Origin of the sequence: uncultured Campylobacter sp. (assembly GCF_937959485.1) — a bacterium.
Lineage (GTDB): Bacteria > Campylobacterota > Campylobacteria > Campylobacterales > Campylobacteraceae > Campylobacter_B.
Genome location: NZ_CALGPY010000012.1, coordinates 115344 through 173014, shown reverse-complemented (window position 1 = coordinate 173014; position 57671 = coordinate 115344). Strand labels below are relative to the sequence as shown.

Here is a 57671-nt window from a genome sequence, read left to right as displayed (position 1 = left end):
GTCGCGGATAAGCTAAAGCGTATCGTGCCCGAGTTTTCGCACCGATTGAACGATATGAAGGGCACGGCTTGATCGGTATCGTGGATTACGGCGCGGGCAATATCCAAAGCGTGATGAACGCGCTTAGCTTTTGCGGCGCTAAATTTTGCCTCGCGCGCAGCCCTGAGAAGCTTTTGAGCTGCGATAAGGCCTTGCTTCCGGGCGTGGGCGCATTCGGCGAGGCGATGGATAGGCTTCGCGCAAGCGGTATGGACGACGCGATTAAAGAGTTCGTCGCAAGCGGCAGATATTTTTTAGGCATCTGTCTAGGGATGCAGCTTCTGTTTGAGCAAAGCGAGGAATTCGGCGCGCGCAGCGGGCTTGGAATTTTACCCGGTCGCGTCGTAAAATTTGATAAAACGAAATTTAATATTCGGGGGGCGGAATCCGGATCCGAAAATATGGAATTTAGAAAAAATATGAAATTTGGATCGGGCGGGGCGGAATTTAATTCAGACGGGGCAGGGCTGAGCGAGCGCAGCGGGCAAAATTCCGCTCGCGCCGAAAGCCTAAAGATTCCGCACGTCGGCTGGAACAGCGCGCATTTTATCAAGCGCTCGCCGATAAACGGGGGCCTAGGCGAGTTTGAGTATCTGTATTTCGTGCACTCCTACCACGTCCTTTGCGCGCGCGAGATCACGCTTGCGACCACGTTTTACGGCTATGAGTTTGCAAGCGCGATCTGGCGCGAAAACGTATTCGCCTTTCAGCCGCATCCTGAAAAAAGCCACGATGCTGGCATAAAAATCATTAAAAATTTTACGGAGCTGTGATGGAAATTTTCCCTGCGATCGATCTGAAACAAGGATGCGCCGTGCGTCTTAGCAAGGGCGAGATGCAAAGCGCAAAAATTTATTCCAAAGACCCCTGTGAGCTAGCCAAAAAATTTGAAGATCTCGGCGCTAAGTGGCTGCATCTGGTTGATCTCGACGGCGCGTTTGCGGGTGAGGCGGTAAATTTCAAAGCGATCGAGCGGATCGTAAAAAGCACGCGCCTGCGCGTAGAAGTGGGCGGCGGCATCCGCGACGAAGCGCGCATAAAGGAGTATTTGAGCTTGGGCGTCGATAGATTTATCCTAGGTTCGGCGGCGCTTAAAAATAGGGATTTCGTGAAGCAGATGGCGAAGCTTTACCGCATCGTCGTGGGCATAGATGCAAAAGAGGGTCTAGTAGCGACCGAGGGCTGGGCGGAGCTAAGCCGCGTAAAAGCGACTGATCTGGCGCGAGACTACGCGGACGCGGGCGTTTGCGCGATCATCTGCACCGACATATCGCGCGACGGGATGCTAAGCGGCGTGAACGTAGAATTTAGCCGCTCTATCGCGAAAGCTTGCGGCATCGATACTATCGCAAGCGGCGGCGTGAAAGATATAAATGACATAATTGCGCTTAAAAACGCAGAGCTCATCGCGGGCGTCATCGTCGGCAAGGCGTATTACGAAGGCACGCTTGATCTTAAAAAGGCGTTTGAGGCTCTATAAAAACGCCCGAGCGTAAGCAAAGTTTGAACTAAATTTTAGTAATATGCAAATTTTAAAATTTAAAGGCGATGTGAGGCGATGAAAGATTTTTTTTATGAGATGATCGTAAAAAGCGAGAATGCAAGTGAGCTTTTCAAGAGCTTTGCGTTTGAGCTCGGCGTTACCTGCGTCGAGGAGGATGGCGAGCGCTTCATAATCCGCGACGAAGAGGATCTGCAAAATTTAAAATTTGCGTTTGAAGAGTTTAAAAAGGGGCTCGCGCGATCTCTTAATTTAGACGCCGATCTGCAGATCGAAATTTCAAAAAAGCAAAACAAAGACTGGCTCGACGAATATAAAAAAGGGGTTGCGCCCGTAGCGGTCGGTAAATTTTACGTCCGTCCGAGCTGGTGCGAAAGATCGCAAGATAGCGCGCTAATCGATCTGCTGATCGATCCTGCGCTGGCGTTCGGCTCGGGGCATCACGAAAGCACCAATATGTGTCTGGCGCTGCTTAGCGAGCTTGCTCGCGCGGGCATGAGCGCGCTTGACGTAGGTTGCGGCAGCGGAATTTTAAGTATCGCGATGAAAAAACTGGGCGCAAAGGTAAGTACCTGCGATACCGACGAGCAGGCGGTGGCGGCTACGCAGCAAAACGCCGAGAAAAACGGCGTGCAGATCGATCAAATTTGGCTCGGCAGCGTTTCAAGCTTAAACGAGCAAAGTTCAAGCGCAGCCGCGCAGCCGCAGTTTGATCTAATCGTCGCAAATATAATCGCCGACGTGATTTTGATCCTAAGCGCGGATCTGAAAAAAGCGCTAAAATCGGGCGGCAAGCTCGTGCTGTCGGGAATTTTAGAAAAATATAAAGATAGGATAGAGCAAGCCTTTTCGGATTTAAATTTCGTGCAGATGAAAAAGCAAAACGAATGGCTCAGCTTCGTTTATGAAAGGAAAATATGAATAACAACCAAAACAATCAACCCCCTCAAAACGGCGGCGGAAACAATTTTTTCAATAAAAATCCGATCGGCGTTTTTATTATTTTCGCGCTTATTTTGATAGTCGTGTTTAAAGCGATATCGCCAAGCGGCGGCTTTGATAGCGACGGTATGCTGGGCTCCGTCTCGGGCGAGAGCAGAAACGTAAGCTACTCGGAGCTAAAATCGCAGATCAAAAACTCCCAAGTAAGCATGGTCTCCATCGGAAGCTCCACGATTAAAGCGCAAGTCGGCAACGTAATCTACACCGCCAAGCGCGTGGATGATCCCGAGCTGGTTCAAATTTTAGAATCGCGAAAAATTCCATACGGCGCGTATAACGAGAGTAATTTTTTGACCGATCTGCTCTTTAGCTGGGTCTTGCCGCTTGTGATTTTCTTTGGAATTTGGATGTTTTTAGCCAATCGCATGCAGCGTAATATGGGCGGCGGCGTGCTCGGTATAGGAAGCTCTAAAAACCTGGTAAGCGCCGAAAAGCCGAAGGTTAAATTTAGCGATGTAGCGGGCGTCGAAGAGGCGAAAGAGGAGGTTAAGGAGATCGTAGATTTCTTAAAAAACCCCGAGCGATATATCAGCCTCGGGGCTAAAATTCCAAAAGGCGTGCTTTTGGTTGGACCTCCGGGCACGGGCAAGACGCTGCTAGCCAAAGCGGTCGCGGGCGAAGCGGACGTGCCGTTTTTTTCGGTATCAGGCTCCAGCTTCATCGAGATGTTCGTAGGCGTAGGCGCCAGCAGGGTGCGCGATCTATTTGATAACGCTAAAAAGCAGGCTCCGGCAATCGTTTTTATCGACGAGATCGACGCGATCGGCAAAAGCAGAACCGCAGGCGGTATCGGCGGAGGCAACGACGAGCGCGAGCAGACGCTAAATCAGCTGCTTGCCGAGATGGATGGTTTCGGCTCGGAATCAAGCCCTGTGATCGTCCTTGCGGCTACCAACCGCCCCGAGACGCTGGATGCGGCGCTTCTGCGTCCGGGCAGATTCGATAGACAGGTTTTGGTCGATAGACCCGATTTTGACGGCAGAATGGCGATTTTAAAGGTGCATATGCGCGACGTTAAATTTGCCCGCGACATCGATATCGAAGAGATCGCGCGCCTTACCGTGGGCTTTGCGGGAGCCGATCTTGCAAACATCATCAACGAAGCCGCGCTTTTAGCGGGTCGCGAGGCAAAGGCGGAGGTCGAGCAAAAAGACCTACTCGAAGCGATCGAGCGCGTCGGTATCGGACTGGCTAAAAAATCGCGCCGCGTAAGCCCGATCGAAAAGCGGATCGTCGCCTACCACGAAAGCGGCCATGCGCTCATCGCCGAGCTTACCAAAGGCGCGATGCCGGTATCTAAAGTAACTATCGTGCCGCGCGGATTGAGCGCTGCGGGATACACGCTAAATTCGCCATTTGAAAATAGATACCTACACCAGCGCCATGAAATTTTTGCCGAGATCGATACGTTTTTGGCGGGGCGCGCGGCGGAGGACGTGTTTTTAGGCGAGATTACCGACGGCGCGGGCAACGACCTACAGCGCGCTACCGATATGCTTAAATTTATGGCTACTCAGGTCGGAATGACCGAAGCTCTCGGGCTTGCGGTGTTAGAAAAGCAGCAGTATTCCTTCCTAAACGGCGGACAGAGCATCAAGGATTACAGCGAGGTAACGGCGGTTAAGATCGACGAATATGTCCGCAAGACTCTAGATGAGCGCTACGCGGCGGTAAAAGAGACGCTAAGGACCTACGCTCCGGCGATTGAGGAGATGGTAAAGGCGCTGTATGAGAAGGAGACGGTCTCGGGCGAACAAATCGTGGGGATTATCTCTAAATTTGAAAAAGACAACGGCATGCCTACCCGTCTGGTGCGAAATTTAGGTGCTAACGACGATATCGAAAGCGCAAAGAATGAGGCTTAAATTTAAAGCCTCGCGCAGAGCAGGAACTTAGGGCTAAATTTTAAGGCGATCGCGCGCCAAAGTGTTTTGTGCGCGATCTGCGGCGCCGAACGAAAAGCGGCGCGAAAATAAAATTTAAAGGGTGAGAGATGGAAGAGGAAAAGGGAAAACTAATCTACATATTGCCGAATTTTTTCACGGCGGCAAGCGTATTTTTGGCGGTTATCAGCATAATTTCTACGATCAAAGGCAACTTCAGCGCCGCGATCTTTTATATCATTTTATCCTTGATCTGCGACGGGCTAGATGGCCGCGTGGCGAGGCTAACGCATGCTACGTCGAAATTCGGCGTGGAATTTGACAGCCTTGCGGATATCGTGGCTTTCGGCGTTGCGCCGGCGCTACTGTTTTACTGCGCGGTCGGGCACGATTACGGTAAGGTCGGTTCGCTCGTAGCTGCGCTTTACGTGGTTTTCGGCGCGATCAGGCTGGCGCGATTTAACGTCACCACGGGCACCTACGAGCCTAGCGTTTTTATCGGGCTGCCGATTCCGACGGCTGCGATTACGATGGCGTTTTGGATCGGAATTTATCTAAAATATGAGCTTTCCAAAGGGTTTGGGGTATTTTTGATCATCGCAATGGCGGCGCTATCGTTTTTGATGGTAAGCAACATCCGCTTTCCGAGCTTTAAAAAGATCAGCCTAAAACGTCCCAATGCGATTAAAATTTTAGTGCTTCTAATCGTCGTGTTTTTCTCGCTTTTATATCTTTTCAAGCTGGAATTCCCGGCGGTACTTACTTTGGTTTATATCGTTTACGGTTTGGTTCGCGGAGCTTTAAATTTAAGCGCGGCTAAATTTCAAAAAAAAGACAAACCCGAGGAAACGGCGAAATAATCTCAAATATGTTTATCGCCGCGATTGTTTTAAGTTTGCGCGGCTATAATTTTGCCAAATTTTAACCCTTTGAAAGGATCTGCAATGGATAAAAATAAAATCATAATCTTCGATACGACGCTTCGTGACGGCGAGCAAAGCCCCGGAGCGTCGATGAATACGGACGAAAAGATCCATCTTGCGTTGCAGCTTGAAAAGCTGGGCGTAGATGTTATCGAGGCGGGTTTTGCGGCGGCGAGCCCCGGGGACTTTGACGCGATAGAAAAGATCGCGGGCGCCGTTAGCAAGGCTCGCGTATGCTCTCTTGCGCGCGCTTTAGAAAAAGATATCAAAGCCGCTGGAGAAGCGGTAAAGGGCGCGAAGCTTGGGCGTATCCATACTTTCATCGCTACAAGCCCGATTCATATGGAATTTAAACTCAAAATGCAGCCGCAAGAGGTCATAAAGCGCGCCGTAGAGGCCGTGCAATACGCAAAAAGTCTATGCGATGACGTGGAGTTTAGCTGCGAAGATGCGTGCAGAAGCGATATTAGCTTTTTAAAAGAGATCTGCGACGCCGCGATAAACGCTGGAGCCTCCACCATAAATATCCCCGATACGGTGGGCTATCTCTATCCGGACGAGATCACCGCCCGAATAGGCGAACTCGTTAAGCTTATCGGCGAACGCGCCATAGTTTCGGTGCACAACCACAATGATTTGGGAATGGCTACCGTAAATTCCTTAGCCGCTATCTTAGCAGGAGCCAGACAGGTCGAGTGCACGATAAACGGCATCGGCGAGCGCGCGGGCAACGCGGCGCTAGAGGAGATCGTAATGGCTATAAAGACGCGCACAGATAAATTTGCGCCGCTTTATACCGATATAAATTTGAAAGAAATTTATCCATCCAGCCGCCTAGTCGCGAGCATTACCGGCATCGAGCCGCAGCCCAATAAAGCGATCGTCGGAAAAAACGCCTTCGCGCATGAAAGCGGCATCCACCAAGACGGCGTGCTAAAGCACAAAGAAACCTACGAGATCATGCATGCCGAGGATATCGGGCTTGATAAAAACTCCCTCGTGCTGGGTAAGCACAGCGGCCGCCACGCCTTCAAAGACAAGCTGGTATCTTTGGGCTATGAGCTTAGTAACGAGCAGATTGAGATCGCGTTTAATAAATTTAAAGTGCTTGCAGATAGTAAAAAGGACGTTTTCGACGAGGATATTAGAGAGCTCGTAAACGACGAGTTCGTGGGAGCCGAAAAGACCTATGAAGTGTTGGTTTTAAGCTCCAATAGCTGCAACAAAGGACACGCTAGCACCGCTCTTACGCTAAGGTATAAGGATGAAATTTTAAGCGATAGCGCGCTTGGAAACGGCGGCGTGGATGCGATATTTAAAGCGATAGACCGCATCAGCGGCATCAGCGGTAGCTTAAAAGAATACCAAGTAAAAGCGGTTTCACAGGGCAAAGACGCTCTAGCGAAAGTAACCGTCAAGGTGGAATTTAAAGACGAGGGTGCTATCATCGGCAGAGGACTTGACGTAGATACGATGCTAGCGTCTGCAAAGGCCTACGTTGCGGCGCTAAATACATATTTGGACGCTAAGCGCTAGATTGCTCGGCGGGATTTGTTAAATTTAACGCAAATTCCGCTAGATTAAACAAATCAAAAGCAAAATTTTAATAATATTTCACACTTAAAACGTTGGAGTAGGGGGTATTGAGCCGAAACTCGTTTTAAAATTTATTTATGGAGACTTTTATGAAAAAAGTTCTTGTATTGTTATTTGCGCTTTGCGGCGCGGCTTTCGCTAGCGAGCAGCTAAGTGCTTACACTCAGATCGTTTCTTTTTCTGCAATTACCGTTGCAGTCGTTTTAGGTCTAGCCGCTTTGGGTGGCGCGTTAGGTATGGGAAATGCCGCTAGCGCGACACTTAACGGCATCGCTAGAAATCCAAGCGTAGCTAGCAAGCTATCGAATACGATGTATATTTCGCTAGCGATGATCGAAGCGCAGGTTATCTATGCATTAGTTATTTCATTTATCTTGCTTTTCGTAAATCCTTTTTTGACAGCGGGTTTAAAGGCTGCTGCAAATTAATCAAAAGTCCGAGAAATCGGGCTTCAAACTTATATAATTCAAGGCTTGAGATTAAGCTTTAAAATTTATGCGACCGTGGTGGAATTGGTAGACACGCTATCTTGAGGGGGTAGTGCCGCAAGGTGTACGAGTTCAAATCTCGTCGGTCGCACCATCTATCAAAATTTTCCCCTATTTTTTTGTTTTTTGAATTTTTAAATAATTTTTTAAGCCCTATTTTTGGGAATTTTAAAATTAGTCTTAAAAAATTCCTAATACTTGAAACTACCGATTGATACATATATTTTAAGAAAAACTACTATATATTAAAAAATTGTATAGTAGTTTTTTCTGCGCTCCTGCCTTGTTAATCCTTTGAGGAAATTCTATAATCTGCCTAAAATTACTATACAAAGGAAGAAAGATGGCAGAAGTTTTTACCAAAATTAAGGATAATCCAATTTTTAAATCAGATCCTGACAAAGTAGTCAGGAATTTTATCTTGCCGCAACATAAGCGCACTATGGTCGAAGTCTTAGATGATTTTATAGCCGTTAAATTTTATAGCTCACCGGCCAGAGGCGGAACGGTTAAAATGCATAGACACTATCACTATACGCAAGGCGGCAAGCTAATTAAGGCTCTAGGCAATGCCGACGAAATAACATTCGAAGGGGCTAGAATATTGTTAATATTCATAATTTGTGCTACCAGTAAATACATGCTCTATGCTGCTCCTAGCGTATAGTTTGGGTTGCTATGGTGCATAAACATATAAGTTTTTGCTTCATTGCCGTTTATGGCAGGTATGGTTACTTTTACGAATTCACCTTCTTTTAACTCTCTACTAAGCGAGATTGTAAAATTCATCTTTCCTGCTTTTTCTACCGCATTTGCATTTGATACATTTACAGCTATCTCATCTGCTTTGTGTAGGGTTATGTCAAGACACTCTTGGTATGGATTAAAGTCTTCTATAATAAGGCTATCATTCACTATAAGCTTATTATCAATTAGTTCATATTTTATATTGTCTTTTGTTTTATATATGTTTGAACCTTTTTCTACTTGAGTGCCGTCTGTTAGTTTGCGACCATAAAAATATACTTGTCCTTTGCCGTCAGAGTCTTTTATGGTGTCTTTGCCGTCGGTAAAGTATGTATCATAGCCGGCTCCCCCAAGAAGCAAATCATCGCTATTTCTACCTTGAAGCAAGTTATCTCCACTACTGCCGAACAATACATCGCCTTTCCTGTCGCCAAATATAGAACCACTTGGCTCACCATTAATGTTTAAAATTTTTCTAGCTTGTGTCGATAATGGTCTTGTATAAATAGAACCATCATTATTCCTAACTTCTATAAAGCCATTTGAAGTAATATTTATATTATCGTTATCTTCTCCATATATTTTCTTAAATATACTTCCCAAATCCCAATCAACAAGAGATAATGCCAAATTTACACCAGTAATTATCCAACCTTGCGGTGTCAATAATGCCGCACCAGCAATAATTGCATCTCCTAACGCCCCAACCATTTGTTTCATTTTACTTTCACCCATAGTGCTATCAATTAACACATTTCCTGCTGCGGTTTCTACAAACAAAACAATAGCCCTAGCTTTGCTTTTTAAAATTTTCTCGGGTATATCAGTGAAATTTTCAGCAATACTATAACCACTGCTTGCACTATTCCACATTTTACGAATATTTTTTAAATTATCTTTACTATTTTCAGAAAGATTGAATTTAGTAAATTTTTCAATAATATTTTTTTCAGCTTTATCCAAAGCAACTCTTGCTTTCGCTTCTCTGCTACCTGTTGAATTCATCGTTCGCTCCTTGTGTTATAAAAATTTTTATCAAAAATTCCAAAGCTAGTTTTAGCATTTGAAATATTTAATTTCACATTTTCTAAAAAGTATTTTTTAAATTCTTTAAATTCTTTGTCGTTGCAAATCATAATATTCATCACTTTTCCATTTTTGCTGTAAATGGTAAGACAATCATAAACGCTATCATTGATTTTGCCACCATTTATTGTATGAGTTATGATTTTTGGAATTGCATAAAATACAACGATAAGTGCAAAAATAAAAAACAAAATAATAGGCTCATTAAATGCAAAAATTGCGTATATGTATGTAGAAATAATAATCAAAAGTAAAATTTTGGCAACTAGTGAAATTTGTTCGCTTCCATCTCTAAAATCAACGCTGAATTTAACATTTTTAATATTTTTTACTTGCATAAAATCAAAAGATTTATCATTTTTAATTTGGCTTATCATTTCATTTTTCAGAATAAAATAATTTTTGCCCAAAAATTTCATAATGTAAGGAATTGCTACCATAAGAGATAAAATCGTAAAACCATTGACTTTTTCTGGTTTTGCGATACACAAAATAACAAAAGCTAAAATCATTAAAAATATACCAATCAAATTTACTTGTGGTTTGTAATCTTTTATAATAATCGGCTCTTTATCATAATCCCTTAAATTTTTGTTTTTATTAAAAACATCGTTTACCAAATTTGATCCTTTTTATAAAATTTCCTAGTAAATTCAATCTCGGTCAGTATCGTTTGATACTGAATTTTATGAATTTACAAATTTAAACTCGCTATTGCTTTTAAATTCAAGCAACAAGTAAATTTAAATTTGCAAATTCTTTTAGGGCCTCAAAGCCGTTATTAGCCAAACTTCCATCTCTTAGTAAAGTATGATTTCCAAATAGTTCGCTTCCGTTTGTTATGCTATTTGTGATTAAGGTTTTATTGATTAAAATTCCGTCATTTTTGTCTATCCAAGAGGTATTTTCTGCGAATTTGTTATTATCCAGGTCAAAGTATGTTTTACTGTTTTTTCTTGATATTGTTTTTACTCCACCACCGTTTAAATCAATTTTTGGCATTGCCGTCTCCTTGTAAATTTAGATTTTTATTGAAATTGTTGTTTTTTTAAAGTTTGGTATTGCTCTAAAATCGCATTATAATAGTAATCGCCATTATATGAAAAATCATTAAAAACGATATTTTGGAGTGTAGGTCTATTGGCAGGAATATATTTAAAATAATATTCTCTCCCATGTGTTTTTTCAAAAAATCTTTTTTTGTTCGTTGTCAGTAGATTATGGGTAACGCAAAATTCTGATATTTCTTTATTGACAATAGCATTTGCTAAAAGCCAAGAAAACATAATATTTGATACAATGACTATGTCGTTTTTTGTATCGTGATATTTTAAGACTTTTTTATTTATAAATACAAAATCTGAAAAAAGTATATGCTTATTTTCGCCAATATAAACGAAATTTTCCAAAAATTTACCATTTTCATCAATAATGTATTTTTCATTGAACGGATAAAAAGGTTCTATTTTTAAAATTTCATCATTATCAATTATCTCTTGTGCGCTTTGTATAGGCGTGTCGGCATTACAAATTTTAGAACCTAAATTTAGTAAATATTCTAAATTTAATCTTTTATCAAGCTTGAAAAATTCGCATTTGTCATCAGGGTATTTGTCTCCATTGCAAATATAAAATCTTGTTTCAGCAAAGTCATTTATATCTCTATGGATATTTTTCATCTTTTTTATATCTTTTGCTGGATAATTGTCTAAATAGTGAATTTTTTGTAGAAAATCTTTTATGTAAAAATTAATTTTTTCATGCTCGGTTGCTGTTTTAAAATCTATCATGTTTTCCAAATATTTTACTTTATCGTATTTGTCAAACATAGCTTCTAATTCGGCAGTATGCCTTTTGTCGTCTTTATAAAGTTGATAAGCAAATGAAATAATAAGACACAAAATAAATAAAATAAAGATTATAAATAAAATTTTAAATAATTTTTTCATATTTTTCCTTTCAAATTTAAAGTTTAACTTGCGAATTTAAACTCGGTCAGTATCGCTGATACTGAATTTATTAAATTTACAAATTTAAACTTACTTTACAAATTCACACAATTAGTAAATTTAAATTTGCAAATTTGATATTTGGATCTGTTTGATCTGAATTAGCCCTCAGTTAAACCCAAAGAATACAGCAGTCTTTTTTCTGCTTTATCCAACTCGTTTGTTGCTTTGTTAATTCTACTTGAATTACTCATTTTTTGTCTCCTTATTAGAAAAATTTTAATATCTTTTATATATCTTTATCTAAATTTATGTGAAAAAGTGTAAGAAAATATTCTTTCAATAAATCGTGGTCTTTTTGATTAAAAAAAGCTATTGTTGCCCCTTGTTGTATTATTACACGAACACCTCTTATCCAACCTATATCAATTACAAATTTTTGCGAATATTCCCAAAAATTTGTCAAATTTTTATTTGATTTTTTATAAAGTAACATACGAAATAAAATATCATATATAATCGCTAAAAACAAAGCAAAAGCGTAAAGAAGCAAACTTATTATAAATTCGCTATCAAAAGTAAATATAAATCCACCTATTGATGCAATTAAAATAGGATATAATGTTATAAATTTGCTACTAAGTATGAAATATAAAAACGATAAAAATTCTTTATTCCCCAATAAGCTCTGAATTTTTCGTATTTGCAAATCGCTATCGTAATATACTGCTCTCATATTAGACGAAAGTGAGACAAAGCGTTCTTTTGAAATAATAGTTATTACATAAGAAATAAATAAAAACACTATAAATATCAAAAATAAGATATAAATTTTTCTTATTATTTCGTCAAATTTATCAAATTCGATGTGGTACTGTATCGTAAAAACAAAAAGCAAAGAAATAAAGAAAAATATTAAATTTAAAATACCGTGAAGCAATATTTCTCTACTGTAATCACGTAAAATCAACGGCTCTTTGTCATAATCCCTTAAATTCTTGTTTTTATTAAAAACATCATTATCCACCTTTCATCCTTTTTATACAATTTCATTTTAAATTCAATCTCGATCAGTATCACCGATATTGGATTTTATAAATTTACAAATTTAAACTTGCTATTGCTTTTAAATTCAAGCAACAAGTAAATTTAAATTTATAAATTTGATATTTGGATCTGTTTGATCTGAATTAGCCCTCATTTAAACCCAAAATCCATGGCAGTCTTTTTTATACCACAGCTTGTTAATTGTTCAATCCCATATACCCCGCCCAAGCTAGCCCTGCATATGTTTTTAGCGCCTCAAACTTTCTCATTTTTTATTCTTTATCAAAAAAAATGTTATTTACTTAAATTTTTATTTATATCTATATTAAAGACCGTAAAAATATAATCTCTTACCTTATTGTAATTTTTTTCATTGAAAGAAAATATATGTATAGAATAAAGTCCTTGATTCTCCCAGCTATAATCATACCAGTGTATTTCTTTTATATATTCAAGATTTATTTGAAATTTTGGAAATATTTTCCAAAAATTTTTAAAACTTTTATTTTCATATCTATAAATTACCAAAAAAACTATAATTTCTAAAAATTCCACAAACAATAATATAAATATTAAAAGTAATACACCTATTAAAGATATGCCAAAAGTTCCTTTAATAAAGCTAATTATGAAAAAACTAACTAAAAATACCTTACCAAAAATAGTTGAAAATATCATATCTAAAAACCAGATTGCCTTAAAAGTTGTGTCTTTGTTAAATATTATATCTTCACTGCTAGTTTCTTTAAAATTTTGATCATAATATGCAACTTTTGAATTATAAAAATAGGTATATTTTTTCTTTAAATTTATAATATTAAAACAATCAAATATCAAAAATACAACTATTGCAAAGCCAAATTTTATTATCGTTCGTTTTGTGTCATCAAAATCTAAAATACCGCTTTCAAAATCATCTAAGCAATTAATACAAAATCCAGAAGCAGTAATCCAAAATATCAAAATAAACAGATAATGTAAAATCAAAGGAAAGCCAGAATAATCCCGCAAAACTAGTGGCTCTTTGTCGTAGTCCCTAGTCCTTTCTTTTCTTGGCACAGTGCTGACTTCAAATTTATCCAAATCAAGCTCTTTATAAACGGAATTTCGATGCATTCTATACGAAAGGGGATTAAAATTTTATAAAACAGCGGATGAAATTTTAGGTTTGCCGTCACGATAAACGGGCGGATTAATCTGCGATTTTCAAACGCAAAAAAGCACTTCAAAAGCCCGCGAGCCGAAGCGGAATTTGGACGCAACGGTGGCGTTTTGCTTTGCAATTTGAGTTAAAATTTGATATGATTGTGCGAAATTTATATTGAACGGCTTTTCAAAATGAATAAATTTATAACCCAAAAAATAGGCGCACTCGCGGGTTTTAGCGATGAAATTTTAAAAATTTTAGCATCGTTTGACGCGGATGTTTCGGACGCCAGGCTCGCTTTGCAAATTTCAAAAAATGCTCCCCTCACAGATAAAATTTTAGATTTAGCCTTTTGCGGTTTGTCTAAATTTAGCGCCGAAGGACTTGCAAGGCAAAATTTTACTGCCGCAAACGGGCGGTGCGATCTACAAGGCGCGGAGCCTGTGAAGTCCATAGGATGCGGCTTACAAGATGCCGCAGACGAGTGGCGGCAAAACGAGTGTACCTCGAGCGAGCAAAAGGGCGCAGACTTAGCAGAGCAGGGCGATAGTCTTAAATTTAATCATTCAAATGACGCAAACGACGCGAACTGCAGCGACGAGAATTTTAAATTTAACCCCTCGCAGGCCGCGAGCGATACGCAGCGGCAAAATCAGCATGCCGCTGCGAAAGCCGATTGCGCGCTAGGTTCGAGTATCTCTACGCGAGCTGCACAAACGCAACAGCAAGAACGAGAGCAGGAGCAGGGGCAAGCGCAGCAGCAAAAACAGGAGCAAGAATGGGGAAGAGCGCAGGAGCAAGGACAAGAGCAGGGCGCCGCGGCATTAAAAGCGCTAAATTTGCAGCGAGCGTTCGAGCTTTACGGGCGCGAGCAGATGCGGGCGTTTTTTCTATTCGCCGTATTTGACGCGATGCTAAAGCCGAGTCTGCAGGCGTATCGCATCGACCGCGAAAAGCTCACGCAGGTCTCGCTACTGCGAAATCTGCTTATGTTTTCGTGGATCAAATCCTACCCGCAGATCGAGCAAAACATCCTTTCAAGCGTGATTTTAGTGGAGTTCGGGCGAGTTTTTATCGACGAGCAGGTGTGCGCGGCGGGCAAGGCGGAGGAATTTTACCACGCCATCAAGGGCTCGATCTTTCCGCAGGATTTTACCGACGTGGAGATGGAATTTAGCGGCACGAACCGCGAAAGCGTCTCGCACGCGCTATTTGCGCATTTCGGGCTAGAGCAGGTCGCGCAGGACGCGCTGTATTCAAACGTCCCCGACGATGCGCCTTTTGAGAACAAATCCCGCTATGCAATGCTAAAGATCGCCAAAACCGCGGTCAATATCTACCATCACTTCGACGAGCTTAGCATCGATAACGCTTTAAATTTACTAGTCGAGTTCGGCTTCGAGCAGGAAGCGTTTTTAGAGGCGAAAGGCGAAATTTTGATATGAAAGAGTTCCTGCGCGCCTTTAACTCGGGCGTATTTGAAAAGGATCTTAGCGGCGAGCAAAAGGAGCTCGCGCGCAATCTCCTAAATATCGGCGCCATCAGCGCGCACAAAGGCAAGCTCTATCTAAACGACGGCTATGTTTTCGGCAGGCTCGACATCGCGCGCGACGGCACGGGCTATCTGCAAAGCTTCGACGATCGCTTCAAGGCAGATCTCATCATCGAAAACAGATATTTAAGCGGCGTACACCTGGGCGATCTGATCCTAGCAAAAATTTTAAGCTCAAGAAAGTCCCGCCTGCACGCAAAAGTGCTGATGTGCGTTAAGCCTGCGTTTTTAACGAGCGTGGTTTATACCAAAAGCTTCGGGCGCGAAATTTTAGGCGTAAACGTCAAAACCGGTCTCGCAAATCCGCTCAAAGCCACGCAAAAATCGCTCAAGCAGCTGCCGTCAGACACCCTTTTAAAGATCGATAATCTAACGAACGAGATCACCGAGGTGATTGGAAGCTTATCCGATCCCTTCGTCGATGAGAAAATTTCTTTAGCGATCTACGATAAAAACGACGAATTTAACGAAGCGTGCAAGCAGCAAGCCGCGAGCTTCGGCAGCGAAGTGGACGAGGCGCTGTATCCGCAGCGCGTAGATTTGCAGCATCTTGCATTTTGCACTATCGATCCTATCGACGCCAAAGACTTCGACGACGCGATCTATTTTGACGTAAAAGAGCGCACGCTTTACGTCGCGATCGCCGACGTGAGCGAATACGTAAGCGAATACTCGCCTATCGATAAGGAGGCGAAATTTCGCGGCTTTTCGATCTATTTCCCGCACAGATCCGTGCCGATGCTACCGCGCGAGCTTAGCGAAAACATCTGCTCGCTGATGCCAGATCTTCCGAGGCTGGCCTTTGTTTTTAAAATCTCTTTGGATGAAAATTTAAACCCGCAAAAGCAGGAGCTTTTCGAAGCAATTATAAGATCAAAACGCCGCTACGATTACGACGAGGTCGATGAAATTTTACGCACTCGCAAGGCGTGCGAGCCTGAAATTTTAAGCTGGCTCTTGCCGCTTAATGAAATTTGCGAGCGCCTGCGCCGCGCGAGGCTGAAGCGCGGATTTGATTTTCGCACCAAGGAACTTCGCATCACGCTTGATGAGCACGGACTAATAAGCTCCACCCGCTTTGAGACCGACACTCCGTCGCACAAACTCATCGAGGATTGTATGCTGCTAGCCAACAAAGCCGCTGCGGCGCGCATCGAGCGGGGCGTTTTTAGAAATCACGGCTCGGCGGAGCTTAAAAAAATTTACGCTCTGCTTGACGATCTGGCGCTGTTCGGCATCGACGCGCCGTATCAGAGCAACCTTGCTAAAATGATCGGTGAAATCCAAGCGCAAGCCGATACCATGGGGATCCGCGAGGAGGTCGATAAGCTCATCATCAAGGCTCAAAAGCGCGCCGAGTATGCGTCCGAATCGCGCGGGCATTTCGGGCTCGGATTTGATAACTACACGCACTTCACAAGCCCGATCAGGCGCTATTCCGATCTCATTTTGCACCGCCTGCTAAAGGCGCAGATGAGGGGAGATGAAAAATTTTATAATTACCTGCTTTTAAACATCGACGCGACGTGCGCGCGGTTAAACGAGCTCGAGCGCGAGGCGGATAAGGTCGCGTTTGATTTTATGGACCGAAAATTTGCGCGCTGGGCCGCGGAAAATTTGGGCAAAAAATTTCGCTGCTACATCGACGAAAACGGAAATTCCGTCACCGCAAAGCTAGACGACAAGCTAAAGGGGGCTAAAATTTTAGTTTCAAATTTCGCCGGCGACATTTTAACTCCCGTGCTGGTGGAGCTTACGGACGCAAACATCGCTAGCGGAGTGATTTTAGGCAGGGTGGTAAAGAAAATCTGATGTATAGGAAAGAATTTGACGGGCTTATCGCAAGTGGCAGGGTGCCGAATTTCGTGCTTTTGCGCGGCGGAGACGATTTTTCAAACGAGCTTTACGCGCAGCGATTGAAGCAAATTTACGCCTCGGAAAATTTTTTGAGTTTGTATTTTTTGGAGTATGATTTTGAGCAGGCGCGAAGCTTCTTGGAGCCCTCGCTTTTCGGCGGCAGCAACACGCTTCACATCAAAACCGCCTCTCTCATCAAAAAAGAGGAGCTGCGAAGGCTCATCGCGCTGTGTAAGTCGGACGCGAATAACCATCTGATCTACGAGTTAAACGATAGCGAAATTTCGGTGAGTGCGGATTTTATCAAAGAATTTGAACGAAACGAGGTTAGATTTTTCAAACCATCGGGCGTAAACGAAGCCATAGCGCTGCTTGCGCAAAAATGCGAGATGTGCGGGCTTTTTGCAAACACCGCCGCGCTTAGCAGGATCTACGCCATCCACAACGAAAGCCTGAGCCTAAGCGCGAGCGAGATAGAGAAATTCGCAAGTTTAGGGCTTGAGCTTAGCCTGCAAAACGTAAATTTAATGGTTTATGGTCTTAGCGAGGTGAGCTACGACGAGCTTTTTGATAAAATTTTTGGACTAAGCGATTTTCGCATAGATTTTTACAAAATGGCTCTGGGCGGCGGATACAACGAGATGGAGCTGATAAATTATTTCTACCGGTTGATTTATAGAATTTTTCGGCTGCACGCTTACGTGAAAATAAACGGTAGATTTGATTTTAAGGCGGTTTTAGGCTATCAACCGCCACCTTCCGTGGCCGCACAGATGCAGCGCTATGCCACCGGTTTTTCAACGCGGACGTTTTATAAAATTTTTGCCCACTTAAACGATTTGGAATTTGAACTAAAAAGCGAAAAAAACGCGGCGAAGGACGAGCTTTTGCTTGCGTCGTTTTTGAGGTTGCAGCGCATGCTGCTAAGTTCGCTAGGACAAAAAGCAAATATTAAGTGAAATTTTAGTAATATCCCTTCGCATTTTTTGCAAAATCCTTGCCCGCAGACGCTGTTTGCGAGCTAAAATCCATAAGGAGAATTTATGAGAAACTATGAGGTTTTATTCATCGTTAAGCCCACGCTTACCGACGATGAAGTTAAAACAAAAGTCGATTTCGTCAAAGAAATCATAACCAAAAACGGCGGAGAGATCGCTTCCGTGATCGAAATGGGCACTAGAAAGCTAGCCTATAAGATCGACAAATATGAGCGCGGAATTTATTTCGTAATCTATTTTAAGGCCGAGCCGAGCTTGATCTCCGAACTTGTTAGAAATCTGCGCATCACCGAAGATATCATTAGATTTTTGACCGTCAAATATGAGACTAAGCGTGAAATTTCGGCTTGGGACAAGCTAAGCAAAGGCATCAAACTAAGCCCTGCGAAAAAAGAGCGCGAGCCAAAAGCGCCGGTAGAGCCAAAAGAGCCTGAAGAAGCAGCCAAAGAGGGCGAATAAAGGATAAAATATGTTCAATAAAGTAGTTTTGGTAGGTAATTTGACCCGAGATATCGAGCTTAGATATCTGCAAACGGGCACCGCCGTAGGCAAAACCGGCATCGCCGTCACACGCAGATATAATAGCTCAAACGGCGAGAAACGCGAAGAAACGTGCTTTATAGACATAGATTTTTTCGGTCGCACGGCCGAGATCGCAAACCAATACTTGCGAAAAGGCAGTAAAATTTTGATCGAGGGTCGCTTAAAGCTAGATCAGTGGCAGGATCAAAACGGACAGAACCGAAGCAAACACTCTATCAGCGTAGATACGATGGAGATGCTAGGAAGCAATCAAGGTGGAAGCGGCGGCTATAATCAAGGCGGTAATTACGAGGGCGGCAATTATGGTGGAAGCTCCGGCGGCTACGGCGGAGGAAATTCTAGCTATGGCGGCGGCGGCGGTAATTATGGCGGCGGAAATAGCTATGCTAATAGACAAAACTCAAATTCTAGAGGCGCAAAAAACGATTACAACGCATCTAAACAAAAAGAGCAGAGTTACGAAAGCACGATTCCGGAAGTCGACGTCGATGCCGATAAATACGATGACGGCAATGACACGATCCCATTTTAATTAAGGAAAAATCATGGCAGATAAGAGAAAATATACTAGGAAGTATTGCAAATTTACAGAGGCAAAGATCGAATTTATCGATTATAAGGACACGGCGCTGCTAAAGCACTGCCTAAGCGAGCGCTTTAAGATTATGCCGCGTCGCTTAACCGGCACTAGCAAAAAATACCAAGAGATGGTAGAAAAGGCTATCAAACGCGCGCGCCAGGCAGCCCTTATACCTTACATTGTCGATCGCAAAGACGTGGTCGTAAATCCATTCGAAAATCTTTAAAATTTAGCGGCGTAGAGCCGCTAAAATTCCCCCTATTTTAAACTCTAAATTTTAAAATTTAAGCTCACTCTTATATATATAATTTCACCCATATTTTTTCAAAGGAGAAATTATGGCAGAGAATGAACAAGCGGAATATTTGGAATGTCCTTTTTGCGGCAAAGACGACATCAAATACGGTGCGGTCGTATGCGGTGGGTGCCAGGCGGAGATCTCTTATAGTAGACTCTGGTTAAAGACGCTTCTTATTTCTATACTTTGGCTGTTCTTTGGAGGGGCTTTTACCAAGGATAGCGGTACTTTATTTTATATCGTCTTGGGTATCGGCGTGTTAGGTATCATTGGGTCTATTTTTATGGCGCGAGATCATAGTCCGCAATTTCATAGGATCATGAAGCACGTTAAGTAGCCTATGTTCCGCCGTCTATTGGCGGGGATAAATTTTGTAATTCTCCGATTAAATTTAAATTTTGAAGAATTACATTACTTAAATTTTAAAAGATAAATTATGAATTTTTTCCTGGGCTTCCTTGCTGGTAGTGGTGCTTTTGATGGACTTGCAGCTGCAGTTATCGTTTTTGGCGTCATAGCCATTTTGGGTGGTTTTAATGCCGTTATAGCTTCCATTCCTGCTTTTATAGTGTTTTGCGTTGCAAAGGCATTTTTGGAAGGCTTGACTTCTAACGTAAATAATAGATTTGTTACCCTTGTCGTTCCGATCGCTGGAGCTTTAGTTCTAGGGTATTTAGCGGGTGCTTCCGTATATGAAAGTGAGCAGGCAAAAGACGCCGAGCGCGAAGTGCAGAAGCAACAAAATATGACGCAGCAAGATAAAGTCTATTATATCCAGCGAAGTCTGATGTTCGGTAGCTACGGTGTGGCAATCGACGGCAAGTGGGGCAAAAAGACTATGCAAGCGGCGCAGAAATATTCGGGCTCGTCCGTAACCTCGATCGATGAGCTTTATGAAGCGGTCAGGGCTAAAAAAGAGAGCGAAAGATAAAATTTAAATCGCAAGCCAAGCCATCCGCACTAAATTCTTAAATTTACTCGCTTTATATACGTCTTATCGGGCGTGCTTCAAAACATATTGCGCCGCTTTCTGAAATTTCTTAAGTCCGCTTGAGGCGTAAATTTTAAAAATGGAGCTTGAGCGTTTTTGAGGTAAGCGGACGAAATAAACTTACTTGTGCGCGGATTATGTTAAATTTAATAAATTAGCTGCAAGGCGCGACGGAATTTACGCTGTTTGCGGCTTGCAAGCGGGATAAATTTAAGGGCGCGATCTTTACGGGCAAAATTTTATGCGCGACGACTGAGGCGCGCGGTTTTCTATGAAAGTTTAAATTTCTTATGCTCAAAGTGGTATTTTTTCTGCGAAATCGCGTTAAATTTAAGGCTATCTATCCTGGAAAAATTAACGGCGTATTCCTTCAGGCAGGTAAGGATGAAAGAGAAGCGGTAATTGCCATTTTCGTAAAATATCTCGCTCGTTATTATTTCGCCGGGCGCCGCGTCGCATCTTTGATCCGAGCTCATAACGCATTTTAGTTCATAATATCCATTTTGCAAATCTCCGATGTAAAATTTCAAATGCAACTTTTCATTAATTTGCTTTTTGGGTAGCAATAGCGCATCGTTGAAGCTTATGCCCGCAAAAATTCTTTCTAGCGTATGCATATTTTTATGCAGCCCTGCCAAATACGCCTCGTACCGCCGCTGCCTTAAGGCATATTCGCTGTCGTTTATATTGCCCTTGATCCAATCTAGGTCGAAATATAGCACTTCAATCTCTTAGGTTTTAAATTTATCGCTGCCTGTTCGCTACAGCCCCAAGAAATTCTCATCGTTTTTGATCTTTTCGATGAGATCAAGCGTGGCGTAAAACTCGTCGTAGAAATATGGCATCTCGAGCTTGAAAAATTTAAAATTCAGCCCCTCTAGCACCTTGAGCGAGTGTTTGTTTTTGAGCAAAAATATAAAAAATACCCCGTCTTTTTCCAGCGCGTTGAGGTAGTTTATTTCGCTTATATTGGCGCGTAGGATCTCGGCGTCAAGGATGACGACGTCGGCTACGTAGATGAAGTCGTTTAGATGTCTCTTCGCGCTCTCCCAGTTAGAGTTTGGCATCACGTCGCAGCCAAGCCCGCTCAAAAAATCTCGCAGCTCTTCGAAGATCGCGCGGTTTTTATGCGTGATTATGACATTGTAGTCGTATTTTTTGGCGCTAAAACTTTGCTGCGCGAAGCAGCTAAGTACCGCATCCATTTTGATAAAGGTTCCGCGCCCGTCGGCTCCAATACTCGGATGCGAACCGAGTGCACGCAAATGGGTCTGCGCCGAAGTAAGATACTCATCATCCGTGCTAGCAGCGCTTTCTAGCGCACTTTTAAGCGCATAGGTGCGCGGATCCTTTAGCTCACGATCGATGCCTACGCGAACATCGAGCTTGATAGAGCTCATATTCGCTCTAAGTTCCTTACTGCTAAATTCCACGCTTACGCGGATTGGTTCAGCGATATTTTGCAGGAAAAACTCGCACGCGTCAAAAACCGCGCTAGTGAGATTTAGCACCTCGCCGCCGTAGATACGCGGCAGCTGCGGTGGGAAACTAAGATAGAGCGTGCTATCGTATTTCGTGCACTCCTCAAATAAAATTTCGCTTTGAAATTTTAAAATTTTTAAAATATCGATCTGCGCGATATCCTCGCGTCTAGGCACGACGGAATCGCTTTCTTTGGCTTTAGGCGCAGCGGAGAAAATTTTGCCGCTTACGGCGGGCTTTTTAGAAAAGAGCTTTCTTGCTGCAAAGCCTGCAATCGCAGCCAATATTGCTAGCGCGCCTAAAACCACGGCTTTCATAGCACAAGCATCCCATCGCCATAGGAGTAGAAGCGGTATCTTTGCTCCACTGCGATGCGGTAGAGCTCAAGCGTGCGCTCAAGGCCGATGAAGCTCGCCACGAGCATTATCAGCGTGGATTTGGGCAGGTGAAAGTTCGTAAGCAGAAAATTCTGTCTTATCGGCGGATTGCCCGGGTGCAAAAACAGCTCGCAGATCCCGCTGCTTTGCCCGTTACGTGCAAAATTTTCGATCGTTCTCGTCACCGTCGTACCCACGCCTAAAATTTTTCGCTCGCTTTTTAGAATTTGCGCGGTCTGCGGCGGGATAGAGTAGAGCTCGCCGTGCATCTTGTGATCGCGCAGATCCGCTACTTCCACGGGCTTAAAGGTGCCCGCGCCTACGTGTAGCGTGATAAAATAAATTTCGTGGTTTTTGCGCAGATCGTTTAGCATCGCATCGTTAAAATGAAGGCTCGCGGTGGGTGCGGCGACGGCGCCTTGCTCGCGCGCGAAGATGCTTTGATACCAGCTCTCGTCCTGCTTGGTATCGGCGCGCTTGATATACGGCGGCAGCGGCACATGGCCGATACGTTCGCAAATTTCAAAAACATCGTGGGTGTTTAAAGCCTTACCGCCGCGCTCAAACTGCACGATGCGAAGCCCACCTTCCATCAGCTCGCAAACGCGCGCTTCAAGACCCGCCTCAAAGCTAAGCTCGCTGCCTACTTTGACGCTGCCGCGAATATAGGCGCTAAATTTATTGCCCTCAAGTGGCGAGTTTAGCAGAAGCTCGATCTTGCCGCCGCTGTTTTTATGACCGAAAAGGCGCGCCTTAATCACTCGCGTGTCGTTAAAAATAATATCGCAGGGCGGTAGGACGTCCGCTAGATCGCCGAAGTGCGCGTGAGTGATCTGCTGCTTGGCGCGGTCATAGATCAGCAGGCGCGCGCTTTGTTTGGGCATCACGGGAGCGCTTGCGATGAGCTCGCTAGGAAGCTCGTAATCGTAGCTACCGACTAAATTTAGATCCGCCATCTCACGCCTGCGCTACGTCCGTGGAATTTTCGCCTTCGTCATCCTCGTGCTTATACGGATTTATCATTTTGGCGATAAAGATCGAAAGCAGATAAAGCGCAATTAGCGGAGTTGCGAGCATAAACTGACTAAGCACGTCCGGCGGCGTCATCACCGCTGCAAAGATGAAAATAATGACGATTGCGTAGCGAAAAAAATCGCTCAGGCTTTTATTTGTTACAAGCCCGATCTTAGCGAGGAAAAAGGTTACTACAGGAAGCTCGAAGCTGATGCCAAATGCGACGACGAGCTTAGCGAAAAAGCCTACATATTCGCCGATCGTAGGCATCGCAGTAAATTGCTTGGCGCCAAAATTTACCAAGAAATTAAATGCGACGGGGATTACGAAAAAATAGCAAAACGCTGCGCCTAAAAAGAACATAATGCTAGCGCCACTAACGAAAGGGATGACATATTTTTTCTCGTTATCGTAAAGCCCAGGCGCTACGAAAAGCCACGCCTGCCAGAAAATTATCGGCATCGCTAGAAGCAGCGAGGTGAAAAACGATACCTTCATCGCGGTAAAAAACGTTTCGCCAAGCTGGGTAAAGATGATCTCACTGCCTTTAGGAAGCACGCGCACCAGCGGACGGGTCATAAAGCCTAAAATATCTTCCCAAAAGCCGAAGCACGCGATGAAAAGGACGATGACGGAAAGCACGGAGATAACTAGGCGCTTGCGAAGCTCGGCTAGATGGGGTTTTAGCTCTTCAAACATTAAATTTCTCTCTCATTATGATTTTTGCGTATCGTTATTTTGCGCGGAATTTTGCGTAGAATTTCGCGCATCGCCGTTTAAATTTGCATTCAAATTTTGCGCACCGCCGCTCGTGCTCGGCATGGAATTTTCGCCTTTGTTTTCGGCACTCGAATTCGCGCTTTTGCTTTCAACGCCGGAATTCATTGCGCTGTCGGCGGAGCCTTGCGTAGAGTTTGCGGTGCCAGTGGAGCTTTGCACGGAATTTTCTCCGCCCGAATTTGACTTTAAATTTGCCGTCTCATTCTGTTTTTGCGCCGAGACCTCCGCGGAATTTAGCGTGTCTTTTACGGAGCCTTCTATATTTTTTAGCCCCGCATTTAGCGTCTCTTTGACCGAGTCTATGCCGCCTTTTATCTCGTCGAGCTCCTCAAACGTGAGCTTTTTGCGCACGCCCTCACTTGCTTGTGTGATACTCTCTTTGTATTTTTTGGCATCCTCTTTGAGCTCGGCGATGCGAAGCTCCTGATCGAAGCTCGATTTTGCGTCGTTGATGGTCTTTTTGATGACTTTGAAGTATTTAGCTAGCTCGACCAGCACTTTTGGAAGCTTTTCGGGCCCCAGCACGATTATCGCGATGATTAAAATGACCGTAATTTCAGGCATACTGATACCAAACATAAAATTTCCTAACGTAAAAAGTGGCGTATTGTAACTAAAATTTCATTAATCTTAAATTTAGCGCCCATTGCGGCTTTCTTGCGTGATAAAAAGCGCGATCTCGTCGGCAAGCAAAAAGTTGGGATTATAAAATTTGCCCTCGACAAATTTCAGCTTTTTTTCGCTCACGAGCAGCTGCGCGTTGCTTAGCTCCGAGGCGTCTAAAATTTGCGCTTCAAGCCCCAAAACGCAGCGCAGCCCGAGAAATATGCGCTCAAACTTTTTATCCTGCGCGCTTAGAACTTCGCGCTGTTTTTGCAGCGGATCTGCAATGTAATCTCGCAAATTTTTAGGCGAGCTAAGGCGTACCTGCCCGCTTGTGCCCACGGCAAACGCTCCAAGCCCGGCGTAATCCTCACCGCGCCAGTAGGCGAGATTGTGCTTACAGCGCAGTCCGCGCGCGGCAAAATTTGAAATTTCATACTGGCTAAAGCCGCTATCCGCCGCAAGAGCAAAGAGAAATTTAGCTAAAGCCGCGCTTTTCTTTTTAAAGCTTTCGCGTCCGAAAAAGGGCGTGTTTTCCTCAAGGCTTAGCGCATAGGCACTTAGATGCGGCACTTCACAGCGCGCAAGCTCAGCCATTTCAAATTTTAAATTCCTTTTATCGTCAAATTTGCTTGCATAGATTAGATCTAAATTTATATTGTCAAAGCCCGCCGCTTTGGCATTTTGCACCGCCAGAAAAATCTGCGCCGCACTGTGCGCGCGACCGAGGAATTTTAACTTAGCGTCGTTAAAGCTTTGAGCGCCGAAGCTGATGCGATTTACACCGAGACCGCGCATCGCCCTAAGCCAGGCGGGGCTGGCGGAGTTTGGGTTGGCTTCCGAGCTAATTTCGGCTTTGGCGGCAAAATGCGGCGCAAGCAGCGCAAAAATTTCGTCGTAAAGCCCTGCATCCACGGCGCTTGGCGTGCCTCCTCCGATAAAAAGCGTAGAGATTTGCGCATGTGGATTTTTCGCCAAAAAGTCGCGCACTTCAAGCTCTAGCGCGCGAAAGTAGCTTTTTGCGAGGCTAAATTTGTCGCTGAAGGAGCCAAAGGCGCAATACGGGCATTTTGAGGTGCAAAACGGCACGTGGATGTAGATGTGCAAGGGCAGTCCTATAGGCTAAATTTACGTCGCAAAATTTAGCGAATTAATTTGAAAATTTATATAAATTTTAAGCCTCTTAACGCAAATTTTAATATTTTTAGGTAGAATTTTGAGAAATTTTTTGTGAGAAAACGAGATGGAAAAAGAGAAAAATTACAGACCGAATGTCGCTGCAATCGTACTTTCGCCCTCGTATCCGTTTAATTGCGAAATTTTAATCGCGCAACGAAGCGACATCAAAGGCGCTTGGCAGTTTCCTCAAGGTGGTATCGACGATGGTGAGACGCCTAGGATGGCGATCCGCAGAGAGCTAGGTGAGGAGATCGGAACAAGCAAAGTCGATATCATCGCTGAGTGCCCGAAGTGGCTTAGCTACGACTTTCCCGATGGGGTAGCTCAAAAGATGCGCCCATACGACGGGCAAATTCAAAGGTATTTTTTGGTGAGATTGCGAAGCTTAGCCGATATAAACATCAATACCAAACTTCCGGAGTTCGACGCATTTAAATTCGTAGGCGCGAATGAGGTTTTAAGGCACGTAAATCACTTCAAAAAGCCGATTTACGCGACGGTTTTAAAATATTTTAAGGAGGAGGGTTACATTTAATGCTGATCGTTCAAAAATACGGCGGTACGAGCGTCGGCACGCTAGAGCGGATCGAGGCGGTTGCGCAGCGCGTGATCAAAACCAAAAACGAAGGGCATAACGTCGTAGTAATCGTCTCTGCGATGAGCGGCGTTACCAATCAGCTCATTGAGCAGGCGGAATTTTTTACTAAAACTCCCGTAGGCAGAGAGATGGACGTGCTGCTAAGCTCGGGCGAGCGCGTCACGAGCGCACTTTTAGCTATCGCGCTAAATGCTAAGGGCTATGCTGCGATCGCGTTTAGCGGGCGAGGCGCAGGCATCGTGACGGATAATTTTCACACCAAAGCTCGCATCGTCTCTATCGATCCAAAAAGTATGCAAGAGGCGCTAAAGCAGGGCAAAATCGTCGTCGTCGCGGGCTTTCAAGGTATCAGCACCACAGGCGAAGTAACTACGCTCGGGCGAGGCGGAAGCGATCTTAGCGCAGTCGCCGTCGCAGGAGCGCTGAATGCCGATCTGTGTGAAATTTACACCGACGTAGACGGCGTATATACGACCGATCCGCGCATTGAGCCAAAGGCTAAGAAGCTTGATCGCATCAGTTACGACGAGATGCTTGAGCTTGCGAGCTTGGGAGCAAAGGTTTTGCAAAATCGAAGCGTTGAGCTTGCGAAGAAATTAAACGTAAATTTGGTGACGCGAAGCAGTTTTAACGATCATGAAGGAACACTCATAACAGGAGAAGAAAAGATGGAAGATGCGGTAATTAGCGGCATTGCACTGGATAAAAATCAAGCAAGAATCACGATTAGAAACGTAGAGGATCGCCCTGGCGTCGCGGCTGAAATTTTCTCCGCGCTTGCAAGCAAGGAGATCAACGTCGATATGATCGTGCAAAATATCGGACGAAATGGCGAGACGAATTTGGGCTTTACTGTGCCGCAAAACGAGCTGGAAACGGCCTATAGGGTAATGAAAGAGGTAAATCCAAATCCGAATTCCATCATCGAATCAGACGCCGATATCGTAAAGGTTTCTTTAGTCGGCGTTGGTATGAAAAGCCACAGCGGCATAGCCAGCAAGGCGTTTAAGACGCTCGCGGACGAAGGGATAAATATCCAGATGATCTCCACGAGCGAGATCAAGATTTCGATGATCGTAGAGGCTAAATACGGCGAGCTTGCCGTGCGCGCGCTGCATAAAGCCTACGATTTGGATAAATAATGCAGGATCTGCATACTTGGAGCGTTACGGCGATGCGCTCCGAGCCCGGACTTGAGTGGCTTGAGGATCGCAAGGAGGACTGGACGCCGCTTTTAGCTTCAAAGCTGAAATTCCTCCACGACGGCTTTGCTTTCATCGTCATCTGTGACGATGAGCGAAGCTGGTTTAGCGAATACATCATCAAAAATATCAACTCCTCTACCAACTCACGCCCGCTGCTACCGTTTTTTTCGCTGCGCTCGCTTTATCGCGGCGGCGTAAATAGCCTGGAGGACGCGCTGCTGCTAAACGATATGCTAAGCCTCGCGTTTGCCAACGGCTTTATATATTTTTACATCGGCAACGGCAACCATCCGTTAGCCAAAATCGCCAAAAGCCACGAGGACAGCTATCTGTGGCTCATCGACGAGAGGCTGCAAAACAGCTTTTACATGAGCGAGAGCGATCCGAGCCTGGATCTCAAACTGATCCAGCTTTTTAAAATTTTAGACAAAAGCATAGACGCCGTGCTTTTTGACGAAGTGGTGCTTTGAAAATCATAAATCAGATCGTTTTAACAAACGATTATGAGGGCTTTAAAGATAAAATTTTAGCCGAAATTCCGCGCAAAAATTTAAGGTTTTTCGAAAGCGTCGAGCTTAAGATCGACGAGGCGCGAAAGATCATTGACGAAGCCTACGTCGCCGAGCGCGAGGATAAGATCATCGTCATCGCCGCTACGAAATTCGGCGAGGAGGCGCAAAACGCTCTGCTTAAAATTTTAGAGGAGCCGCCTAAAAATACGGTGTTTTTCCTGATCACCCCTTTCATCAACGCCCTGCTGCCCACCATCCGCTCGCGCCTGATCGTGCAAAACCTATGCGTGCGAAAGCCCAGATACCGCACCGGACTAAATTTAGCTAGGCTCAGCCTAAAGGAAGCGGTGGAGTTTATCGACGCGCAGATCGCGCTGGAACGCAAGGGCGAGCTGGATAAGACGGCGCTAAAAGCGCTCATCGGCGAGATCGCGCTAGAGTGCTTCGAAGCAGGCGTCAGTCTAAGCGGCGATGAGCTGCAGCGGATTGACCGCTTAAGCTACCTTGCCGAGCACAACGCCAAAGCCCACGCCGTGCTTACTCCGTTACTGTTGATGATCGAGGAGAAAAGATGAAAATTTATAAAATTTCAAACGAAGCCGATTTCGCGCTGATTTGCGAGCGCATCGGCGTACGAAATGCGGGGCGGGCGATAATGCAGAAAAAATCGCGCCTAAACTTTTTCTATCTAAAAGATCTGCGAGCGCCCGCGGCGAATATTTTAAAACAAGATGCCCTTAGTATCGGCGCCGAGCTTGCGTGCAACGAAGGGGTGATCTTAGGGCGCGATGGTACGGACGCGGTTTTGATCGCAAACGACCATCAGATCGAAGTTTTGGCGCAAAAAGAAGCGCTGCAGGATTTCGGGCTAAAGGAGCTCGCGAAATTTCTAAGCGAGAAATTTGCCAAGCCGCAAAGCTGCGAAATAATGGGCGTCGTCAATATCAACTCCGATAGCTTCAACCCCGCAAGCCGCGCGGCAAGCTTAAAAGAGGCGACCAATAAGATCGAAAAGATGATCGAGCAGGGCGCCGCTATCATCGATATCGGCGGCGTGAGCTCGCGCCCGGGCAGCCAGTATTGCGGCAGGGATGAGGAGTTTGCGCGCATAAAGGACATCGTGAACGAAATTTACCGCCTGCGTCTGCACGAAAAGGCTAAATTTAGCCTCGATAGCTTCGATGAGTATTGTTTGGAATTTGCGCTAGATCGGGGCTTTAGCATCATCAACGACATCAGCGCAAACCTCGCTCTCGCTCCGCTTGCGCTTCGCTACGACGCCGCTTACGTGCTGATGCACATGCAGGGAAAGCCGCAAAATATGCAGCTTGCGCCAAAATATGACGATCTGATGGGTGAGATCGATGAGTTTTTTGCGCAGAATTTACAGCAGCTGCAAAGTGCAGGGCTTAAAAAGATCATCCTTGACGTGGGCATCGGCTTTGGCAAGACCGCCGAGCAAAATTTGGTGCTGATTAAAAATTTACAGCATTTCTTACACTTCGGCTGCCCGCTGCTTGTAGGCGCGAGCAGAAAGAGCGTTATCGATTTTTACAGCCCATCTGCGGTCTCGGACAGGCTTGCAGGCTCACTCTATCTGCACCAGGTCGCCGCTTTAAACGGCGCCGCGATCATCCGCACACACGACGTTTTCGAACATGCTCAAATGCTGCGGCTAATGCGCGCGATGGACGCCGCTGCGGTAAAATTTTAAAATTTTGCGGAATTTTCACGAAATTCCATATTTTTCACGAGATTTTTGTAAATTTGCCTTATGCGGAATTCTAAAATTCCTCAAGGAAATATTTTAATTCTTTTAAAATTTTGCAAAAGAGCTTTTGCGGAATTTTATCCGCGTTTTATTTTGCGCCTAAGCTTTCGTGCGCTTGCTCGTCGAAACTTATAAAAATTTATAAAATTTCGCTCGATTTATGAGGTGCGTCAAAACAGCGAAGTAAAGAGGGATAAATTCTAGCGACGATTGCACGGATTATTTGCTGCGCGAGCTGAGTTATTTCATTTTTGGGCGAAACGAGCGCTTTACGTCAAAGCCTTTGCTAGCGATTTTTATATCATTTGGTATCGTGCCCGCCGGAGCAGAGGCGTCCTTTTTGGCGGATAAAAACTCGACTAAGCTTTGCCAGACGAAATCGGCGTCCAGATAAAACCCCATCGCGTTAAACTGTGGATTTATCGCTGCGGTGTGAATGTTCTGTGTGAGCTTAAAAAATACGATTGGGGCGCTCAAAATTTCATCTTTGCTTATAATTTTATCGTCGCGAACAATATTTTTTAGCGTCGTTTTGCGGTCGCCCTCTAGCGCCACGAGCTGCAAAATTTCCTCGCGCGTAGCCTGTTCGCTGACCTTACCTAGCCACGAGATGATATGGGCGCGAAATCCATCGCTAAAGCTCAAAGTTCTGTCTTCCCAATACTGCCTTCTTAGCTCCGTCTCGTCAAGCTCTAGGCTCGTGTAAATTTTACCCTGAGAGGCGAAAATATGGATTAAATTTTTACCGATGAAAATCACGGAGTGAAGCAGACGCGGCAGTTTATTTACGTCCGTTTTGCTCCAGTTTATAAATTTACCGCGGATAAAGCGGTACCCGCTAAGCTTCCTTTCAAAGACCTTTTTATCGCCCTCGTCAAGCCTCCATAGCTCGTCCGCATCGACTAGAGTAGAGTTTCTGCGGTCATAGACTAAAGTCTCGTCAAGCCCGTATTTTGACACCATAAAATCGTAATTATCTTTAAATTTCGAGATAATTTTCATGTTCGTTCCCTAAAATTTTATCTTTCAAAAGCTTCCTAATCGGCGCGCTTTGCGCCGAAACCGAAGCAAAATTTTATCATCGTAAATTCGCACTGCGAACCTCGCAAATTTTACTGCTAAATCGCCAAAAATTTATATCGCAAGCTCACGGCTCGCTCAATTTTACCGCGTGTCGGCGAAATGGTAAAACCGAATGAAAAGCGTGCGGCGCGGCAAATTTTAAATTTATTTTACGCGGCGGCGTAGAATTTTAAAATTTATTTTCTGCGATGGTGCAAAATTTCAAATTTATCTGCCGCAAAAACGGAAGCTGCTACCGCTTAAGTCGCAAATTTTGGTAGCGGTAAAAACCAAAGTCGCTACCGCTTAAAGTCATGAATTTCGATATTTGCGCTATATTTTTTGCAAAGCTCGCTTACTTTTTCTTTTAGCCTTTCCTCGTCGTAGCAGATGAGATCGATGTATGCGTGCCTCTGTCCGGTTGCACCGCCGATTATCTCCAGAAACGAGCCACAGCTCTCCAGCTCCTCATCCTCGATTTTATTTCGCAGATCAAAGCCCGCCTGCACGTCGCCGCCGTTACCTATGCTAAGAAAGCAAAATTTGATGCCGAGCTCAAAGGCTTCGTTATAGATGTCGCGCTTGCCGCCTAGGTACTCGCCTATGAGATTTCGCAGGCAGGTTGTGCCCACGACCACGTCCTCGCGCACCTCGCTGCCGCGCGGCTCCATCTTGTAGCTGAAAAAATTCTTTAGCGGTTCGCGCGCGGCTTTTTCGCCGAATTTCTCATCAATCAGATCGGCGAATTCGCTTAGCGGCACGCCGTTTTCCTGCGGCTGGGCCAGCACTTCAAGCATGCCCAAAGTGTTAATGACTGTCGTCTCGCCGATGATATTATCAAGTAGGATGAAGCTTAGATTGCCCGCCTTGCCTTCATCCTGCGCGAGCAGAGCCGCTAGGTTTTCGTTGTAAATTTTAATATCCACGTCGCTTTCGTTAAACTGCGCGTAGATCATCGACTCCTCGGCGCTTACGCGCGTGCCGTACATCTCAAGTCCGCCGATACCTCGCGGCGCACGCGGCTTTCCGAGCGTACAGCGCATTTTGGATTCGAGCTGCCTAGGCATAGCGTTTTTGATAAAGCTTAGCCAAAATAATCGGTGCCTCATACCCTCCGGAGTTAGTACCAGATCGAGCCGCTCGCCCGCGAGCCCCGTCATAAAATAGGGCTCGGCAAGGCAGATACGAAGCTTCTCGTCGGTCTTTTGCATCGCCTTTTCAAACTCTTCCGCCGCCAGATCAGCCTTGATCTCATCTATCACGCCGCTAAATTCCGCCCAAAATTTATCCACTCTGCCGGCAAAGGTACTTGGAATTTGCGCTTTTTCAACTTTTTTGCCCAAACCGAATAGCCCCATAATCTCTCCTTTAATTAAATTTAAACGCAATTATAGCTAATTTTTGCAGGCGCGGGACGCAAATTTTAAAAGCCCCGCCCTCACGTACACTGAAAGCAGCCGCCCAAAACCTCGCATTTCTCGCAGATCTGCACGTATATGATCCCCTCACCCTGCACCAGCTCGCCGAATGGGATCTGCGCTAGATGCTTCATCGTCCCGCCGCAGCTAGGGCAGCTCAGATACTCGGCGTCCTGCACCCACTGCGGATAGCCGCCCACGGTCGTATCAAGCTCGTCAAAGCAGCCGTAAAAGGGTGATACTTCGCCGCCTAGTTTAAATTTCATACCGCTCAGCCGCGTCATATCCTGCTGCGAAAAGTAGCTCTTCTCCATCCCTTCGCCCTCGCAGCTTAACTCCATCTCGCCGTCCGCGCCGCGTTTGCAAAAATACATTACCGAGCCGACGCAGGTAGGGCAGCAGCGAAAGATCGCATCGTGCTTTAAATTTAGAAACGCAAGCCGCGGCTCATCGGCCTTAAGACGAAGCATATCTAGCATCTCGCAACCGCAAAACTCGCACTTTTGACCCGTAGGCCTGCCGATACGTACGGGCTCATCCGCGTTTTGGTTTGCGCCTTCGCAGCGGGCGTCCTTTGCATTTTCGCTTAAATTTAAACCGCTGCTAGCGCCTTTTTGCGCGTCTGCTTTGAAATTTACGCGCTCGTTCTGCAAGCTCGCGTCTTCGTCTATGCTTGCGCGAGCACACTGCGCGCCCGCGTGCAAATTTGAAATTTTATCCGCGCCGTTTTGCGCGTTTTGTTCGGAATTTGCGCTGCCCGCGCGGCCTTTGAAATTTGAAATTTCGCTCGCGCTTTCATCTCTGCGCGCGCGCGCTCGCCGTTTTTCTCCGCGCCGTCTCTCGCGCGCACTACCGCGAGGCACTTATCAAAAACGAGCGATTTTCGCTCGCCCGCCTCGTCAAAGCTCCAGCCGCCGATTTGCGCGTAAATTTCAGTGCCTGCGTAGAGCTTTTGGCGCCACGGCTTTGGGTTTTGATACAGCTCATAAAAAAGCTGCGTCGTCTGCTCGTCGCCCTGCCACGCAAGCGCGCACAGAACGTCATTTAGAGTGTTTTTGGCATTGTCCTGCAGCGAGGCGAGCTTGCGGACGAGCGCGTCTCTCACGTCCTTCGGCGCGCCAAAGTAGAGCTCGGGCGGGTAGTAGATCTCCGCCGCTGCTGCGGCTCGCGCAATCCTTGGATCGTGAATACCCAGCAGGCTAAAAAGCGCCCAAAAGTCGTTGTAAATCTCATCCCATTTTTCGATCTCATCGATGCGGTCTGCGATTTTTAGGATCATCGCCTCCACTTCGTCCGCGCTTAGGTTTAAAATCTCCTCTCGCCTCTGCTTTTGGCGGCACGAGTGGCAAATGCCGTCGAAATATATCGTGTTTTCGCCGCATTTTGGGCATGGATGGGCTTTGCTTTGCATTTTATCTCCTTAAATTTGAATTTAAATTTCGTCAAATTTTAGCTAAATTTTACTGTTTTGTGGCGATAAAGCGCGGTTTAGAATTTAATGTCGCATTGAACGAGAGACTTTATAATACAGCTAAATGCGTCATTTACAAATGGAATTCAAGCTGAAAGAGATGTGAATTTTAAATTATGATAGAAATAGGGTGGGTTTGCGAGATCAAGTGGAATTTATCTTTTAAAAGACAAATTCCACTTTTGTGCGCTTAGGCACAAATCACTTTTCAATGTGATGTTTGACTAGATACTCGATGATATTTACCGCATTATCGATGCCGCAATACGACGTATCAATGCAGATATTGTAGTTTGCGGACGCGCCCCAGACTTGGTTGGTGTAGTATTGATGAAAGCTCATTCTGCCCGCGTCGCTGTTTTCCATATACTCTCGCGCGTCGGTATGGCCCTCTTTTTCCAATCTAGCGAGCTTAAACTCATCGCTCGCGCGTAAAAATACCGTCAGCAGATCCGGATGTCCGCGCAAGAAAAACCCGGCGCAGCGCCCAAGCACTATAACGTTGCCGCCCGAGACGATCTTTTCGTAGATTGCTACGATGCGATCGCGTTTTTGCTCATTGGCTAGCTCGTTGTGCGATATTGCCTGAAGTAGCGTATTTACGGGCATTTCGTTGTAGAACTCATACATCTGCTCGAAGCAGCCAAGCTCGTCTGCTTTGCGGAGCAGATCCGCCTTGGCTAGATAGGTATAGCCTAAGCGCTCGGCTAGTTTGCGCGCGGTTTCGCGCCCGCCTGCGCCCGTTTGTCTAGCGATCGAGATTATCATATTTTCTCCTTAGATGAAATGTGCAAAAATACCGGCACCGATGACGGTAAGAAGTCCCGTAACCGCCATCGCTAAAGACGCCATCGCGCCCTCTACGTCACCGATCTCAAGAGCGCGCGCCGTTCCCATCGCGTGGCTCGCGCAGCCTAGGGCGATACCTTTTGCCATCGCCTTTTTGATGCCAAAAATTTTAAGTAGCGCCTCGCCAAATACACTGCCGATGATGCCCGTAGCGATGATGCAGGCCACCGTTAGTGTCACGATGCCGCCTAAGCTTTCACTGATACCCATACCGATCGGTGCCGTGACGGATTTTGGTAGTAGCGTGACATACATTGTGTGATTTAGCCCAAATATCACCGACATCGCATAGATGCTGCCTAACCCTGCGATCATACCCGAAATCAGTCCTGCAAAAATAGCTAAAAAATTACTTCGCAAAAGCGACAGCTGCTCGTATAGCGGCACGGCTAGACAGACGGTAATCGGCGTTAAGAAAAAGCTAATGTGCGAGGCGCTCGCGTTAAATTTCTCGTATGGAATTTTAAAGAGTAAAAGCACGCAGACGGTAAGCACGATACCGATTAGAAGCGGGTTGAAAATCGTTAGCTTAAAGCGCTTTTTTAGATAAAGTCCCAGCTCAAACGAGCCCAGGCACAAAAACACGCCGAAAAAAGCGGAGTTCATTAAAATTTCTCTCATTTTTTGTCGTCTCCGGATAAAATTTCGCGCTCCAGCTTCGCATCCACGCCCTTTGTATTCACGCCGTCTTGTTCGTGCGCGGCTGCGTAGAGTCTGCGCTTAACGCGGGCGAGGGCGATTTTATAAAAGATCTGCGTTACCGCGCCGCTTGCACCGATGACTACTACCGTAGAGACTGCCGTAATAGCGATGATTGCGAAAAGATGCTGGCGTAGCGCGTCGCCTGCGATGATGATCGCAGCGCCCGCAGGGATAAAGATCACTGGCATAATCTGCATAAAAAACGATACGGTTTCTCTGATCTGCGATACTTTGATGAGTTTGAAGATCAGGGCTAAAAGCATAATGACTAGCCCATAGATGCTAGCGGGGATCGGCACAGGCACGAGCGCCGCCAAAATCTCCGCAACAAAAGATATCCCTAAAATCACACTGAATTGGATTAAGTAGTTCAAAGCTTACCTCTGATTAAAATTTAGCGCTAAATTTAGCACTTTGCAGTTAAAATAGATATTAATCTTGCGGATTTTGGGCGAAATTTTGCGGCAAAATTTACTTAAGCAAGCTCTGTAGCTAGGCTTTAGGTAGAATTTTGCGATTTATCATAGCGCTAAATTTAGCCTTGCGGCACGGATAAAATTCGGCTACGACTACTCAATCAAGCGTCTCGCCTAGCTCAATTTTGACGCCGAGCACCCTGCAGACTAGATCAAAAATTTCAATATCGACGTTGGGCGCGTATTCGTCCAAAACCGTGTAAACTTCGGCACGCATATCCTCGTCGTGGCCCGGGTGCGAGCGCGAATACAGCTCGTCCGTGCGGCACACGAGCGTGAGATTATCGATATCTCGCTCGCGCATCGCCTGCTTGAGCTGCTTTGAAATTTGCCATTTGAAATTTTGCATTTTCCATCCTTTAAATTTGCGCGATACTAGCCAAAAGAGCTTTAAAATTTAATTTCTTAAATCCGGCGACGCGTTTCGGCGCGATCAGCGAGTCCGCGCCATACGGTCTTGCGCTTGCAAATATAAACGAGCCGGGTTTAGATCAAGGCTTTACCGGCTAAATAGAAGATTATCTTTGCGTAAATAGCGCTAAATCTTGCAAAGCCAATGGGATTACTTCGCCGTGCGAAGCGCCTTCGTAGAGCCTAAACTCGCAAGAAAACCCCCTTGATTTTAAAATTTCAGCTAGATCGGCCGCTTTTAAAATTCCCGCTTTATCGGTTTTCCCTTTACGCATTTCACTCGAGCCGGCAACGAGCATTATGAATTTCGCTTTTAAATTTGATCTAAGCTTTCCTTCGTCTAGGGCATCTCTGATCAGTTGTGATTCACCCCACCATAACGAAGGCGAGGCGATAAAAAACTCGTCGAAAATCCCATCGTCGCGCAGCAAAGCATAAATCCCGAATAGCCCGCCAAAAGAATGTCCGAAGTAAATTTTATCGCTTTTTGCCGTAGAGTATTTTTTCTCCACGAGCGGAAATAGTTCATCTTTTACGAAATCGTAAAATTCTCCTGCGCCGCCGCCGTTTGCATATTCTTCGCCGCTCGCCGCGGGCGTTAAATCTCTCGTGCGACGCTTAATATCATACGCTAGCGGGCTGTCGTATCCGATGCCTACTATAAGGACGGTTTTATTTAATTTAGAACTGGTTTCGACGTTTTCTTTCGCTATATTTGGATCTGCATAAATTTGCGCATAAGAGTTTAAAAGCATAGCAACTTGCGCGTTCGCATCAACCATAAAAACTACCCTATCGTAGCGAGCGACATTTTTTTGGCGAGCTATAAAAATTTTATATTTTTCGCCGTTCTTGCTTTTTAGAATAAAATCGCTCACATTAAACATTTCGTGCGCAGCTCCACTTGCCTGCTCAATCTTTTGCGGCGGTTTTGCCCTCAGATCGCAAGCGAATAAGCATACTAAAAAGAGTGCGTCGAATATCACAAGGAAGTTCTTTGGGCTTACCATTTAGCGTTTACCTTAAACCAAAACCTCCTGCCTTCCTCGGGGTACCAATAGTAATTGCCGTCGTCTGCGAGACCCTCGTCGTATCGGACGTTATCAAAGATATTATAAGCGGTTAAATTTAGGCTCAGATTATCGTTTAAATCGTATTGTGTGCCCAAATCCGTAGTAAAAAGCTTTTTGTCGTTTTTGCTAACCCTATTGCCCGGACCGAATTGCACGCTTGTAAGCTCGCTTTCGTAATTAAGACCGATAAAGGTAGAAAGCGGAGCGATAGGCCTGTAGCTAAGCGTCGCATGTGCGGCATGCTTCGGAGTAGCGGTCAGGGATTTGCCATCCAGCCTACTAAGATTGGTTTGGCTAAATTTAACGGCGCCGTTTGGCGTATAGATCGTAGGATCCCCGGTTTCGATCTCGGAGTGGCTATAGGTGTAGTTTGCCTTGAAATTTAGCTTTTTAGTAATATCGTAATCACCACTCAGCTCAACGCCGTAAACCTCGGCTCCTTCTATATTAAAATACGTTCCCCAACCCGGGCAATTAACGCTCGGTGCGCCGGCGCAGCCTCCGTAGGCGGGAATCCTATTGATATTGCTGCCATCGGTATCTAAAATTTTATCTTTGAAGTCGTTTTTAAATAGCGTGATATTGCCGCGCAGATCGTCTGCATTGTCGTAATAAAGCCCGATCTCGTAGGTCGTGCTTTTTTCAGGCTTTAAATCCTTGTTACCGAAATCTATAATCCTCCAGCCGCCCTGAGTCGTGCCTACTTCCGGCGAAATTTGATTGACGTCGGGAGTTTTATAACCGGTTGCGACGCCGCCTTTGATCGTCCAGGTATCACCTATATTAAACGTCGCGTAGGCTCTAGGAGAAAAGTGGTTGCCGAAGTATTCGTTATGCGTGAGCCTGCCGCCGAGCGTTAAAAATAGCGTATTTTCCAAAATTTCGATCTCATCCTCTAAAAATCCCGCATGCTCGTTCATAGAAAATCGCTGCGGAGAGCGTAAATTTTGCCTATTCGCGTTTGAAACGATGAAAGTCGTTTGCACATCCTGTTTGCTAAAATCGTAGCCGAAGGTAAGCGTATTTATACCGAGATAAGTCGTAAATTTGGAATTAAAATTTCTATTTTTTACGATTGCGGGCGAAAGGCTATCAAAAATGCTCGTACGGCGAGTCTTATCCCAAAGATAACTTATATCAGCACTTAAGCTTTCAAACTCGCCCAAATATCCGACGCCGTGATTTTCTCTTTTATATTTATAGTGATTTAATCCGCGCGCGTTGGGATAAACGGCGGTTTTACCAAGAGTCCTTGAATAATCGTGATTTTGCCTTCCGGTTTGAACGTAAAATTTATTATTTTCATCCGGCGTTAGCCAAAGCTTGGCGTTAGAATCCGATTTATCACTCTTCTGATAGCCTCCCTTATAGCCATCCTCGTCGCGCAGTTTCTTATATCCCCACAGCTGAAGCGCCGCATACTGCCCGAAGGGAATATTGACGTAGGCTTCGCCCATCTTGCCGTTTCCGATACCCTCGTGATCTTGGATAGTTGTAGATATAGCAGCACTTCCGCTAAATTTAGAAAAATTCTTTTTCGTAATGATATTTATCACGCCGCCTACTGCATCGCTCCCGTAAAGCGAGCTCATCGGTCCTCTAATCACCTCGATACGCTCTATCGCTCCTGCGGGCGGGATAAAATTCGAGTTCATATCGCCCGCTCCGCCTTTTGGGTTCGCCGCCGCGGAACTTACGCGTTTGCCGTCGATAAGCACAAGGGTTTGAGAGCTTTCCATTCCTCTGATAGATATCCCGCTTGCCGGGCCGTCGTCGCCTGCGATAACGCTGACGCCAGGCATTTTATTCGCGATATCGTGCAGCGAAGTGAAGCTGCCGCTTGATATCTCTTTATTATCCAAGGTGGAGATGGAGGCCGGCGCCTGCCTGATATCTTGGCGAAAGCCGCTTGCGCTTACTACGATCTCGCCAAGATTCGTGCTATTTGCGTCACTGCTTAGGCGCGAGCCTTCCATGCCGCATAAAATCGAAACGCTCGCGCATATAGATAATGCGATAAATTTCGCCTTTTTAAAATACATATCATTTTGCATTTTTGTTCCTCTATTTTGAAATTTAATCGCGGATTATAACTCAAAGCGGATAAATTTAATATTAATTATTAAAGTATTTTTATAGAATTAAATTTCACTAATAATTACCCATTCCATCGATATTTTTATAAAAATTATTTTAAATAAAGTACAACATATAATCAAGAAATTGCTGTAAATAAGTAAAATTTTATAACGCCCGGCATTAATTATCAAATCGTTTTGAAGAAATTTTGCACAGTTTTTGATTTTGTCTGCTTTAAGAATCATTTTCGCTTTTGTGGACGTGTATATTTTAAACTATCGAAGGCATTACAAGCGGCAACGCGAAAACGGCTTTGCTCTATTGATTTCGTGCATCCTGCGGCTTGCGATAATTATAGACTAGCATGGGATTAATATGCGACGTTTTTTAACACAGTAGCTTCGTATGAATAAATTTATCTTACTAAGGGGCATAATCGCTTCGGCGCAATTTAAAATTTTGAGTAGTTTATATAGGCGGATTTAAATTTAAACTAGATTTATCAGCACCATATCAACGGCTTTAAATTTGAGCTAAACGATAAAATTTAAATTTAAACTAGATTTATCAGCACAGCACAATCTGCCGAGGTTTTAAATTTAGAGCAAAGAGTCGATCCAAATTTAAAATCTTGGCGCAAGAATGCAAAGTAAGAAGATAAATTTAATAAGACCCCGCGAATTTATTTAAAATTTAGCGGGATCAAATTTGGATTTACACCGCAGGCACGTTATTTTCGGCATGGGTATCGTCAGAGTCTTTGGGTCTTAAAAGCCACTGCTTTGCAAAGATCAGCACGTATATCGCAGCGCCGATAGCGTAGCTTGCGTATTCACTTGGGATAAATTCTATGAATTTCGCGCATATATTAGGTACCAGCATTAGCGGCGTTACTAGCAGCAATAGCAGGCGCTCTACAATGTTGCACTTGGTTACGAACCAGCCTTGTAGCGAGGAGCTGAAGGCAAACATACCCACGATCGCCGTGGCAAAAATCAGCACGATTTGCAGTGGATCACTGATCCAAACGATGCTCTTTGAATCCATCGGATCGCCGATACTTTGGATCAAAAGCAGCTTGTTGTTGAAGAAAAACGCAAACGGGAGCACCGCGGTGCGTAGATCATACACGAAGCCCTGAAGCCCCACGGTCACTGGATTTGCCTTTGCGATACCCGCCGCAGCGTATGCTGCGATACCCACTGGAGGGGTATCATCGGCTAAAATTCCAAAATAAAATACGAAAAGATGCACTGCGATCGCAGGGATCAAAAAGCCGTTTTTGCCGGCCAGTATTAAAATCACCGGAGCAATAAGGCTCGAAACGACGATATAATTCGCCGTCGTAGGAAGTCCCATGCCCAAAATCAGGCTCATTATCGCAGTCATCAGAAGTATCAGCACTATGCTATTTCCCGCGACCGCCTCCACGAGCTCTGAAAGAACCTGCCCCAGCCCGGTAAGCGAGATCGAGCCGATGATGATGCCTGCTAGCGCGGTGGCAACGGCGACCGTGACCATATTTTTAGCAGCACCCACCATAGCCCAAAAAATATCGACAAAACCGACGATAAAATCGGACTTGCCAACCTTTTCGCCAAATATCGTTTTTTTAGCGGGCTCTTGTACGATCATTATTAAAAATAGCACGCAGATTGAGTTAAACGCCGCAGAGATCGCGCTTTCTTTTAGAATCAATAGAGTAAAAAGAAGCACCAAAATCGGTATTATGTAATGAATTCCGCTAAAGATCATCTTTAGCTTCGATACCTTGGCGTAATCGCGACTGCCGTGAAGCCCCAGCTTGCAGCTTTCCAGATGCACTATGAAAAATAGCCCCGCATAGCAGACAAAGGCCGGGATCACCGCCGCAATCATTACGTTGGTGTAGCTCATACCCAAAAATTCCGCGATGATAAACGCCGCAGCGCCCATGATAGGCGGCATTAGCTGCCCGTTTACGCCTGCGGCAACCTCGATAGCGCCCGCTTTAGTGGCGGTAAGCCCCGCTTTTTTCATAAGCGGGATCGTAAAGGTGCCCACCGTCACGACGTTTGCGGTCGAGCTGCCGCTTACCATGCCGGTTAGTCCGCTGGCGATTACGCTAGCCTTGGCAGGCCCTCCGCGGAAGCGACCTAAAATCGCAAACGCTACGTTTATAAAATACTGCCCCGCTCCCGCTCGCTCCAAAAGCGCGCCGAATAGCACGAACAGATAAATGAAGCTGGTGCTGACCCCCACTGGTACGCCAAATACGCCCTCTGTAGTTAAAAACATATGCCCTGCAAGCAGTTCAAAGCTTGCGCCGCGATGCGAGATGATATCGGGCATATAAGGACCGAAGTAGCAATACAGAAGAAAGGTAAAAGCGATAATACCAAGCGCTGGTCCCATCATACGACGACCTGCTTCAAAGAGTATGAAAATTCCGATAAACGACGCTACGATATCTCTGGTTAGATAATTTCCCGGGCGCTGCGCTAGCCCGTTAAATTCTATTGCAGGATACAAGATCGCGGCGACTCCGACGATTAATAAAATATAATCGTAAAACGGGATGTAAAAATGTGCCTTAGAGCGCGGGCGAAACGGAAAAAGCGAAAAAATTATAAAAATGGCGAACGCCAAGTGGATTGAGCGCGCGATATTCGTATTTAGCGTAAAATACGCGATGTAAAGCTGAAAGACCGACCACGCGAAGCAGACCAGCGTCACGAGCCAGAAGAGCTTTTTAGAGGTAAATTCTCTACTTTTTACCTCTAAAACCTGCTCGTCGTTTTGTGTAGATTTCTCCATCAACTAGCCTATTTCAGCAGCCCGGCTTCTTTATACACCGCCTCTGCCGCAGGATGAAGCGGCGCACTAAGCCCCTCTAAAAGAGATTCTTTGCTTACCAAATTTAGCGCAGGGTGTAGCTTTTTATACTCGTCGAAATTATCAAGTATTGCTTTAACTACCGCTCTAACCGCTTCGTCGCTTTGGCTAGCGTCGGTTACAAGCACAGCCTTTACGCCGATAGTTTGTGTGTCGTGATCTACGCCGTCATACATTTTCGCAGGGATCACGCCTTTGGCAAAATATGGATATTTTTCTAGAATTTTTTTGATATGCTCATCGTCGATGCCGACTAAGTCGATAGGAAGCGAAGTCGCCGCATCGGTGATATTTGCGGTCGGATGTCCTACGACGTAGAAGTATCCATCGATTTTCTTATCTTTTAGCGCCATAGGGCATTCTTGCGCGGTTAGGACGCCGTGCTGGGCGAGCTTTTTAAGATCGAAGTCGTAGTTTTCAAAAACTATCGTGCTGGTTAGCTCATTGCCGCTGCCTGGGTTTCCGATATTGATCTTTTTACCCGCAGCGTCGCCGTAGGCTTTGATACCGCTCTCCTTAGAGACGACGAAAGCCAAAAGCTCCGGATAGATCGAAATTACGGAGCGTAAATTTTTATCCGCCGCGCCTTGGAATTTGCCCGTACCGTTGTATTTATCATAGACGACGTCGCTTTGAACGAAGCCGAAATTTAGCTCCTTTTTAAGCACGTTATTGACATTATACGTTGAGCCGCCCGTCGATTGCACGGAGCATTTCATATTTTTATCCATATTTACCAAGCGGCAAATCGCGCCGCCTACCGGATAATAGGTGCCGGTCATACCGCCGGTGCCGATATTGATGAACTCCTTAGCGCCTGAAACGCTAGCTAGTAAGGCCAAACCGGCCAAAGCAACAGAAAATTTTTTCATCTTTGCTCCTTTTTGAGTTAAAAGTTTAAAAGTATTGCTAAATTTCTATAAAATTCTAATAAAAATAGATCGAATTTCGCGCAAATTTACGATTTTACACATTGCGGCGCAGGTGATTTAATATCAAAGTAGGGTGGCGATCTACTCTCATATGCAGAATTTTACCGCGATAAAATTCTAAGCTTGAAATCCAAACGCCCGTGGATAAAATTTAACGCTATAAATTTCAAGTCTTAATAACTCACGCCGCTAAGATACAGCCCGTTTGGCGGAAAGGGGATTCTGCTAAGCGCTCGCGAGAAGCTGATCTTGCGCCCGCTCTGCACGGATTTTAGGGCGTTTGCGACCATCAGCCGCACCTGCGCTCGCAAAAATCCGTTGGCTTTAAAATTTATCAAGGTCAAATTTCTAAAAGAGTAGGCACGCGCGACGTAGAGCTCGCGTATGGGACTTTTTATATCGCTACCGCTTTTCATAAACTCGCTAAAATCGTGCTCGCCGATAAAATTTGCAAGCGCAGCATTGAGCGCGGCAAGATCTACGCGCGGATAAAACACGCAGAAATCGCTAAGAAAGGGGTTTGGACGTCCATGGTTTAAAACGTAGCGATAGGAGCGCGCCACGGCGTCGTAACGCGGATGAAAATCGCGCGGTACCGAGCTGATGTGACGTACAAAAATATAGGGTGCGCAGTGGCGGTTTATGAGCTCTTTTAGACGCGGCAGCTCCCAGTGCACGGTGCATTCGACGCAGCTTACCTGGCGCAGCGCGTGCACCCCTTTATCTGTGCGCGAGCTGCTAATTAGCGGCGCAAAGATCCCCACGCGCCCCAAAGCCGCGCGTAGCACGTTCTCGACGCCGCGCCCGTGAGGCTGAGACTGCGAGCCGCTAAATTTCGAGCCGTCATAGGAATAGATGAGCTTGAGCTTTACGCGCTCGGAGTTTGCGCTCGCTGCAAAGTCGCTTGTAGGCGCGCTTTCAATAATATTTTTGAGTTCGGACGCGCTTGCGAGGGTGTTTGCGGAAATGCCCGCTTTGTAGGCGGTATCTGCTTTGAGAGAGTCTGCGGCGCGGGCGTCTGTGGGACTTGTGCAAATCTCTTCTATGCTTGCCGCACAAATATCCGAAGCCGCGGTATCGGCGGAATTTTTACGGGCGGAATTTAAATTTTCCCCGCGCGCGGTCTTTTTGGTGTGAACGGCGTCCAAATTCCGCTCGGCGCTTTCGTGATTCAAATCGCAAGCAGGTGCAGTATAGATAGCCGTATCTGCGAGAGCGGAATTTTTAAAATTTGAAATTTTATCGTTTAATATCAAAGCCTGCTCGCCGTTTCGCGCTTCATGCTTTAAATTTACGCCACGCAAAATTTCAGACGCGTTAGGCTTGCTCGCCAAAATTTTATCCGCTAAATTTCGAGCGGACGAGCTTTTGTTTAAAATTTCGCCGCCGCAAAGCTCGGAGTCTTTTTCAGTATCTCGGGGCAATTTTGATCCTGTAGTAAAGCAGCGAGCCGATAAGCGTAACGCCGAATGTCACTGGAAGCGCGATGCTCGGATGTTTGGAGAGCAGCATGATCAGCGCGAAGTAGCTAAAAAGCACGCCGAAGATCCCCGCGTAAACGAAGCCCTTTTCGTAGCGATAGGTCACGATGCCGAGGCTTAGCGCAAACAGGAAGCTCGCCAGCGGAAAGAGCGAGACGAGGGTGTAGATGCTAAATTCCTTCCTGCGCTTCTCGCTGCCGCTCATATCGCTCCAGTATCCGATCACGCCGCCTCCGCCGCGGATATTGCGGTCGCTTTGCGTGCGCAGGGTTAGGCTTTCAAACTCGCTTACGTGCCACTGCTCGCCGCTCATCGTGTAAATTTTACCGTCGTGCAGCATCGCAGAAAAGCTCGCGTTTTCGTTTTTAAACTCGCCGCTGCGCGCTACGATCATCCGCTCGTGATCCTGCGATCCACCTGGATTATACAGCACCAGATCCTTATACAGCGTGCTTGTGCCGTTGTTTTCCTGCGAATCGATAAAAACGAGCCAGTCTGAGAATTTCTGCCCGAATTCGTTGGATTTGATATTTAGCGTCGCGCTAATTTTTTTGTAATCGATGAAATTGTCCTTTAAATTTTCGGCTATCGGCATCATAAAAAGCGATACGAAAAGTAGCGCTAAAGAACACAGCGCGGCGCTTATGCCGAAAAACAGCGCGATCTTGCGCGTGGCGTAGCCGATAGTAAATATGACGATGGTTTCGTTCTCTTTAGATAGCCTAAAAAGCGAGATGCTAAGCGCTACGAAAAATGCGATCGGCACCGTAAATATGAGGATGCGCGGCAGCATGAAAAGATAGAGCTTTACTAGCTCTGAAAAATTTATCTCGATAAACGACGTAATGCGCGCGATCTGAAGGAAAAATACGATCGACATTATGATAAAAAGCGTGCTAAAAAGCGACGCGAACGAGCTAACGAAATTGCTAAATAAATAGCGCTGCACCCTATCCATAAATGACGTCCAAGAGCCTTAAAATTTGATTTTTGAAGATAAAGGTAAGAAGCAGCCCCATCGATAAAAAGGGCACGAAAGGTAGTTCGTAGCCTTTTTTATGCGCGATGAGATACGCAGGCAGTGTCAAAATCGCGCCGATGTAGATCGAGATGCCGCCCAGCTTCCAGCCCAAAATCGCCCCCATAACGCCTGCGATAAAAATATCCGCGCTTCCCATCGCTTCGCGCTTTAGCACGAAGGTGACGATGAGGCGCAGCACGAAAAATATCGCCGCGTATCCCGCCGCCGCGCCCACGCCGCTGAGATTAAAATCATACATCAGCGTGTAAGCAAGCGAAAGCGCCGTAACTACGTAAAGAAGGCTCTCGGGTACGGCTTTATACTCAAAATCGATCGCCGAAAGCGCCATAAGTAAGATAAAGCAAAGCCCAAGCACCGCGGCTTTTGCAAGATCGGGCTCGCCGAAATACGCCGCAAGCGCAAGCGCGCCGCCTAAAAGCTCGACGATCGGGTAGCGGATCGAAATTTTGGTTTTGCAAAAGGCGCATTTGCCGCCCAAAAAGAGCCACGAAAGCAGCGGAATGTTGTGGTAAAATTTTAAAGCGTGAGAGCACTTTGGGCAGTGCGATGCGGGGAAATTTATGCTCTGTCCGCGCGGCAAGCGGTAGATCAGGACGTTGCAAAACGAGCCTACGCAGGTGCCGAATACCGCAAAAATCACGCCGTAAACGATATTTAAATCCATCTTTTTCCTTTGGAGCTTTAACTTTTTAAAATTTAATCAAACGCTTTATGGTAGCGAGAAATTTCTTAGTTTTCATTGATTTTTTGCCTCTTATAAGGGAAAAATTTTACGAAAATCGCCGCCGTACCTACGCAAAATAAAATGGCTATGAGCCCCGCGATGAGCGGCTCGCCCCATGCCTCATATAATCCGCCGAAAATCAAAAATCCCGCCACCAGTATCACGGCGTCCAAAAGATCGAAGTTCAAAGTATCTACGATCCACAAAAACATAATATATGCGCCTATCCCGCTGCCTGCGGATGCCAAAATCCCCATTTTATCGGGGATGAAAGCAAATGCTAGCACGAAAAACACAAGCAGGCAAACGTGGATCGCCAGTATAAATTTCTTAGGTTTTTTATATACGTTGCCGCATCTTGGGCATCTTAGAGTTTTCATCGACTTTTTGGTAAGCTTTTTGCCGCTCATAGCCCTCCTTGTCGGTTTTAGCGTGAACGCGCCGCGATTTTAAAATTCCTGCCGCGTAAATTTACCGCGCCGCGCAACACAGCTCGCGCTAGAGGTTTAAATTTAAGCGGGCGAAATTTTAAAACTTCTATAGCGCCGCGCGCCTACGTAGTTAAAATTTTAAATTTTACGGCGCTGCAAATTAAAATCCTAAAATTTCAAGGTGTCACGAGCGCCCTCGGATTAAATTTTAAAATTTACTGCGTCGCAGGCGGTTCTGCAAATTAAAATTTTAAAATTTAAAGCGACCGTCAGAGCGACCGCGACGCAGCTCAAAGACCGCCGAAGCGGCGCTGTTTGCGGCGGAAATCATCCACTATGCGCGCAAGCTCCTCGCGCGTGAAATCCGGCCACAGCGTCGGCGTAAACGCAAGCTCGGCGTAGCTTGCCTGCCAGAGCAAGAAATTAGATAGCCGCTGCTCGCCGCCCGTGCGCACCAGCAGATCCACGTCGCCGCTGTGCGCAGTATCCAGATGCGCGCCGATACCCGCTTCGCTTAGTCGCTCGCCGCTTGCAAGCAGCCGCTCGCAAGCCCGCACGATCTCGTCGCGAGAGCCGTAATTGATCGCTAGGTTAAAATTTAGCGCTCGCTCGTTTTGAGTTAAATTTGAAAGATATTCGATCTCGCTTCGCAGATCGCCGCTAAAAGCTGATATGTCGCCGATCGGATAGAATTTTATTCCGTTTTGGATAAATTTTTCGCGGCGTGAAATTAGGAATTTTTGAAGCAGTTTCATCAAAAATTCCACTTCGCTTTTCGGGCGCTTCCAATTTTCGGTGCTAAAAGCGTAGAGCGTGAGGTTTGCGATGCCTTCATCGATACAAAACTCGCAGATCTGCTCCACGACCTCCGCGCCTGCTTCGTGCCCGCCGGTGCGCAGCAGACCGCGCTTTTTCGCCCAGCGCCCGTTGCCGTCCATCACAAGGGCGAGATGATTTAGGCTATTCACGGATCAGATTTTTTTCAGCTCAGCTGCGATTTTTAGGGCGACTTCGTCCTTCGGCGCGGTGTCGATTACGACCTGATCGTTTTTCGTGATAAAGGTGACCTTAAGGACGTCGCCGCCGAGCCTAACGATGTCGTCGAGCACGTTTAGACATACGGCGTCGAGATGCTTTTCATTAAGCATGCGTTTGGCCTCGCCGACGGCATTTTCGCGATCGGTTTCGAGTTTAAAGCCCACCTTTTTGATATTTCCGCGCACGGAGCTTAAGATATCCTCGTTTTCGCCTAGGCGTAAATTCCAAATTTCGCCGATCTCCGCTTTTTTCACCTTGTCTTTGTAGCGCACCTTCGGCGAGTAGTCGCTTACAGCAGCGGCCATTATCAAATATGCGCCGTCCGGGAATTTTGTGCTGTCAAGCGCCGATTTTAGTCCGATAGTACTTTCAAATTTAACGAGCTTGTACGGTAAATTTTCATATTCGTTGCTAGAGATCAGCGTTACGTCCGCGCCCAGATAAAACAGCGCGTCGGCAATCGCTTTGGAGGTTTTGCCGCTAGAGAAATTCGTAATACCACGCACGCTGTCGATCTTTTCGATCGTCGCACCTCCGGTGATGATGACGGTTTTATCCTCCCAAAATTTATCGTTGTAAAGCGCGCGCTTTAGCGTCTGCATGATCGCCTCGGTGCTCGCTAATCCGCCCTTACCGGTATCGCCGCAAGCTAGAGTTTTTTCTATCGGATCCACAAAATACGCATTGACGCTCGCTTTTAGCATATCGATGCAGTTTTTTGTGATGTTGTTTTCAAGTAGCGCGGGATTTGCGGCCGGCGCGATAACCACCTTGGCGTGGGCGAAAGCCGCGTTTAGCACCTCTAAAAATACGTTGTCGCAGACGCCCCACGCGAGCTTGTTTATCGTATTTGCCGTCGCAGGCGCGATCAAAACTAAATCCACCTTGGAATAAGCGATGTGGTTGACGCCCGCCTGCCAGTTTTCATTGGCTTTACAAAGCACGGGGTGATCGCACAGCGCCTCGAATGCTTTGTAGCTGACAAATTCCTGCACGCCGTCGCTAAGCGCGACATAGACGTCGAAATTCGACTTTTTCAGAGCGGATAAAATTTCAAACGCTTTGTAAAAACTGATACTCCCGCAAACCGCGAGTAAAACCTTTTTCTTATTCATCTTCGCTCCTAAAAAATTTATGGAAAAACCCATCTTTGTTGATTTGTTTGCTTCGGCTGATCGCCAGCGCGCCGCTTGGAACGTCGCTCGTAACCGTCGTGCCCGCGGCGATTATGACGTCGTCAGCCACCCGCACGGGCGCTACTAGCTGCGTGTCCGAGCCGATAAAGACGTTTTTGCCGATTATCGTTTTGTATTTTTTCTTGCCGTCGTAGTTGCACGTAATCGTGCCGCAGCCGATATTGCTGCCCTCATCGATCTCGCAATCTCCGAGGTAGCTTAAATGCCCCGCCTTGATCTTGTTTACTTTCGCGTTTTTAAGCTCGACGAAATTTCCGATATGAGTACCAATAACTTCGCATTTTGGGCGCAGATGCGCCATCGGACCGATGTCGGAGTTTTTTACGACGCTATCTTCGATGACGCAGTCGCTTTTGATGAGCGAGCTTTCGATCACGCAAGGACCGATGATGCTTACGTTTTCTTGCAGCTCGCACTCGCCGATAAATTTCGCCCTGCCATCGATGTAGATGCTTTGCGGTAGGCGCATCAAAACGCCTTGTTTCATCAAATTTTCTTTGATCTCGTTTTGCATTAAATTTTCGGCGATGCTAAGGGCGAGCTTATCGTTTATGCCCATGAAGCTTTGCTCGTCCACCCACACGGCGGCGCATTTTAAGCCCATATCTTTGGCGATTTTGATCGCATCCGTGAGGTAGTATTCTTTTTGCGCGTTATCCGGTTTGATCTGCGGTAGGATTTGTTTTAACGCGTCGCTTTTGAAGCAGTAGCAGCCGGCGTTTGCGTCTTTTACCGCCTTCTCCTCTTCGCTTGCGTCCTTTTGCTCGACGATCTTTAAAATTTCGCCGCCGCGAGTAATTACGCGGCCGTATCCGAAAGGATCGCGCGCGCTAAAAACGCTTAGATTTACTTCCGCGTCCCCCTCGCAGAGCTTGCGAAGTTCGGCGCTTTTTATCAAAGGCATATCGCCGCAGATTATGAGCGTTTTGGCTCCGCTGATTTCGACCTCTTTTAGTCCGCCTGCAGTGCCGGGGAAATGCTCGTGGTCTTGTTTATAAATTTTAGCGTTTGGGAAGTGCGCTAGAACCGCGCTTTTAACCTCGTCGAATTGATAGTGTAAAATCACGCTCACATCGTTTGAAATTTCGTAAGCTTTCTTTAAGATGTGGATTATCATCGGCTCGCCGCAAAGCTCGAAAAGAACCTTGGCTTTTTGCGACTTCATCCGAGTGCCGAGTCCTGCGGCAAGAACTATAACCGAAATGTCGTTCATTTTTACCCTTAAATTTTCAAAAATTGGATAATTTTAACACATTTAAAATAAATAAAAACCTAAATTTATGCCGCGCGGACGAAATTTAAATCCCAAATTTAACTAAAATTTTATAAAATGTCCGCTCAAATTTTAAAGCTTAGGCGGACGTTTTGAAAAAACTGATTTTGGTTACTTGTATTTGGGCTTTTAGCTTCTCTCTGATAGGCGAGTTTTTGCGCGGCATAGACAGCGCGTATTTGGCGTTTTCGCGCGTATCATTGGCGCTAATTTGCTTTTTGCCGTTTATGAAATTTCGCGGCGTAAATCCAGCCTTGGCGCTTAAAATTTGCGCCGTGGGCGCCGTGCAGATCGGCGTGATGTATATCTTCTACTACCGCAGCTTTGCGTATTTGAAGGTCTATGAAGTGGCGCTTTTTACGATATTTACTCCGTTTTACGTGACGCTGCTTTACGACGCGCTTAAGCTTAGATTTCGCGCGCTATATCTTTTTAGCGTTGCAGTCGCGGTGCTAGGTGCCTTGGTGATAAAATTCGGCGCGATAAACTCTGAGTTTTTGACGGGTTTCTTTCTCGTACAAGGCGCAAATTTATGCTTCGGGCTCGGGCAGAGCGCGTATAAATTTATGCTGGAGCGCCACGGCTTTAGCGAGCAGAAGGAGCTTTTCGGCTACTTTTTCGTGGGGGCTACCGCGGTTACGGCGATTGCTGCGATCGTGCTCGGGGATTTTTCTAAATTTAATCCCAGCTTCTCGCAAGGTGCGGTGATTGTGTATCTGGGTACGGTAGCCAGCGCTTTAGGGTATTTTTTGTGGAACAAAGGCGCGTGCGAGGTCGATAGCGGCGTGCTTGCGATTATGAATAACGCGCTCATTCCCGCAGCGATCGTCGTAAATTTGGTATTTTGGCAAAAAGATGCCGATCTGGCGCGCCTACTTGCGGGCTCGGCGTTGATTTATGTTTCGCTAATTTTACATAAAAAGATTATGAAATTTTACGCCGTGCGCGAGCAAAGAATTTAGTATTTAACTAAAATTTTATATTTTTACATTAGAATTAGCCCCTATTTTATTTGAAGTTGGCAAAATGAAAAAAACCTTGAAATTTATCGGCTCTATCGTACTTATCTTTATTGCGATATATTTTTTATACGGTAAATTTTTTAAGCAAGAAGAGGCACCGAAAGCTCTTACGACTAGACTTGAAAAGGGCGATATCAGAGGCACGGTGACGGCTGCCGGAGAGGTTTACGCCAGGGATTTAGTCGATGTGGGTGCGCAGGTAAGCGGTCAGATCAAAAAGCTCTACGTCAAAGTGGGCGATAAGGTTCAAAAGGGTGATATGATAGCGCAGATCGACTCAGTCACTCAAGAAAACGAGATTGCGCAGCAAAAGGCACAGCTTCTGATCCACGAGGCAAATTTGGCTTCGGCAAAGATCGCCGCGGCAAATGCTAAAACGCAGTATAATCGCGAGCTTGAGCTGTATAAAAGAAACGCCGCTTCCAAAGAGGCTGTGGAAAACGCCAAAAATAGCGCCGCTTTAAAAGAGGCCGAGCAGAAGCAGATCGAGGCGCAGATCGAGCAGACCAAACTTCAGCTAAGCACCGCAGAGACGAATTTCGGCTACACCAAGATCACGGCTCCGATAAGCGGCACGATCGTTTCCATGCCGGTAGAGGAGGGCAAGACGGTAAATTCCAACCAAACTACGCCTACGATCGTAAAGATCGCCGATCTAAGCAAAATGGAGATCAAGATGCAAATCGCAGAGGGCGATATATCCAAAGTCAAAGTCGGAATGGACGTAGAATACTCCATACTATCGGATCTGGATAATATCAAAAAAGCTAAAATTTACAAGATCGATCCCGGTCTTACCACGCTTAGCGACGGAACTTACGATAAAACTTCCAGCGGCTCTTCATCCTCCAGTAGCAGCGACAGCGCGATCTATTTTTACGCAAAGATGCTCGTGGATAACGAAAATGATTTTTTAAAGATCGGAATGACGACCGAAAACAACATAATCGTAAGCGAAGCGAACAATACGAGCTACCTACCTACCTCCGTCATTAAGCGCGACAGGGGAGGCGATTACGTCACGGTGCTTAACGGCAAAGAGCCTGAGCAGCGATACGTAAAAACGGGCGTCAGCGACGATTTGAATACTGAAATTTTAAGCGGTTTGGATGAAAAAGATGAGGTGCTTATCGCCGACGGAAAAGCCGCGCCGTTAAATATGGACGGGCCTCCGATGGTGTTTTAGTTAAAATTTTATGGTGTAAAGATGCTAGAGCTTAAAGATATAAACAAAAAATTCATTCTCGGCGATAACGAAATCCACGTCCTAAAGGACGTAAGCTTAAATATCGAAGCGGGCGAGTTTATATCGATAATCGGGCAATCCGGAAGCGGAAAATCCACGCTGATGAACATAATCGGCTGCATTGATACGCCAAGTAGTGGAAGCTATAAGATCGAAGGTTGCGAAACCGCGAATTTAAGTGGCGACGAGCTTGCGGCGCTTAGAAGCAAAAAATTCGGCTTCGTCTTTCAAAAATACAATCTCATCGCCACGATGGATGCTACCGCAAACGTCTCGCTGCCTGCGGTGTATGCGGGCGTAGGGGCGAGCGAACGGACGAAACGGGCGGTGGAGCTTTTGGATAAGCTGGAGCTTGGCGATCGCATTAAAAATTTACCGAGCAAGCTTAGCGGCGGACAGCAGCAGCGAGTAAGTATCGCCCGCGCTCTGATAAATGGCGGCGAAGTGATTTTGGCCGACGAGCCCACCGGCGCGCTTGATAGTAAAAGCGGTGAGACGGTGATGCAAATTTTAACGGCGCTGCACAAAGAGGGCCACACCATCATCATAGTTACGCATGATGCGCATATCGCGGAATTTGCGGATCGTATCATCGAGATAAAAGACGGCAGAATTTTAAGCGATAAAAGAAAGGCTGGGCGAGTTTTTGAGCGCAAAAAAGAGCAGATTAAAACGAAAAATTCCTTTATGTTCAGCAAAGATCAACTGATCGAGAGCTTTAAAATGTCGATTAGCGCGATATTTTCGCATAAATTAAGATCAATTTTGACGATGCTTGGTATCATCATCGGCATCGCCTCGGTTATCTGCGTAGTAGCTCTCGGTAAGGGTTCGGAGGAGAAAATTTTATCCGAGATCCGTAAAATTGGCACTAATACGATCGATATCTATCCCGGTAAAAATTTCGGCGACGTGCGAGCGGGCTTTGTGAGCACCCTTACGATAAGCGATTCTAAAGTTTTGGCGCGCCAGCCCTACGTCGATTATGCCACACCAAATGCTTCTGCAAGCGGTACGGCAACCTATGCGAATTTAAGCTCCAAGGCTCAACTGCGCGGCGGCGGCGTGAATTCTTTGGCGGTTAATGGCATAGATATAGAAGATGGCAGAAATTTTAGCGACGATGATATTAAAAATTCTGCCTCTGTCGCGATTATTGATCCAAACACTAAAAAAACATTTTTTAAAAACACCGATCCTATCGGCAAGACGATTTTATTTTCGGGTAAGCCGCTTAAGATCATAGGAGTTTCGGGCAAGGATAAAAACGCCTTCGGAAGCAACGAAAATTTAAGAATTTACGCGCCGTACTCAACCGTGATGAATAAAATCACGGGCAATCGAAAAATCAGCTCTATCACCATCAAAATAAAAGACGATGTCAATACCCAAGTGGCCGAAGAGAGCCTAACTCAGCTACTTATCCAAAGACACGGCTCGCGGGATTTTCATACGATGAACGCAGATACTATCAAACAAACAATACAAAGCACTACCGGCACGATGACGATTCTGATCTCATCAATAGCAGTGATCTCGCTCGTCGTCGGCGGCATCGGCGTGATGAATATCATGCTCGTAAGCGTTACCGAGCGCACGCGCGAGATCGGCATCAGGATGGCGATCGGCGCGAAGCAATCCAACATCTTGCAGCAATTTTTGATAGAGGCGATCTTGCTTTGCTCGCTGGGCGGAGCTTTAGGAATTTTAATTGCTTTGGCGCTTGGATTTGCGTTTAATACCATAAGCCCGGATTTTGCGATGAAATTTACTACCGCACCTTTCGTGATCGCCTTTGCGGCGTCATCCGCGATCGGTATAGTTTTCGGCTATCTGCCGGCAAGAAACGCCAGCAGATTAAATCCGATAGATGCTTTAGCACAAGAATAAACAAGGAGAGAAAATGATAAATTCCAAAGTAATTTTAAGCGGCGTTTTAGCTGTTTTTATCGGCGGTTGCGCCTCAAATCAAAGTGAGGTAGAATTTAAGCCTGTAGAGCATTTTAAGGACGAAAATGCAAGCTATGAAATCGATACGCTGTGGTATAAAAAATATGGCGAATCGTACCTAAATAAGCTTGTAGATCAAGCTCTTGCGAATAACTACGATCTAAAAACGGCGGCTTTAAACGTTGAGAGTGCTTATGCAAATTTAGGGCTAAGCAGGGCTGATCTTTTTCCTACGCTAAGTAGCTCGTGGAGTGCGGGCGCTAATCGCGACATAAGCACCGGCTCGAATTGGAACAAAACCTATAGCTCTGGTTTTAACGTAAGCTATGAGCTTGACCTTTTCGGCAAGATCCGCTCGGCGGTAAATGCCGAGGGCTGGAACGCCAAAGCTAGTGAGTTTGACCTTGAAAATACTCGCCTGACTCTTATAAATTCCGTCGTAAGCGGGTACTTCGAGATGCTTTATCTAAACGATTCGCTAAAATGGACAAAACAGAATTTAAGCGATTACCGCGAGATCGAAAAAATAATCAAGGCAAAATATGATTACGGCAAGTCCGAGCAGCTCGATTACAGGCAGATTCAAAATTCTATCCTAGGGCTTGAAAACAAGGTCTTAAGCATTCAAAAAAATATCGAGGATAATCATAAATATATGAGAAATCTCATCTCCTCCAGCTTGCAGTTTGATGATAACACCGATTCGATAAATTCCATAGAATTTCAAGGCGTTGATCTAAATGTGCCTTACACGGCGCTTGCTAACCGTCCCGACATTAGAGCTGCGATCGCTAGGTTAAATTCCAGCTTTTACGACGAACAGACCGCTAAGTTAAATTTCTTTCCTAGCGTAAATTTAGGCGCAGGGCTTACTAACGGGCAAGGCGTGAGCGCTAACGATAGTTTCAAGCTAAATTTTTTAAGCGGCAACGTAAGCATAAGTCTGCCATTTTTGGATTATGCGAGGGTTGAAAATCGCCTTAAAATTTCGGAGATCGCTTTTCGCAAAAACGTCGTAAATTACGAACAGACGCTCTCTAACGCTACTAATGAGGTGCTAAATTTATATAGAATTTACCAGATCAATCTGGCTAGCCTTAAAAATTTAAGCGCTGCTTACGATGAAAAGGCGCGCATTGCCGATCTTTACGCTGCGAAATACGAAGCAGGTTCAAGCGAGCTAAAGGATATGCTAGAAGCCCGCACTGACGCCGTAAATGCTAAGATAAACGAGCTAAATCAAAGATATTTGACGCTACAAAATGAGGCGGCGATCTATCGCGCGATGGCAGGTAAATTTAAACGCAAATGAAAAAGGCTTTGATATTTTGGCTGCTTTGTGGCGCGATATTTGCTGATTCTATGGTACTAAGTGCGCAAGATGGTGCAGTAAGCCTTAGCGCCAGCGCTTACGTTGCGAACGATAAACAATCAGAATTTGAGAAAAACCATAGTGAAATTCTGCTAAATCGTCAAAAAAATGAACTAGATAGGCAAAGCCTGCAAAATAATTTGCAACGTGAATCAAAAGGCGTAGGCGATCACGATGATTTTTCGATCAAAAAACAGCCGATGCAAGACATCAAGGAGAGAAACAATAGAAATGAACAGGACTTAAAACTGCGCCGTAAAAAGCTGCAAGGCGACGCTTATCGGCGCTAGGGCTGCTTTTGTTTATCGGTTTTTAAGTAAAGTTTCTATAAAATCTCCGCTTTACATTTTCTTTAAGGAACAGTTATGAAAAGAACGTACCAACCCCACAATACCCCTAAAAAGCGTACTCACGGCTTTCGCGTCCGCATGAAAACAAAAAACGGCCGCAGAGTTTTAAGTGCAAGACGTGCTAAAGGCAGAAGAAGATTGGCTGCGTAGGCGAATTTGCTGCGATAAGCGATAGCAGGGTTTTTTCGGAGGTTTATAAAAGTGCGGCGAAGTGGCATTGCGAATGCGCTGTTGTGTATTTTTTGGCTAGCGAACAGCGTAAATTTAGCGCAGTCGCCAGTAAAAAAATAGGCAATTCAGTTACGCGAAATTACGCTAAAAGACGTTTGCGCGCAGCGTTTTATAATCAAAAAGACGCCATTGTTAGCGGAATTTTTATATTAATCGCAAAAAAGCAGATCATAGATATGAGCTTTGAAGACATCGAGCGAAATTTAAAATGGGCGTTTAAAAAGATCGGCGCAGTAAAATGAAGAGATTTTTTATAGTCGCAATCGGGTTTTATCGAAAATTTATTTCGCCTTTGCTACCGCGCTGTTGCCGTTATTATCCGAGCTGTTCGGAATACGCGCTTTATGAGTTTAAGTTTAACGGCGTCTTTGGCGCACTCTGCGCTGTAACGGCTAGAATTTTAAGATGCAATCCGCTCTTTAGCGGTGGCATAGATTATCCGATAATCGCGCGAAATTTCAAATTTTGCGTATTTTCTAAAATCCGCAGCAGCAATGCCTCTGTGGATAAATTTAAGCTTTGGTTTATACCATATAAAAAAAATAGATATTACGTCATACGACTAGGAGAAAATAGTGCTAGATAAACTTCCTCAATCAAAGCGCCTTGCTATCGCGATAGCAACTGCGCTCATATTTTTTGTAGCTTACGATCATTTTTATTTATCAAAAATTCGCGCTGCAATGGAGGCAAATGCAACCGCGGCGCAAATCGCGCAAAAAAATGCCGCCAAGTCCGCTCCGCAAACTTCCGCCGCTGGCGTGAGCGCGCAGGGAGCAAATTTAAATACCGCAAATTCCATCTCTGCACCGTTAGTACGCGTAGTCGGAAAAGAAGCAAATTTTACGATCGACGGACTCGGTCGCATAAGCTCGTATGTGCTAAACGATGCGAAATTCCATGATGAAAACGGCGATGCGATAAATTTGATCGATCCTAAATCGCATTCTAAACCGCTTGAGATGCGCTTTGAGGACGCGGCGTTGAATACGATGGCTTTCGATACTCCTTACAGCGCTTCATCTGGCGAGCTGGACGTACGAAACGGAGAGGCTAGTGTTACATTAAGTCAAAGTTTAGGCGCCGTTAGCATAAATAAAATTCTTACCTTTTATCCAGATGGTAGTTATAAATTGGATCTGAAGTTAAGCGGCAATGCGCATTATTTTATCAGCCCCGGCTCGCGTCCGAACGTAGAAGTAGATAGCTATACGGTTCAC

General features: G+C 45.4%; 62 protein-coding genes and 1 tRNA gene (2 of these 63 cut by a window edge). 32 read left to right on the top strand and 31 right to left on the bottom strand.

Annotated features, from left to right (window positions below; translation table 11 throughout):
• The 10 genes from Q0380_RS08305 to Q0380_RS08260 form a co-directional block, all read left to right on the top strand.
• Positions 1-72: the final stretch of a nucleoside-diphosphate sugar epimerase/dehydratase gene (locus Q0380_RS08305; protein ID WP_298962711.1), read on the top strand. The gene continues 1734 nt to the left of window position 1, outside the view; 72 of the gene's 1806 nt are visible here — the last part of the coding sequence; its start codon lies off the left edge, out of view; it ends in the stop codon at positions 70-72.
• A complete protein-coding gene (gene hisH, locus Q0380_RS08300; protein WP_298962544.1) occupies positions 69-812 on the top strand; it encodes an imidazole glycerol phosphate synthase subunit HisH in 744 nt (247 codons plus the stop codon). The genes Q0380_RS08305 and hisH overlap by 4 nt, the downstream gene beginning before the upstream one ends.
• Positions 812-1519 carry a 1-(5-phosphoribosyl)-5-[(5-phosphoribosylamino)methylideneamino]imidazole-4-carboxamide isomerase gene (gene hisA, locus Q0380_RS08295; protein WP_298962541.1) on the top strand — a complete coding sequence of 236 codons (708 nt, stop codon included), beginning with the start codon at positions 812-814 and terminating at the stop codon, positions 1517-1519. Before hisH ends, hisA begins: the two co-directional genes overlap by 1 nt.
• Positions 1520-1597: 78 nt before the next feature.
• Positions 1598-2461: a 50S ribosomal protein L11 methyltransferase gene (locus tag Q0380_RS08290; RefSeq protein ID WP_298962539.1), complete on the top strand. Its 864-nt coding sequence runs from the start codon at positions 1598-1600 to the stop codon at positions 2459-2461.
• Positions 2458-4407, top strand: a complete 1950-nt coding sequence (ftsH, locus tag Q0380_RS08285) for an ATP-dependent zinc metalloprotease FtsH (protein WP_298962537.1) — start codon at positions 2458-2460, stop codon at positions 4405-4407. Before Q0380_RS08290 ends, ftsH begins: the two co-directional genes overlap by 4 nt.
• Positions 4408-4535: 128 nt before the next feature.
• On the top strand, positions 4536-5285 hold the full coding sequence (gene pssA, locus Q0380_RS08280) for a CDP-diacylglycerol--serine O-phosphatidyltransferase (protein ID WP_298962534.1): 750 nt from the start codon (positions 4536-4538) through the stop codon (positions 5283-5285).
• 84 nt (positions 5286-5369) lie between these two features.
• The gene (locus tag Q0380_RS08275; protein ID WP_298962530.1) at positions 5370-6884 is read left to right on the top strand and encodes a 2-isopropylmalate synthase; all 1515 of its coding nucleotides are present in this window, start codon (positions 5370-5372) and stop codon (positions 6882-6884) included.
• A gap of 149 nt (positions 6885-7033) precedes the next feature.
• Complete coding sequence (atpE, locus tag Q0380_RS08270) at positions 7034-7372, top strand: ATP synthase F0 subunit C (protein WP_177386747.1); 339 nt, start codon at positions 7034-7036, stop codon at positions 7370-7372.
• 69 nt (positions 7373-7441) lie between these two features.
• Positions 7442-7526: transfer RNA gene (locus Q0380_RS08265), tRNA-Leu, on the top strand.
• A 249-nt stretch (positions 7527-7775) separates the two neighbouring features.
• Positions 7776-8099 carry a hypothetical protein gene (locus tag Q0380_RS08260; RefSeq protein ID WP_298962525.1) on the top strand — a complete coding sequence of 108 codons (324 nt, stop codon included), beginning with the start codon at positions 7776-7778 and terminating at the stop codon, positions 8097-8099.
• On the opposite strand, the gene Q0380_RS08255 is transcribed toward Q0380_RS08260, so the two are convergent.
• The 6 genes from Q0380_RS08255 to Q0380_RS08230 all read right to left on the bottom strand — a co-directional run bounded on the left by Q0380_RS08255 (position 8078) and on the right by Q0380_RS08230 (position 13344).
• Positions 8078-9184, bottom strand: coding sequence for a hypothetical protein (locus Q0380_RS08255; RefSeq protein WP_298962522.1), 1107 nt, complete (start codon positions 9182-9184; stop codon positions 8078-8080). The genes Q0380_RS08260 and Q0380_RS08255 overlap by 22 nt on opposite strands.
• The gene (locus Q0380_RS08250) at positions 9181-9885 is read right to left on the bottom strand and encodes a hypothetical protein (RefSeq protein ID WP_298962519.1); all 705 of its coding nucleotides are present in this window, start codon (positions 9883-9885) and stop codon (positions 9181-9183) included. The genes Q0380_RS08255 and Q0380_RS08250 overlap by 4 nt, the downstream gene beginning before the upstream one ends.
• 106 nt (positions 9886-9991) lie before the next feature.
• On the bottom strand, positions 9992-10267 hold the full coding sequence (locus Q0380_RS08245; protein WP_298962516.1) for a hypothetical protein: 276 nt from the start codon (positions 10265-10267) through the stop codon (positions 9992-9994).
• A 26-nt stretch (positions 10268-10293) separates the two neighbouring features.
• Positions 10294-11214 carry a hypothetical protein gene (locus Q0380_RS08240; RefSeq protein WP_298962513.1) on the bottom strand — a complete coding sequence of 307 codons (921 nt, stop codon included), beginning with the start codon at positions 11212-11214 and terminating at the stop codon, positions 10294-10296.
• Positions 11215-11503: 289 nt separating this feature from the next.
• Positions 11504-12241 carry a hypothetical protein gene (locus Q0380_RS08235; protein WP_298962511.1) on the bottom strand — a complete coding sequence of 246 codons (738 nt, stop codon included), beginning with the start codon at positions 12239-12241 and terminating at the stop codon, positions 11504-11506.
• Between the two features lie 314 nt (positions 12242-12555).
• Entirely contained in the window at positions 12556-13344 is a 789-nt protein-coding gene (locus Q0380_RS08230; protein WP_298962509.1) for a hypothetical protein, read from the bottom strand.
• Positions 13345-13599: 255 nt separating this feature from the next.
• Between Q0380_RS08230 and Q0380_RS08225 the strand changes: the two genes are divergently transcribed.
• The 8 genes from Q0380_RS08225 (at position 13600) to Q0380_RS08190 (ending at position 20167) form a co-directional block, all read left to right on the top strand.
• On the top strand, positions 13600-14853 hold the full coding sequence (locus tag Q0380_RS08225; RefSeq protein ID WP_298962506.1) for a hypothetical protein: 1254 nt from the start codon (positions 13600-13602) through the stop codon (positions 14851-14853).
• Positions 14850-16772 (top strand): ribonuclease R family protein, encoded by a 1923-nt coding sequence (locus Q0380_RS08220; RefSeq protein ID WP_298962503.1) that lies wholly within the window; start codon positions 14850-14852, stop codon positions 16770-16772. Before Q0380_RS08225 ends, Q0380_RS08220 begins: the two co-directional genes overlap by 4 nt.
• Positions 16772-17776, top strand: a complete 1005-nt coding sequence (locus Q0380_RS08215; RefSeq protein WP_298962499.1) for a DNA polymerase III subunit delta — start codon at positions 16772-16774, stop codon at positions 17774-17776. The genes Q0380_RS08220 and Q0380_RS08215 overlap by 1 nt, the downstream gene beginning before the upstream one ends.
• Before the next feature lie 84 nt (positions 17777-17860).
• Positions 17861-18274, top strand: coding sequence for a 30S ribosomal protein S6 (gene rpsF / locus Q0380_RS08210; protein ID WP_298962496.1), 414 nt, complete (start codon positions 17861-17863; stop codon positions 18272-18274).
• A 10-nt stretch (positions 18275-18284) separates the two neighbouring features.
• Positions 18285-18890 (top strand): single-stranded DNA-binding protein, encoded by a 606-nt coding sequence (locus Q0380_RS08205; protein WP_298962493.1) that lies wholly within the window; start codon positions 18285-18287, stop codon positions 18888-18890.
• Positions 18891-18903: 13 nt separating this feature from the next.
• Positions 18904-19164, top strand: coding sequence for a 30S ribosomal protein S18 (rpsR, locus tag Q0380_RS08200; protein ID WP_295151385.1), 261 nt, complete (start codon positions 18904-18906; stop codon positions 19162-19164).
• A gap of 112 nt (positions 19165-19276) precedes the next feature.
• Positions 19277-19573: a hypothetical protein gene (locus tag Q0380_RS08195; protein WP_298962489.1), complete on the top strand. Its 297-nt coding sequence runs from the start codon at positions 19277-19279 to the stop codon at positions 19571-19573.
• A gap of 99 nt (positions 19574-19672) precedes the next feature.
• A complete protein-coding gene (locus Q0380_RS08190; RefSeq protein ID WP_298962486.1) occupies positions 19673-20167 on the top strand; it encodes a hypothetical protein in 495 nt (164 codons plus the stop codon).
• A gap of 329 nt (positions 20168-20496) precedes the next feature.
• Here the strand turns inward: Q0380_RS08190 and Q0380_RS08185 are convergent, their stop codons facing one another.
• Genes Q0380_RS08185 through hemW form a run of 6 tightly spaced genes read right to left on the bottom strand, consistent with a single transcriptional unit; the run spans position 20497 to position 25590 of the window.
• Entirely contained in the window at positions 20497-20949 is a 453-nt protein-coding gene (locus tag Q0380_RS08185) for a hypothetical protein (RefSeq protein ID WP_298962483.1), read from the bottom strand.
• 39 nt (positions 20950-20988) lie between these two features.
• Positions 20989-22026, bottom strand: a complete 1038-nt coding sequence (locus tag Q0380_RS08180; protein WP_298962480.1) for a hypothetical protein — start codon at positions 22024-22026, stop codon at positions 20989-20991.
• The gene (gene queA, locus Q0380_RS08175; RefSeq protein WP_298962477.1) at positions 22023-23042 is read right to left on the bottom strand and encodes a tRNA preQ1(34) S-adenosylmethionine ribosyltransferase-isomerase QueA; all 1020 of its coding nucleotides are present in this window, start codon (positions 23040-23042) and stop codon (positions 22023-22025) included. The genes Q0380_RS08180 and queA overlap by 4 nt, the downstream gene beginning before the upstream one ends.
• Before the next feature lies 1 nt (position 23043).
• Positions 23044-23799: a twin-arginine translocase subunit TatC gene (tatC, locus tag Q0380_RS08170; RefSeq protein WP_298962474.1), complete on the bottom strand. Its 756-nt coding sequence runs from the start codon at positions 23797-23799 to the stop codon at positions 23044-23046.
• Positions 23800-23814: 15 nt separating this feature from the next.
• Entirely contained in the window at positions 23815-24459 is a 645-nt protein-coding gene (gene tatB / locus Q0380_RS08165; protein ID WP_298962471.1) for a Sec-independent protein translocase protein TatB, read from the bottom strand.
• A 57-nt stretch (positions 24460-24516) separates the two neighbouring features.
• Positions 24517-25590 carry a radical SAM family heme chaperone HemW gene (hemW, locus tag Q0380_RS08160; RefSeq protein WP_298962468.1) on the bottom strand — a complete coding sequence of 358 codons (1074 nt, stop codon included), beginning with the start codon at positions 25588-25590 and terminating at the stop codon, positions 24517-24519.
• 136 nt (positions 25591-25726) lie between these two features.
• Between hemW and Q0380_RS08155 the strand changes: the two genes are divergently transcribed.
• The 5 genes from Q0380_RS08155 to folP are packed head-to-tail and all read left to right on the top strand — an operon-like array spanning position 25727 to position 29691.
• Positions 25727-26197 carry an RNA pyrophosphohydrolase gene (locus Q0380_RS08155; RefSeq protein WP_298962464.1) on the top strand — a complete coding sequence of 157 codons (471 nt, stop codon included), beginning with the start codon at positions 25727-25729 and terminating at the stop codon, positions 26195-26197.
• Positions 26197-27402 (top strand): aspartate kinase, encoded by a 1206-nt coding sequence (locus Q0380_RS08150; protein ID WP_298962461.1) that lies wholly within the window; start codon positions 26197-26199, stop codon positions 27400-27402. Before Q0380_RS08155 ends, Q0380_RS08150 begins: the two co-directional genes overlap by 1 nt.
• Complete coding sequence (locus Q0380_RS08145; protein WP_298962458.1) at positions 27402-27935, top strand: HobA family DNA replication regulator; 534 nt, start codon at positions 27402-27404, stop codon at positions 27933-27935. The genes Q0380_RS08150 and Q0380_RS08145 overlap by 1 nt, the downstream gene beginning before the upstream one ends.
• Positions 27932-28552 (top strand): DNA polymerase III subunit delta', encoded by a 621-nt coding sequence (locus Q0380_RS08140; protein ID WP_298962455.1) that lies wholly within the window; start codon positions 27932-27934, stop codon positions 28550-28552. Before Q0380_RS08145 ends, Q0380_RS08140 begins: the two co-directional genes overlap by 4 nt.
• The gene (gene folP, locus Q0380_RS08135) at positions 28549-29691 is read left to right on the top strand and encodes a dihydropteroate synthase (protein WP_298962452.1); all 1143 of its coding nucleotides are present in this window, start codon (positions 28549-28551) and stop codon (positions 29689-29691) included. The genes Q0380_RS08140 and folP overlap by 4 nt, the downstream gene beginning before the upstream one ends.
• Before the next feature lie 297 nt (positions 29692-29988).
• Here folP and Q0380_RS08130 read toward each other — a convergent pair whose 3' ends face one another.
• From Q0380_RS08130 to glmU, 19 genes are all read right to left on the bottom strand, one after another.
• Positions 29989-30750: a hypothetical protein gene (locus Q0380_RS08130; RefSeq protein ID WP_298962449.1), complete on the bottom strand. Its 762-nt coding sequence runs from the start codon at positions 30748-30750 to the stop codon at positions 29989-29991.
• A 359-nt stretch (positions 30751-31109) separates the two neighbouring features.
• Complete coding sequence (locus tag Q0380_RS08125; protein ID WP_298962446.1) at positions 31110-32168, bottom strand: hypothetical protein; 1059 nt, start codon at positions 32166-32168, stop codon at positions 31110-31112.
• Between the two features lie 80 nt (positions 32169-32248).
• Complete coding sequence (locus Q0380_RS08120; protein ID WP_298962444.1) at positions 32249-32932, bottom strand: hypothetical protein; 684 nt, start codon at positions 32930-32932, stop codon at positions 32249-32251.
• Complete coding sequence (locus Q0380_RS08115; RefSeq protein ID WP_298962441.1) at positions 32896-33639, bottom strand: hypothetical protein; 744 nt, start codon at positions 33637-33639, stop codon at positions 32896-32898. Before Q0380_RS08115 ends, Q0380_RS08120 begins: the two co-directional genes overlap by 37 nt.
• A gap of 261 nt (positions 33640-33900) precedes the next feature.
• Positions 33901-34467 (bottom strand): AAA family ATPase, encoded by a 567-nt coding sequence (locus Q0380_RS08110; RefSeq protein WP_005873246.1) that lies wholly within the window; start codon positions 34465-34467, stop codon positions 33901-33903.
• 9 nt (positions 34468-34476) lie between these two features.
• Entirely contained in the window at positions 34477-35169 is a 693-nt protein-coding gene (locus tag Q0380_RS08105) for an LrgB family protein (protein WP_298962437.1), read from the bottom strand.
• Positions 35166-35624 carry a CidA/LrgA family protein gene (locus Q0380_RS08100; RefSeq protein WP_081451750.1) on the bottom strand — a complete coding sequence of 153 codons (459 nt, stop codon included), beginning with the start codon at positions 35622-35624 and terminating at the stop codon, positions 35166-35168. The genes Q0380_RS08105 and Q0380_RS08100 overlap by 4 nt, the downstream gene beginning before the upstream one ends.
• Before the next feature lie 199 nt (positions 35625-35823).
• Positions 35824-36075 carry a hypothetical protein gene (locus tag Q0380_RS08095; RefSeq protein ID WP_298962434.1) on the bottom strand — a complete coding sequence of 84 codons (252 nt, stop codon included), beginning with the start codon at positions 36073-36075 and terminating at the stop codon, positions 35824-35826.
• A 169-nt stretch (positions 36076-36244) separates the two neighbouring features.
• A complete protein-coding gene (locus Q0380_RS08090; protein WP_298962431.1) occupies positions 36245-37147 on the bottom strand; it encodes an alpha/beta hydrolase-fold protein in 903 nt (300 codons plus the stop codon).
• On the bottom strand, positions 37141-39264 hold the full coding sequence (locus tag Q0380_RS08085; protein ID WP_298962428.1) for a TonB-dependent receptor: 2124 nt from the start codon (positions 39262-39264) through the stop codon (positions 37141-37143). Before Q0380_RS08085 ends, Q0380_RS08090 begins: the two co-directional genes overlap by 7 nt.
• A gap of 739 nt (positions 39265-40003) precedes the next feature.
• A complete protein-coding gene (locus Q0380_RS08080) occupies positions 40004-42085 on the bottom strand; it encodes a TRAP transporter permease (RefSeq protein WP_298962425.1) in 2082 nt (693 codons plus the stop codon).
• An 8-nt stretch (positions 42086-42093) separates the two neighbouring features.
• On the bottom strand, positions 42094-43035 hold the full coding sequence (locus tag Q0380_RS08075; RefSeq protein ID WP_005873238.1) for a TAXI family TRAP transporter solute-binding subunit: 942 nt from the start codon (positions 43033-43035) through the stop codon (positions 42094-42096).
• A gap of 233 nt (positions 43036-43268) precedes the next feature.
• On the bottom strand, positions 43269-44018 hold the full coding sequence (truA, locus tag Q0380_RS10510; RefSeq protein ID WP_366806677.1) for a tRNA pseudouridine(38-40) synthase TruA: 750 nt from the start codon (positions 44016-44018) through the stop codon (positions 43269-43271).
• 484 nt (positions 44019-44502) lie between these two features.
• Positions 44503-45534 (bottom strand): LptF/LptG family permease, encoded by a 1032-nt coding sequence (locus tag Q0380_RS08065; protein WP_298962418.1) that lies wholly within the window; start codon positions 45532-45534, stop codon positions 44503-44505.
• Positions 45527-46282: an A24 family peptidase gene (locus Q0380_RS08060; protein WP_298962416.1), complete on the bottom strand. Its 756-nt coding sequence runs from the start codon at positions 46280-46282 to the stop codon at positions 45527-45529. Before Q0380_RS08060 ends, Q0380_RS08065 begins: the two co-directional genes overlap by 8 nt.
• Positions 46283-46347: 65 nt before the next feature.
• Complete coding sequence (locus tag Q0380_RS08055; protein WP_298962414.1) at positions 46348-46752, bottom strand: hypothetical protein; 405 nt, start codon at positions 46750-46752, stop codon at positions 46348-46350.
• Between the two features lie 311 nt (positions 46753-47063).
• Positions 47064-47741, bottom strand: a complete 678-nt coding sequence (gene uppS, locus Q0380_RS08050; RefSeq protein ID WP_298962413.1) for a polyprenyl diphosphate synthase — start codon at positions 47739-47741, stop codon at positions 47064-47066.
• 3 nt (positions 47742-47744) lie between these two features.
• Positions 47745-48926: a bifunctional phosphopantothenoylcysteine decarboxylase/phosphopantothenate--cysteine ligase CoaBC gene (gene coaBC / locus Q0380_RS08045; protein WP_298962411.1), complete on the bottom strand. Its 1182-nt coding sequence runs from the start codon at positions 48924-48926 to the stop codon at positions 47745-47747.
• Positions 48919-50220 (bottom strand): bifunctional UDP-N-acetylglucosamine diphosphorylase/glucosamine-1-phosphate N-acetyltransferase GlmU, encoded by a 1302-nt coding sequence (glmU, locus tag Q0380_RS08040; protein ID WP_298962409.1) that lies wholly within the window; start codon positions 50218-50220, stop codon positions 48919-48921. Before glmU ends, coaBC begins: the two co-directional genes overlap by 8 nt.
• A 152-nt stretch (positions 50221-50372) precedes the next feature.
• On the opposite strand from glmU, the gene Q0380_RS08035 reads away from it, so the two are divergent.
• From Q0380_RS08035 to yidC, 9 genes are all read left to right on the top strand, one after another.
• Positions 50373-51242, top strand: coding sequence for an EamA family transporter (locus Q0380_RS08035; RefSeq protein ID WP_298962408.1), 870 nt, complete (start codon positions 50373-50375; stop codon positions 51240-51242).
• A gap of 64 nt (positions 51243-51306) precedes the next feature.
• A complete protein-coding gene (locus Q0380_RS08030) occupies positions 51307-52488 on the top strand; it encodes an efflux RND transporter periplasmic adaptor subunit (RefSeq protein WP_298962403.1) in 1182 nt (393 codons plus the stop codon).
• Positions 52489-52509: 21 nt separating this feature from the next.
• The gene (locus Q0380_RS08025) at positions 52510-54438 is read left to right on the top strand and encodes a MacB family efflux pump subunit (protein WP_298962401.1); all 1929 of its coding nucleotides are present in this window, start codon (positions 52510-52512) and stop codon (positions 54436-54438) included.
• A gap of 13 nt (positions 54439-54451) precedes the next feature.
• Positions 54452-55810, top strand: coding sequence for an efflux transporter outer membrane subunit (locus tag Q0380_RS08020; protein ID WP_005873225.1), 1359 nt, complete (start codon positions 54452-54454; stop codon positions 55808-55810).
• Positions 55807-56160 (top strand): hypothetical protein, encoded by a 354-nt coding sequence (locus tag Q0380_RS08015; protein WP_298962399.1) that lies wholly within the window; start codon positions 55807-55809, stop codon positions 56158-56160. The genes Q0380_RS08020 and Q0380_RS08015 overlap by 4 nt, the downstream gene beginning before the upstream one ends.
• Positions 56161-56235: 75 nt before the next feature.
• The gene (rpmH, locus tag Q0380_RS08010; RefSeq protein ID WP_005873223.1) at positions 56236-56370 is read left to right on the top strand and encodes a 50S ribosomal protein L34; all 135 of its coding nucleotides are present in this window, start codon (positions 56236-56238) and stop codon (positions 56368-56370) included.
• Positions 56358-56693, top strand: coding sequence for a ribonuclease P protein component (rnpA, locus tag Q0380_RS08005; RefSeq protein WP_366517542.1), 336 nt, complete (start codon positions 56358-56360; stop codon positions 56691-56693). The genes rpmH and rnpA overlap by 13 nt, the downstream gene beginning before the upstream one ends.
• Positions 56690-57037, top strand: a complete 348-nt coding sequence (yidD, locus tag Q0380_RS08000; protein ID WP_298962397.1) for a membrane protein insertion efficiency factor YidD — start codon at positions 56690-56692, stop codon at positions 57035-57037. Before rnpA ends, yidD begins: the two co-directional genes overlap by 4 nt.
• Positions 57027-57671: the start of a membrane protein insertase YidC gene (gene yidC / locus Q0380_RS07995; protein WP_298962395.1), read on the top strand. The gene runs 999 nt beyond the window's last position; 645 of the gene's 1644 nt are visible here — the first part of the coding sequence; it begins with the start codon at positions 57027-57029; its stop codon lies off the right edge, out of view. The genes yidD and yidC overlap by 11 nt, the downstream gene beginning before the upstream one ends.

Coding starts and splice junctions, on each gene's coding strand:
- yidD (WP_298962397.1), top strand. CDS start 56,690: ATGAAGAGATTTTTTATAGTCGCAATCGGGTTTTATCGAAAATTTATT.
- Q0380_RS08240 (WP_298962513.1), bottom strand. CDS start 11,214: ATGAAAAAATTATTTAAAATTTTATTTATAATCTTTATTTTATTTATT.
- queA (WP_298962477.1), bottom strand. CDS start 23,042: ATGGCGGATCTAAATTTAGTCGGTAGCTACGATTACGAGCTTCCTAGC.
- Q0380_RS08015 (WP_298962399.1), top strand. CDS start 55,807: ATGAAAAAGGCTTTGATATTTTGGCTGCTTTGTGGCGCGATATTTGCT.
- coaBC (WP_298962411.1), bottom strand. CDS start 48,926: ATGAATAAGAAAAAGGTTTTACTCGCGGTTTGCGGGAGTATCAGTTTT.
- folP (WP_298962452.1), top strand. CDS start 28,549: ATGAAAATTTATAAAATTTCAAACGAAGCCGATTTCGCGCTGATTTGC.
- Q0380_RS08215 (WP_298962499.1), top strand. CDS start 16,772: ATGTATAGGAAAGAATTTGACGGGCTTATCGCAAGTGGCAGGGTGCCG.
- Q0380_RS08075 (WP_005873238.1), bottom strand. CDS start 43,035: ATGAAAAAATTTTCTGTTGCTTTGGCCGGTTTGGCCTTACTAGCTAGC.
- Q0380_RS08090 (WP_298962431.1), bottom strand. CDS start 37,147: ATGGTAAGCCCAAAGAACTTCCTTGTGATATTCGACGCACTCTTTTTA.
- Q0380_RS08025 (WP_298962401.1), top strand. CDS start 52,510: ATGCTAGAGCTTAAAGATATAAACAAAAAATTCATTCTCGGCGATAAC.
- Q0380_RS08195 (WP_298962489.1), top strand. CDS start 19,277: ATGGCAGAGAATGAACAAGCGGAATATTTGGAATGTCCTTTTTGCGGC.
- Q0380_RS08290 (WP_298962539.1), top strand. CDS start 1,598: ATGAAAGATTTTTTTTATGAGATGATCGTAAAAAGCGAGAATGCAAGT.
- rpmH (WP_005873223.1), top strand. CDS start 56,236: ATGAAAAGAACGTACCAACCCCACAATACCCCTAAAAAGCGTACTCAC.
- Q0380_RS08255 (WP_298962522.1), bottom strand. CDS start 9,184: ATGAATTCAACAGGTAGCAGAGAAGCGAAAGCAAGAGTTGCTTTGGAT.
- Q0380_RS08220 (WP_298962503.1), top strand. CDS start 14,850: ATGAAAGAGTTCCTGCGCGCCTTTAACTCGGGCGTATTTGAAAAGGAT.
- Q0380_RS08020 (WP_005873225.1), top strand. CDS start 54,452: ATGATAAATTCCAAAGTAATTTTAAGCGGCGTTTTAGCTGTTTTTATC.
- Q0380_RS08150 (WP_298962461.1), top strand. CDS start 26,197: ATGCTGATCGTTCAAAAATACGGCGGTACGAGCGTCGGCACGCTAGAG.
- Q0380_RS08055 (WP_298962414.1), bottom strand. CDS start 46,752: ATGAGCGGCAAAAAGCTTACCAAAAAGTCGATGAAAACTCTAAGATGC.
- atpE (WP_177386747.1), top strand. CDS start 7,034: ATGAAAAAAGTTCTTGTATTGTTATTTGCGCTTTGCGGCGCGGCTTTC.
- Q0380_RS08030 (WP_298962403.1), top strand. CDS start 51,307: ATGAAAAAAACCTTGAAATTTATCGGCTCTATCGTACTTATCTTTATT.
- rpsR (WP_295151385.1), top strand. CDS start 18,904: ATGGCAGATAAGAGAAAATATACTAGGAAGTATTGCAAATTTACAGAG.
- tatB (WP_298962471.1), bottom strand. CDS start 24,459: ATGTTTGGTATCAGTATGCCTGAAATTACGGTCATTTTAATCATCGCG.
- Q0380_RS08225 (WP_298962506.1), top strand. CDS start 13,600: ATGAATAAATTTATAACCCAAAAAATAGGCGCACTCGCGGGTTTTAGC.
- Q0380_RS08065 (WP_298962418.1), bottom strand. CDS start 45,534: ATGGATAGGGTGCAGCGCTATTTATTTAGCAATTTCGTTAGCTCGTTC.
- Q0380_RS08145 (WP_298962458.1), top strand. CDS start 27,402: ATGCAGGATCTGCATACTTGGAGCGTTACGGCGATGCGCTCCGAGCCC.
- hisA (WP_298962541.1), top strand. CDS start 812: ATGGAAATTTTCCCTGCGATCGATCTGAAACAAGGATGCGCCGTGCGT.
- Q0380_RS08155 (WP_298962464.1), top strand. CDS start 25,727: ATGGAAAAAGAGAAAAATTACAGACCGAATGTCGCTGCAATCGTACTT.
- Q0380_RS08275 (WP_298962530.1), top strand. CDS start 5,370: ATGGATAAAAATAAAATCATAATCTTCGATACGACGCTTCGTGACGGC.
- Q0380_RS08095 (WP_298962434.1), bottom strand. CDS start 36,075: ATGCAAAATTTCAAATGGCAAATTTCAAAGCAGCTCAAGCAGGCGATG.
- rpsF (WP_298962496.1), top strand. CDS start 17,861: ATGAGAAACTATGAGGTTTTATTCATCGTTAAGCCCACGCTTACCGAC.
- Q0380_RS08060 (WP_298962416.1), bottom strand. CDS start 46,282: ATGGATTTAAATATCGTTTACGGCGTGATTTTTGCGGTATTCGGCACC.
- Q0380_RS08125 (WP_298962446.1), bottom strand. CDS start 32,168: ATGGGGCTATTCGGTTTGGGCAAAAAAGTTGAAAAAGCGCAAATTCCA.
- glmU (WP_298962409.1), bottom strand. CDS start 50,220: ATGAACGACATTTCGGTTATAGTTCTTGCCGCAGGACTCGGCACTCGG.
- ftsH (WP_298962537.1), top strand. CDS start 2,458: ATGAATAACAACCAAAACAATCAACCCCCTCAAAACGGCGGCGGAAAC.
- Q0380_RS08110 (WP_005873246.1), bottom strand. CDS start 34,467: ATGATAATCTCGATCGCTAGACAAACGGGCGCAGGCGGGCGCGAAACC.
- Q0380_RS08085 (WP_298962428.1), bottom strand. CDS start 39,264: ATGCAAAATGATATGTATTTTAAAAAGGCGAAATTTATCGCATTATCT.
- Q0380_RS08245 (WP_298962516.1), bottom strand. CDS start 10,267: ATGCCAAAAATTGATTTAAACGGTGGTGGAGTAAAAACAATATCAAGA.
- tatC (WP_298962474.1), bottom strand. CDS start 23,799: ATGTTTGAAGAGCTAAAACCCCATCTAGCCGAGCTTCGCAAGCGCCTA.
- Q0380_RS08105 (WP_298962437.1), bottom strand. CDS start 35,169: ATGAGAGAAATTTTAATGAACTCCGCTTTTTTCGGCGTGTTTTTGTGC.
- Q0380_RS08080 (WP_298962425.1), bottom strand. CDS start 42,085: ATGGAGAAATCTACACAAAACGACGAGCAGGTTTTAGAGGTAAAAAGT.
- Q0380_RS08180 (WP_298962480.1), bottom strand. CDS start 22,026: ATGAAAGCCGTGGTTTTAGGCGCGCTAGCAATATTGGCTGCGATTGCA.
- Q0380_RS08130 (WP_298962449.1), bottom strand. CDS start 30,750: ATGAAAATTATCTCGAAATTTAAAGATAATTACGATTTTATGGTGTCA.
- Q0380_RS08260 (WP_298962525.1), top strand. CDS start 7,776: ATGGCAGAAGTTTTTACCAAAATTAAGGATAATCCAATTTTTAAATCA.
- pssA (WP_298962534.1), top strand. CDS start 4,536: ATGGAAGAGGAAAAGGGAAAACTAATCTACATATTGCCGAATTTTTTC.
- Q0380_RS08190 (WP_298962486.1), top strand. CDS start 19,673: ATGAATTTTTTCCTGGGCTTCCTTGCTGGTAGTGGTGCTTTTGATGGA.
- Q0380_RS08115 (WP_298962441.1), bottom strand. CDS start 33,639: ATGCAAAGCAAAGCCCATCCATGCCCAAAATGCGGCGAAAACACGATA.
- Q0380_RS08205 (WP_298962493.1), top strand. CDS start 18,285: ATGTTCAATAAAGTAGTTTTGGTAGGTAATTTGACCCGAGATATCGAG.